This is a genomic window from Corynebacterium bouchesdurhonense (assembly GCF_900078305.2).
In the GTDB taxonomy this organism is placed as follows: domain Bacteria; phylum Actinomycetota; class Actinomycetes; order Mycobacteriales; family Mycobacteriaceae; genus Corynebacterium; species Corynebacterium bouchesdurhonense.
This window is the reverse complement of sequence record NZ_LT546027.1, coordinates 1-55971: the sequence shown is the minus strand read 5'-3', so window position 1 is coordinate 55971 and position 55971 is coordinate 1. Positions and strand designations below refer to the sequence as shown.

Genomic DNA, 55971 nt, shown 5'->3' with positions numbered 1-55971 from the left:
TATCTCGGGCGGGGCAATGGGCATCGACACGGTGGCGCACGACGCCGCGCTCGCCGCCTCCACCCCCACGGTGGCGATCGCCGCCTGCGGCGCCGGGGTGAGCTACCCACGGCGCAACGAGCGCCTCTTCGAACGCATTGCCCAGCAGGGCGGCTCGCTGGTGACGGAGTATCCGCCCGGCGTCACCCCCGACCGCCACCGGTTCCTCACCCGCAACCGGCTCATCGCAGCGTTCTCCACCGGAACCCTGATCGTGGAGGCGGCGTTTCGCTCGGGTGCGCTCAACACCCTGAAGTGGGCGAACGCCTTCGGGCGGCAGACCATGTCCGTGCCCGGGCCGATCACCAGCCCCGAATCACTGGGCACCAACCTGGCCATTGTCAACCGCCAGGCCACCATGGTGCTCAGCGCCGACCACATCCACGAGCTGCTGAGCAAGGTTGGTCACGTGGACGCTCAGCTGGCGCTCGAGTTCGAGCACGCGCCCACCCCGTTGCAGCAGCTGTCCCACAACGAGCTGCGGGTCTACGACTCCCTGCCGCCGGTTGGCGAGGGTGGCCGGGAGGCGGAGCGGGTGGCGGAAGTGGCCGGCATGAGCGTCGGCCTCACCGTCCACCTCCTGCTCGACCTGCAGAAGCGCAACCTAGTGCAGCGGGAGGGGCGGCAGTGGAAGCGCACTGTCGAGCGGGCTGGGGAGAAAGCAGAGGCGCAACTATAGTGGTGTGGCGTGAGTGGCGCGCAAACCCAGGTGCAGACTGCGGCGGATGACTTCGCCGAGTACGCCCTCCTTGTGCTCGGCCGCTCCGAGCACACCGTCCGCGGCTACCGGTCCGACCTCGCGCAGCTCGCGGGTTTCGCGGACACCTTCGCCGATTTCACTCTGGACCAGCTGCGCGCGTGGCTTGCTCGGGCAGTGCGGGAGGGCAAGGCCAGGTCCACGCTCGCGAGGCGCACGGCGGCGGCGCGCGCGTTTTCCACCTGGGCGTACAAGCAGGGGTACCTCGCGGAGGACGTCGCCGCCCGCCTGGTCACCCCGAAGGTGAACCGGCCTCTGCCGTCGGTGCTGCGACCTGACACCGCGGAGGCGGTGGTGGCCGAGCGGGCGGCGGAGCATGCGGAGGAGCACGAAGAGGTGGGTCCGGCCGCGCCGGAGGCGCTGCGCGACCTGGCCATGCTAGAGCTGCTCTACGCCACCGGTATGCGCGTCGGCGAGCTCACGGGCCTCGACGTAGCGGACGTGGACCTCTCCCGCGGGCTAGCCAAGGTGACGGGTAAGGGGGACAAGCAGCGCGTCGTACCCTTCGGCGCCCCCGCGGCCGCCGCTGTGGGTGAGTGGCTGGAGGCCGGTCGCCCGCAACTAGTTGGGAACGCGGGCGGGGCGGAAGGGCCGGGCGGGGCACTATTCGTGGGCAGCCGCGGCAAGCGTATCGACCAGCGGCAGGTGCGGCGCGTGGTGGAGCGCGCGGCCCAGGCGGCCGGCGCCGCCGGTGTGAGCCCCCACTCGCTGCGCCACTCCGCGGCCACCCACCTCCTCGAGGGCGGCGCCGACCTGCGAGTGGTGCAGGAACTGCTGGGCCACTCCAGCATGCAGACCACGCAGATCTACACGCACGTCTCCGCGCAGCGTCTCAAGGCCGTGTACGACCAGGCGCATCCGCGGGCGTAGTCGCGCCCTCCAGCGGTTTCAACCGGATCCGCGGCGGCGCGAGCAAGGTCAGCGGGTCAATGTAGGCGTCCGGCCCGGTGCGCGCGCCCCAGTGCAGCCCATCGTGGTCGCCGGCGCGGAACGCGCCCGCGCGCGCCAGCGTGCCGATCGGTTCGCCCTCGCCGACGGCCGCGCCCACCTGGACTGACGCATGCACCGGCTGGTAGGTGGTGCGCAGGCCCCCGGGGTGGTCGATGGAAACCACGGGCGTGCCCGCCACGGTGCCCGCGAACGCGACGGTGCCGGCGCCCGCCGCGAGCACCGCGTCGCCTGGGCGCAGCGCCAAGTCCACGCCGCGATGGCCCGGCTGCCAGTTGTGTTCGGGAATGTCGGCGCGCCGGGTCACGCGAGTGGGGTGGGCGGAGCCCGTGGAGGGGTCCACCCAGGCGGCCGCGGCCGGAGCGAGGGTGACGGAGACGGCGACGGCGACGGTGGCGGCAAGGGCGCAGGCAAGGGCACGGAAAGGCCGTGGAGGGGTCCACCCAGGCGGCCGCGGCCGGAGCGAGGGTGACGGAGACGGCGACGGCGACGGTGGCGGTGATGGCTCTGGGGAGCGTCGACAAGCGGTGCACATGTGCTACTGAAGCCGCTCGAACGCCGCTTGCCAAGGGGCGGCGCGCCGGGCTGTGGATAACGGCGGGGTGCGACGCGGAGTGGGGGAGAAGTTATCCACAACGCTGCAGTTCAATTAGGTTTTTTCGCCCCCGGTGGGTATTGTTATCCCGGCAGTCTGCGAAGACTGACTACGCGCGCCGGAAAAGGCCAGCTCAGCAACGGTCCCTCGGAAGGGGTGCAGGGCGGGCCCGGTGCCAGGGCGAGGGATAAAAACCCGCGCACAAGACCAGAAAAACCGAACTACTTTTTCTCCAAAGGAGACATTCCCATGGCAGTCGTAACCATGCGCGAACTCCTCGACGCCGGTGTGCACTTCGGCCACCAGACGCGTCGTTGGAACCCGAAGATGCGTCGCTTCATCTTCACCGACCGCAACGGCATCTACATCATCGACCTGCAGCAGACGCTGACCTACATCGACGAGGCGTACGAGTTTGTCAAGGAGACCGTTGCCCACGGTGGCACGATCCTCTTCGTCGGCACCAAGAAGCAGGCGCAGGAGCCGATCCAGGAAGAGGCTGAGCGCGTCGGCATGCCGTACGTGACCCACCGCTGGCTGGGCGGCATGCTCACCAACTTCCAGACCGTGTCCAAGCGAATCGCCCGCATGAAGGAACTGCAGGCGATGGACGCGGCCGAGGACGGCTACGCCGGCCGCGGCAAGAAGGAAGTGCTCATGCTCACCCGCGAGCGCGTGAAGCTCGAGCGCGTCCTCGGCGGTATCGCCGACATGACCAAGGCGCCGTCCGCGCTGTGGATCGTGGACACCAACAAGGAGCACATCGCCATCTCTGAGGCGAAGAAGCTCCGCATCCCGGTCGTGGCCATCCTGGACACCAACTGCGACCCGGACGAGGTCGACTTCCCGATCCCGGGTAACGACGACGCGATCCGCTCCGTGAAGCTGCTCACCCACATCGTGGGCGAGGCCGTGATCGAGGGCAAGCAGCAGCGCGAGGAGCGCCAGCTGGCCGCCGCACGCGACGCAGCGGGCGACAACGACGCGAAGCGCCAGGCCGAGGCAGCCGAGGCCGCCGCGCAGGCAGCAGCGTCCGAGGACGTCTCCGCCGCCGACGCTGCCGCTGCCGCAGCCGCCGCCGAGGCAGCCGCACCGCAGGAGGTCGCCCCGGTTGAGCAGCCGCACGCTGTGCGCGCCGCCCAGCAGGCCGAGGCAGCTAACGAGACCGGCAAGGTCGACGAGGGCATCCAGATCTCCGGCACCGAGTCCGCCACCCAGGCGTAGCGCCCCGGAGACGCGAAAACCCCGCGCTTTTCAAGCAAAGGCGCGGGGTTTCGGTGTGCCCGGCCCCCTCGCTGCCAAGCGGCGGGGCTTCCGCTAATCTTTGTAACGTTAAACACCATCCATACTGAGGAGGTATCGCCCCGATGGCGAATTACACTGCTGCAGACGTCAAGAAGCTGCGTGAGACCACCGGTTCCGGCATGCTCGACTGCAAGAAGGCGCTGGAGGAGACCGGCGGCGACTTCGAGAAGGCCGTTGAGGTCCTGCGCATCAAGGGCGCGAAGGACGTGGGCAAGCGCGCGGAGCGCAACGCGCTCGAAGGGCTCGTGGCCGTGTCCGGCAACACCATCGTTGAGATCAACTCCGAGACGGACTTTGTGGCGAAGAACCAGGAGTTCAAGGACCTCGCCGACGAGATCGCCAAGGCCGCTGCCGCAGCCGGCGCGAACTCCCCGGAGGAGCTCGCCAACGCAGACGTTAACGGCGAGTCCGCGCACGACGTGCTGGAGCGCCTCTCCGCCAAGATCGGCGAGAAGCTCGAGCTGCGTCGCGCCGCGACCCTGACCGGCGACAACGTTGAGGTCTACCTTCACCAGAAGGCCGCGGATCTGCCGCCGGCCGTCGGCGTGCTGGTTGCTTACACCGGTGACGACGCCGAGGCGGCGCACCAGGTTGCGCTGCAGATCGCCGCGATGAAGGCCCGCTACCTCAACCAGGAGGCTGTGCCGGCCGATGTCATCGAGAAGGAGCGCGCGGTCCAGGAGGAGATCACCCGCAACGAGGGCAAGCCGGAGGCAGCCATCGCCAAGATCGTCGAGGGCCGCATGGGCGGCTTCTTCAAGGACGTCGTCCTGCTCGACCAGCCGTCGCTCGCGGACTCCAAGAAGACCGTGAAGCAGTACGCCGACGAGCACGGCATCGAGATCACCGACTTCGTGCGCTACGAGGTTGGCCAGGCCTAGGGCTTCGGCGGCTCCCGCTTGAGGGAGCGTCGATAAGCACTCAGCTCCAAATCCCGGAGCTGGGTGCTTTTCTCGTCCGCGGGGCGTTCCGGGCTAAGATCGAGCCGGATTACACACCGGACACGATGAAGGAGCGTCACACAGTGACTGACCTCAACCCCCAGCGCGGCGGATTCAAGCGGGTAATGCTGAAGTTGGGGGGTGAGATGTTCGGCGGCGGCAATGTTGGCATCGACCCGGACGTGGTCGAGTCGGTGGCCTCGCAGATCGCCGAGGTGGCGCAGGGCGGCACCGAGATCTGCGTGGTGATCGGCGGCGGCAACTTTTTCCGCGGTGCCCAGCTGCAGCAGCGCGGCATGGACCGCTCCCGCTCCGACTACATGGGCATGCTCGGCACGGTGATGAACTGCCTGGCGCTGCAGGACTTCCTCCAGCAGAAGGGCGTGGACTGCCGCGTGCAGACCGCCATCAATATGGCGCAGGTGGCTGAGCCGTACCTGCCGCTGCGCGCCGAGCGCCACCTGGAAAAGGGCCGAGTGGTTATCTTCGGTGCTGGCATGGGCATGCCGTACTTTTCCACCGACACCACCGCGGCGCAGCGCGCCCTGGAGATTGGCTGCGACGTGCTGCTGATGGCCAAGGGCGTGGACGGCGTGTACGACTCGGACCCGCGCACCAACCCGGACGCGCAGCTGTTCACTGAAATCACGCCGCGCGAGGTGATCGAGCGCGGCCTGAAGGTGGCCGACGCCACCGCCTTCTCCCTGTGCATGGACAACAACATGCCGATCTTGGTGTTCAACCTGCTCAAGGAGGGCAACATCGCCCGCGCCGTGGCCGGCGAGCAGGTGGGCACGCTGGTGGCCTAAGCCGCCGCCTACACCGCCTACACCGCCTACACCTCCGCGGCCACTGCCTCCGCCTCCGCGGCGAGCGTGAGGAGCTCCGGGCCCGTGAGGGTGAGCGCCCCCAGGTGCACGGGCCCGAGCGCGATGGCGGGCGCGCCCGTCATGTTGAACAGTGAGCACCACGGTGACCACTGCGTTTGCCGCCAGAAGCTTTCCGCGGGGCTGAGCGAGAGGAAGTAGCCCAGTGGCGGCGGGTCGAACGCCAGGGTGGGGGAGAGCAGCGCGTCCACGCCCCAGCGCCGCGCCAGCAGGCCGGGCAACTCGCGGGCGTGGGCAGCGGCCGCTTCCAGCTGTGCGGGCGTCACGCGCTGGCCCTGCGCCTTGCACCACGCCAAGTACTCGCTGTCCAGCGGGTCCACCCGCGCGAACGCGTGTGTGATGCGGTGCGAAAAGTGCGCGAACGTGGCCTCAGCTTCGGGGTATGGGTGGAGCTCGACAACATCGTGGGTGCGGCCGAGGAGAGCCGCAAGCTTGTCAACGTCCCCTCCCCGCCGCCCATCCACCTCCGCCGGCGCCAGCAACCCCTGGGTGAGCACCCCGATGCGCAGCCTGCGCGGCGCGGGTCGCGCCCAGCCGAGCACCTCGAACTGGTCTGCCACCGTGCGGGTGAGGAAGCCGTGCGCGGGCCCGGCGCTGCCCGCGGCCTTGAACCCCACTACCTCGCACGCCGCGGCCGGCACCCTGATGGAGCCGCCGGCATCGGTGCCGTGGGCGGCCCGGGACAGGCCGAGCGCAACCGCCACGGCCGCACCGGCGGAGGACCCGCCCGGGGTTCGGCCGGGGTAGGCGGGGGATTCGAGCACAGGCACGCCGGGGCGCTCCGCGTAACAGGTGGCGCCCAGCTCCGAGGTCAGCGTGAGCGCCGGGATGTCCGCGCCCGCCGCAAGGAGTGCGCGCGTGAGGGGGTCGTCCTTGACCGCCACCCGCGCGCGGGCGGGGTTGCCGTCGGTGGTGGTGAAGCCAGCCACGGCGGTGGAATCCTTCACCGGGATGGCCCAGCCGTTCAGCCGCCCGCCGGGCGCGCCGCGGCGCGGCTCTTCGGGCACGAAACTGAAGGCGGGGTGGTGCATGGCAACAGTGTAGGGCTGGGCCCCGCTGGTAGATTAAAGAGGACGTCTGCGTGAGAAAACGAAGAAGGTAGGGATACACCCATGATCGATGACGTGTTGCTGAACGCCGAGGAGCGCATGACCTCCTCCGTGGACCACACCCGCGAGGAGCTGGTGACCATCCGCACCGGCCGCGCCAACCCGGCCATGTTTAACGGCGTGATGGCGGAGTTTTACGGCGCGCTGACGCCGATTACCCAGATGGCCACCATCTCGGTGCCGGAGCCGTGCATGCTCATTGTGAAGCCGTATGACCAGTCCACCCTTGGCGAGATTGAGAACGCCATCCGTAACTCGGACCTCGGCGTGAACCCCACCGATGACGGCCAGGTTATCCGCGTGACCGTGGATTAAAAAAGTAATCAACGACCCAAGTGGGTGTGGGAAAGATAGACGGAAGCGTCAGATTGTTATACCCAGCCCCCCCTCAACCCAGAAAGCGACGAGCGTGTCCGATCACAGCATGCAGCGAGGCGCGAGCACCCGCGGCCGCCGGCCGTCGCCGCACCCCGCCCCGAAGCTGAAGGCACCGAAGCCGAAGAACAAGGCCGGGCGGGACTTGGGGGCGGCGGTGACCACCGGCGTGATCCTCGGCGCGTTGGTGATCGCGGCGGTGTACGTCGGCCCCATGGCCTGGTACCCGCTGGTGGCCCTTGCCATCGGCCTGGCCATGTGGGAGGTGCTCACCCGCCTACGCGAGGCCGGGTACCAGCAGCCGCGCACCCTGCTGATCATCCTGGGCCAGATCATGGTCTGGGCATCGGCGTTCTACAGTACGGCGGGCCTCGTCGCGGGCTTCGCCATCACGGTGCTGTTCATCATGTTCTGGCGCATGTTCCACCGCGGCCGTCAGGAAACCCCGGAGCACTACTTGCGCGACACGGCGGTGGGCATCTTCGTGCTGACCTGGATCCCGCTGTTCGGCTCCTTCGCCGCGATGATCTCCCTGATCGACGAGGGCGGTGTGCCGGGCTCCCACTTCATCATCGCGTTCATGCTGTGCGTGGTTGCCAGCGATGTGGGCGGGTACGCCGCCGGCGTCATGTTCGGTGCCCATCCGATGGCGCCCGCCGTGAGCCCGAACAAGAGCTGGGAGGGGTTTGCGGGCTCGATGGTCTTCGGTTTGATCACGGGTGTGCTGGTGGTGGTGCTGCTTATCGACGGACCCTGGTGGATGGGCCTCATCCTCGGCGCCGCCCTAGTGGTGTGCGCCACCATGGGGGACCTGGTGGAGAGCCAGTTTAAGCGCGAGCTGGGGATCAAGGACATGTCCAACTTGCTACCGGGCCACGGCGGGCTGATGGACCGCCTGGACGGGATGCTGCCCGCGGCGTGCGCCACCTACATCCTGCTCAACGCCGCGGCGCTGATGAACCCGATCTAGTCCGAGCGCGTTCGCAGATTGGTCACGCACGCCCGCAACGTGCAACAATGGGCGCACTATGAGCGAAATCCCCACCATCCAGCTGCTGGCGCCCAAGCGAGGCATGCCGCCGAAGCACTTCGCCGACCTGACCAAGCAGGAGCGGGTCGAGGCGATCACCGAGCTGGGTCTGCCCAAGTTCCGCGCGGACCAGATCGCGCGCCACTACTACGGCAAGTTTGAGGCGGATCCACTGACCATGACGGATCTGCCCGAGCAGCAGCGCCAGCTGGTCAAGGACGCGCTGTTTCCCACCCTGCTCACCCCGGTGCGCACGATCGAGACCGACAACGGGGACACCACCAAGACGCTCTGGCGCCTGCACGACGGCATCTTGTTGGAGTCGGTGCTCATGCGCTACCCGGATCGCGCAACCCTGTGCATCTCCTCCCAGGCCGGTTGCGGCATGGCCTGCCCCTTCTGCGCCACCGGCCAGGGCGGGCTGGACCGCAACCTGTCTACCGCGGAGATCGTGGACCAAGTGCGCGCGGCTGCCGCGATGATGGAGGCCGAGGGCTCGCGCTTGTCCAACGTGGTGTTCATGGGCATGGGCGAGCCGCTGGCCAACTACAACCGCGTGGTCTCGGCGGTGCGCCAGATCACCCAGCCGGCCCCGGACGGCTTCGGCATCTCGCAGCGCAACGTCACCGTCTCCACGGTGGGCCTCGCCCCGCAGATCCGCCGCCTGGCGGACGAGGGCCTGTCCTGCACCCTCGCGGTGTCCCTGCACACCCCGGACGACGAGCTGCGCGACGAGCTGGTGCCGATGAACAACCGCTACTCGGTGGCCGAGGTGCTCGACGCGGCGCGGTACTACGCCGACCAGACGGGCCGCCGCGTGTCCATCGAGTACGCGCTGATCCGAGACATCAACGACCACGACTTCCGCGCCGACATGCTGGGCCAGAAGCTCCACCGCGCGCTCGGCCCCAAGGTGCACGTGAACTTGATCCCGCTCAACCCCACGCCGGGCTCGAAGTGGGATGCCTCGCCGCGCAAGCGCCAGGACGAGTTCGTCCGTCGCGTCATCGCACAGGGCGTGACCTGCACGGTCCGCGACACCAAGGGCCAGGAGATCGCGGCCGCCTGCGGCCAGCTCGCGGCGGAGGAGAAGGCCGGCTAGGGGCCTTTTGCTTTTCGACGCACACGAGGGCCCGGCCGCATCCCCGCGGCCGGGCCCTCGTGATTTCCTAGTGGCGCGCTAGGCGCGGGTGTTGCCCTCGCGCACAACCTCCACAACCTCCACCGGGCGGGTGACGGTGCGGGTGGTCGTCTCGGTGGCCACGGCGTGGCGCGGCGCGTTCAGGTGTGCGACGCGGGCCGGGTCAATGTTCAGGGCGCGCAGCTGGCGCTCGTCCAGGTTCTCGTACGCGCCGGAGAGCGTCTTCTGGTCGTACGCCCAATCCCGCTCCTGGTAGCCCTGCGGCTTGTTGTGGGCGGTCACCGTGCGGGCCTGGTTCAGCTTCGGCTGGGTGGCGTGGATGATCAGGCCGAGGGCGATGAGGACCGCGAGGGTGATCAGCCAGATGGTCTCCACGTGGCCGTGGTGGTTGCCGAAGTTGTAGGCGATGAGCACCAGCACGGACACCCAGCCGGCGGTCTGCACGGCGCCGCGGCCCATTTCGCTCCAGCCGAAGCGGGCCGAGGGGACATCCGCCTCGGACACGCCGTTGTACACCTGCGGAGCCTTCTCGTTCGCGTGGTGGGCCACTGCCATTCTCCTTCAATCGGGCTTCAATCGGGCATCAGAATTGCCACCATTGTCTCACACCCACCCAACCCGGTGCGAGTGAATACCCCCAAACCTCCGAAAGTTTTACCGCGGGCCCGTGCAACAATGAGCGCTGTGACGACAATCCTGATTCTCGGTTCCACGGGCTCCATCGGTACGCAGGCGCTTGAGGTCATCCGCGCCAACCGCGGGGCGTTCACCGTCGCCGGCATCGCTGCGGCGGGCAGGGATCCGCCCGTCTCTTATACCCCTCTGACGCTGCCCACGAACTTACGCGGACACAGCCTGTGCGAGGGCGGTCTAGTGTAAATCGTGCACAAACAAACAATACAGACAAAATGCCAGGGGAAACAGAGTAGGAAATACAGACAATCTCACCAGCGCGTTGAGCACCACGTCCGCGGGTTGCGCGCCAGCTCATCGGCGCGCAACCCGCGGACGTGGTGCTCAACGCGCTGGTGGGGGCGGCGGGCCTGAGCTCCACCATGGCTGCCCTGCAGACGGGCGCGCGCCTCGCGCTGGCCAACAAGGAATCACTTGTGGCCGGCGGCCGGCTGGTGCTCGACGCGGCCGCCGAGGGGCAGCTGGTGCCAGTGGATTCCGAGCACTCCGCCATGGCGCAGTGCCTGCGCGCGGGCCGCGCGGGTGAGGTGGCGCGCTACGTGCTCACCGCCTCCGGCGGGCCGTTCCGGGGCTGGTCGCGCGAGCAGATGATGGACGTGACACCCGAGCAGGCGGTCAAGCACCCCACGTGGTCCATGGGCACCATGAACACCATCAACTCGGCCACACTGGTGAACAAGGGCCTGGAGCTGATCGAGGCGAGCCTGCTGTTCGGCGTGGATCCGGACCTGATCGACGTGACGGTCCACCCGCAGTCCATCGTCCACTCGGCAGTGACGTTCACCGACGGCGCGACCATCGCCCAGGCGTCTCCGCCGTCGATGAAGATGCCCATCGCCCACGCGCTGGCCTGGCCGGGCCGCGTCGCCGGAGCCCAGCCGGCGCTCGACTTCGCGCAGGCGCACACCTGGACCTTCGAGCCGCTGGATGCCGAGGCGTTTCCTGCGGTCGAGCTGGCCCGCCGGGCGGCGAAGCTGGGGGACCCGTACCCCGCCATCTACAACGCCGCCAACGAGGTGGCGGTGGATGCCTACTTCGCGGGCCGGATCAGGTTCCCCCACATCGTGGACGTGATTGGGGAGGTGCTCGAGGGGGCCGGCGGGTACGCGCGGGTGCCTGTCTCTTTTAAACATCTGACGCCGCCGACGAACCTACGGGGGGGGATGCCGCGGGTGGCCGGAGTGTGCAAGATAAATAGTAGACGTCACAGAATAGAAGCTCAGGAGTGGTATGGAAGAGACATCATTGCTGTCGGTAGTGATTGGGGAGGTGCTCGAGGGGGCCGGCGGGTACGCGCGGGTGCCGGGGGATGTTGGCGAGGTAGGGGGCGTCGACAAGCATGCGCGGGACGCGGCGAGCGCGGCGATTGGCCGGCGAGAGGCCCGGTAGGGATGGGCGCAAACGGCATCCTCGGCATCATCGTCTTCGCGCTCGGCATCGCGGTGTCGGTGGCGTTGCACGAGGCGGGGCACATGGTCACCGCGCGCGCCTTCGGCATGCGCGTGCGGCGCTACTTCATCGGCTTCGGGCCGAAAGTGTGGTCCACCACCCGCGGCGGCACCGAGTACGGCGTGGCCGCGCTCCCGCTCGGCGGGTTCTGCGAAATCGCCGGCATGACGGCCATGGACGAGGTAACGCCCGAGGAAGCGCCGCACGCGATGGTGAACAAGCCGGCGTGGCAGCGCATCGGGGTGATGGCCGGCGGCATCGCCATGAACCTGCTCATCGGTGTGGTGCTGATCTACCTGGTGGCAGTGTGTTCCGGCATCCCCAACCCGGACGCGGACCGCACCCCGCGCGTGGGCGAGCTGAGCTGCACCTCCGACCAGGTTGACGAGCGCACCCTGGCCGATTGCTCCGGCCCGGGCCCCGCGGAGCGCGCCGGGCTGCGCAGCGGCGACGAGCTGGTAGCGGTGGACGGGCAGCCGGTGGAGTCCTTCATCCAGCTGCGCGATTACGTTCTGGCCCGGCCCGGGGAGACCGTGGAGATCACCATCGAGCGCGCCGGCGACACGCAGACGCTGCCCGTGCGCGTGGACGCGGTGACGCGCCTCGACCCCGAGACGGGCGAGGCGCTCGAGGCAGGCGCCATCGGTATGGGCGCGCAGCCCGTCAAGGACGCGGTGAAGCAATACGGACCCGCCGCGGCGGTGCCGGCCACGCTCAAGCTCAGCGGACAGATGCTCAGCTCCACGGTGGACGGCATCATCGCGTTCCCCGCCTCGATTCCCGGGGTGGTGGCGTCCGTGTTCGGCGCGGAGCGCGATGTCGAGGGCCCGGTGAGCATCATCGGCGCCTCGCGCGCCGGCGGCGAGCTGGTGGAGCGAAGCGCATGGAGCGTGTTCTGGATGCTTCTGGCCAGCCTGAACTTCTTCCTCGCACTGTTCAACCTGATCCCGCTGCCGCCGCTGGATGGCGGGCACATCGCGGTGATCATCTACGAGAAGGTGCGGGACTTCCTCCGCCGCCTGCGGGGCCTGCCGCCGGGTGCGCCGGCGGACTACACCAAGCTGATGCCGCTGACCTACTTCATGGCGTCCCTGCTGCTGCTCGTCGGCGTCATTGTCATGCTTGCGGACGTAATTAACCCGGTCAGGCTGTTTGGGTAGCGGTGCTAACATCGGTCACCATGAATCTCCCCATCGGTCTAGGTATCCCCGAGGGCCCGCCGCCCACCCTGGCGCCGCGCCGCAAAACCCGCCAGCTGATGGTCGGCGGCGTGGGCGTGGGGTCGGACCACCCGATCACCGTGCAGTCCATGACCACCACGAAGACGCACGATATTAACGCCACCCTGCAGCAGATCGCGCAGCTGGCCACCGCGGGCTGCGACATCGTGCGTGTGGCCTGCCCCAAGACCGTGGACGCGGAGGCGCTGCCGGCCATCGCCGCGAAGTCCCCGATCCCGGTGATCGCGGACATCCACTTCCAGCCCAAGTACATTTTTGCCGCCATCGATGCCGGGTGCGCCGCCGTGCGCGTGAACCCGGGCAACATCAAGGAGTTCGACGGGCGCGTGAAGGAGGTGGCCAAGGCCGCGGGGGACGCGGGCATCCCCATCCGCATCGGCGTCAACGGCGGCTCGCTGGATAAGCGCCTGCTAGAGAAGTACGGCAAGGCCACCCCGGAGGCACTGGTTGAATCCGCCATCTACGAGGCCGGGCTGTTTGAGGAGCACGGTTACGGGGACATCGCGATCTCTGTGAAGCACTCGGACCCGGTGCTCATGGTGGAGGCCTACCGCCAGCTGGCGGCCAAGACGGACTACCCGCTGCACCTCGGTGTGACCGAGGCCGGCCCGAAGTTCATGGGCACCATCAAGTCCTCCGTGGCCTTCGGCGCGCTGCTGGCCGAGGGCATCGGCGACACGATCCGAGTGTCGCTGTCCGCCGACCCGGTGGAGGAGATCAAGGTGGGCGACCAGATTTTGCAGTCGCTCAACCTGCGCCCCCGCAAGCTGGAGATTGTCTCCTGCCCGTCCTGCGGCCGCGCGCAGGTGGACGTGTACAAGCTGGCCGAGGAGGTCACGGCCGGCCTGGACGGGATGGAGTTCCCGCTGCGCGTGGCCGTGATGGGCTGCGTGGTCAACGGCCCAGGCGAGGCGCGCGACGCCGACTTGGGCGTGGCCTCCGGCAACGGCAAGGGCCAGATCTTTGTCAAGGGTGAGGTGGTTGAAACCGTGCCCGAGTCCAAGATTGTGGAGACCCTCATCGCCCACGCCAACCGCATTGCGGAGGAGGAGGGCCTGGAGCAGGTTGCAGGCGCGAAGGCGGAGGTCAAGGTTACCCGCTAGACGCGCCGGGACACCCGCTGAGCAGCGCCGGACGCCCCTCCAGCGCTGCTACATTTTTGCCATGCGCCGTCTCCTCGCGCTGCTGGCCAGCGCGCTCATGCTCGCCGCCGGGCTCACCGGCTGCACCCCGCGCCCCAACTCGGCGGAGCCCACGGCGGCGGCGTTCCTGGACGCGATCTCCTCCAGGCAGTTCGGGGAGCTTGCATCGCTTGTCGACGATCCCTCGCAGGCCGAGTCCTCCACCCAGACCACGTGGGACGGCCTGCAGGCGGAGGCGCTGGAGGCGGAAATCACCAACGTCACTCAGACCGACAACATCGCCACCGCCACCTACACCATGCGCTGGCACTTGCCGCGCGAGCGCGACTTCACCTACGAGGACCACATGACGCTCACCCAGGCGGGCGACGAGTGGACCGTGCGCTGGCAGCCCTCGGTGCTGCACCCGAAGCTGGGTGCCAACCAGCACCTGGAGCTGCGCGCCATCGCGGCGAAGGAGGCCAGCGTGGTCTCCTCCGACGGCGTGGAACTGCTGCGCCCCGGCGTGGCCTACCGCGTGCTGGTGGAGCCCGGCACCATGCGCTCCGCGCCCGAGACCGCACAGCGAGTGGCCGCGGCGTTGGCAGCCGCGCACGAGCAGGACCCCACCTCCCCGCAGGTGGACGCCGGCGCGCTCACCCCGCAGCTCGCCTCGGCCGCGTCCACGTACTCGGTGGCGGTGGTGCCGGCCTCGGTGAAAGAGACGGTGGAGCGGGCCCTGGGCGGCGACCCTGCGGTGCGGCTGAACGAGGAGGCCGCCATGGTGAACCAGGACCCCACCTTTGCGCCCGACATCATGGCGCGCATCGGCCAGCTGGTCAGCGACGATCTCGAGGGCGAGGCCGGCTGGAGCGTGTCCGTGGTCAACGAGAACGGCGCGGAGTACGAGCAGGTGCAACGCGAGGACCCCGCACCCGCGCCGGCCGTGGGCGTGAGCCTGGACCACGCGGTGCAGGAGGCGGCGGAGAAGGCGCTGGAGCCGGTTGCGGGCCAGCAGGCCATGATCGTGGCCATCCGACCCTCCACAGGTGGGGTGCTGGCGGTGGCGCAAACCCCGGCTGCGGATAAGCAGGGCAACCTGGCCACCATGGGCCAGTACCCGCCGGGCTCCACGTTCAAGATCATCACCTCCGCGGCCGGGTTGCAGCGCCAAGGCCTGAGCCCCGCGAGCATCGTCCCGTGCCCGGGCACCATGGACATTTACGGGCGCGTCGTGACCAACTACGCCGGCTTCTCCCTCGGCAGCGTGCCGCTGGAGACGGCGTTCGCCCGGTCGTGCAACACCACCTTCGCCGACATCTCCACCAAGCTGGCCCCGGGCGAGCTCAAGGCAGTGGGCAAGCAGTTCGGCCTGGGTGTGGATTTGACCATCCCGGGCCTGGACACCATCACCGGCTCCATCCCGGAGGGCGAAACCCCGTTGGAGCGCACGGAGGCGGGCTACGGCCAAGGCGCGGACCTGGCCAGCCCGTTCGGCATGGCGCTGGTGGCGGCCACGGCGGCGCGCGGCTCCATGCCGGTGCCGTTCGTGCTCGCCGGCCACGACACGCAGGTGGGAGAGAAGGTGGCCGCGCCGAGCCCGCAGGCCGTGGAGCAGCTGCGGGAGATGATGGCGGCGGTGACGGCACCCGGCGGCACGGCGGCGGGAATGAGCGCGCAGGGCGACATCCGCGGCAAGACGGGCGAGGCGGAGATTAACGGCGGCTCCCACGCCTGGTTCACGGGCTACCGTGCGGACGACGACATCGCCTTTGCCACCCTGGTGGTGCTCGGTGGCGGGTCGGAGGCGGCCGTGGCGATCACCAACGCCATGCTCGCTCATTTGGATGGGGCGGGGCAGGGGTAGCGTCGACAAGCAAAAGCCCCTCGGGGCGGGGGACTACGATGGCACCCATGAATACCCGCGGAAAACTGACCCCAGGAACGCCAACCCCCATCCGGAAGGTACCCGAGCACATCGAGCGCCCCGAGTACGTGTGGAAGGACGAGGTGCAGGAGGGCGTGGGCGAGCCGTTCGTGCAGACGCCGGAGACCATCGAGGCGATGCGCGAGGCGAGCAAGATCGCCGCGAACGCGCTCGCAACCGTTGGTAACGCGGTGAAGCCGGGGGTGACCACGGATGAGCTGGACGGCATTGTGCACGAGTACCTGCTGGACCACGGCGCGTATCCATCCACGCTGGGCTACCGCGGCTACACCAAGTCATCGTGCGTCTCGCTGAATGAGATCGTGTGCCACGGCATCCCGGACACCACCGAGGTACGCGAGGGAGACATTGTGAACATCGACGTAACCGCCTACAAGAACGGCGTGCACGGCGACACCAACGCCACCTTCCTCGCCGGCGAGGTTTCCGAGGAGCACCGCCTGCTGGTGGAGCGCACCTACCAGGCCACGATGCGCGGCATCAAGGCGGCGAAGCCGGGCCGGGAGATCAACGTGATCGGCCGCGTGATCGAGTCCTACGCCAAGCGCTTCGGCTACAACGTGGTCACGGATTTCACGGGACACGGCGTGGGCACCACCTTCCACAACGGGCTGGTGGTGCTGCACTACGATTCCGACGCCTACCGTGACGTACTCGAGCCTGGCATGACCCTGACCATCGAACCGATGATCAACCTCGGCACCCTGGCGTACGACATCTGGGACGACGGCTGGACCGTGCAGAACCGCGACGGCGAATACACCGCGCAGTTCGAGCACACCATCCTGATCACCGAGGACGGCAACGAGATTCTCACCATCCCCGACGCCGACGTGGCCGCCGGCCAGCTCATGCTGGGCGAGTAAGGCAGGCGCGCAAAAAGGCGGCCCGGTTTTCTCCGGGCCGCCTTTTTGGGGTTTAGCGGCCGAGCTGCGGCAGCTGGATCCAGCCGTTGTAGGACGCCCAGTTGACAGCGGCGATGACGCCGCCGACCGCTGCGGCGATGCCGGCGATCAGGGTGCCGTCAACCCACAGGCGAGCCCACTGCGGAGCCTCCTGCCAGTTGGTCTCCTTGCCAAACAGCGTGCGAGCATCGAACGGCTTCTCGGCGTCCTTCGGCTCCTTCTCATCCTCCGGCTTAAGGAACTGGGAGCTGCCTTGGCCGTTAAACACACCCTTGGTGCCGTCGGCGATGATGTCCTTCAGCGGTTTGTCGTTCTCGCCCTTGGTGCCCTTGAACAGGGCATCGGCCTGGGTGCCGGTGGCGGCGGGAGCGGTGGTGTCGGCGATGGCGGCGCCGGTGCCGGTGATGGCGAGTGTCGCCGCGGTGGCGGTGGCCAGTGCTACGTTACGGAAGTTGCGCATTTACGTCCTTCTTTCCTTTGAGATCTATCGCGTGGCTTAGAACTTGATCGGGCCGTGGACCACGAAGTTGTACAGCGGGCCGACGATGAGGCCGATGAACGCAGCGACACCTGCGGTGATGGTCGTGCCGTAGAGGATCTTCGCCCACGCCGGCTCGTTGGAGAAGTCCTTCGAGGAACCGAAGATGTTCTCGCCGTCAGCGGGCTTGTTCTTCTCAAGCTCGCGGCCGATCTTGGAGGAGAGGGACTCCTTCTCGCCAGCCGGCTGCGAGCTTGCGGTCGTCTCCTGGTTGGTGCTGCCGGCAGACTCTTCTGCGATCGCGACGGCGGTGGTACCGAAGGTCAGGGCAACGGCGGTAGCGCCAGCGAGGGCTGCCTTCTGGAAGTTACGCATAATACGAAATCCTTCTTGTAGTTCTTGCAGTTACAGTCGGGGTTCGGCTCTTGCGAACCGTGCCCGAAGGCTCTCGGAAAAATTGGAGTGGCGGCTCCGAACGACCCGAGCGTCGGCCACCACTATAGCGAGAATCGTTCAGCCGGCAGCAAAGCGTTACATCTGGCCCAAAGGTTTCCCTCAGGAAAATGCCTGCCGCTACGCCTCCACAAAGTCCAGGTCGAGGCCGAGGATCGCGTTCTCGGTGACCTCGGCGAGCGAGGGGTGGATCCAGTACTGCTTGCGCGGAAACTCTCGCAGATCCAGGTCGTACGTCATCGCCGTGATCATCTGCTGGATCAGGGTGGAGGCCTGCGGGCCCATGTAGTGCGCGCCCAGCAGGCGACCGGTTTGGCGGTCCGCCACCAGCTTCACCACGCCCGTGCGGTCCTCCAGCGCCCAGCCGTAGGCCACGTCGCCGTAGTTCTGCACCTTCACGGTCACGTCATGGCCGGCGGCGCGGGCCTGCTCCTCGGTCATCCCCACCACGGCGATCTGCGGGTGGGTGAACACGGCCCACGGGACATGCTCGTGCGGCATGGTGCGGGTCGGCCCCTCGCCGTTCAGCGCGCGAAGGACGTTCGGGCCCACCGCGCGGGCCTCCGCGTTGGCCACGTGCTTGAGCATGAACGGCGACGAGACATCGCCCAGCGCCCACACACCCTCCGCGGTGGTGCGACCGTACTCGTCCACCTTCACACGGCCGGCGCCGTCCAGTTCCACACCGGCCGCCTCCACGCGCAGCTCGTCGCCGTTGGGGATCCGGCCGGTTGCCAGGAGGAGGTGCTGGGAGGTCACGGAGGAGGCGTCGTCAAGCAAAAGCTCAATTCCACCCTCCACCTCCCGGGCGGAGGTCACGCTCGCGCGGCGGGTGTCGAAGCGCTCGGCGGCGATCTCGTTGAACTGCTTGCGCAGCGTCTCGTCCAGGGAGCGCAGGAAAGGCGAGCGGCTAACCACGGTGACCTTGGTGCCCAGTGCCTCGAAAACGTGCGCGAACTCCATGGCGATGAAGCCGCCGCCGGCGATGGTGAGCGATTCAGGCAGCTCCGGTAGGCGCATGATGTCCTCGTTGGTGTGGAACGGCACGCCCTGCGCCCACTCGGGGATGCGGGGGCGAGACCCGGCCGCGATGATGATCTGCTCGCCGGTGATGGTGGCGGGGCCGTCGACGGTGCCGGTGGCCACCGTGCGGGGCCCAGTGAAGCGCGCGGGCTGGTCGTACACGTCCACGTTCGGGCACGAATCCCCACGTCGGTACTCCTCGCCGCCCGTTGCGATGAGGTCGATACGGTTGTCGAAGACGCGCTGGACGATCTCCGGCCACTTCGCGCCGCGGTACTCCAAGTCGATGCCGAGGCGCTCCGCCTCGCGCGGGGCGTACGCCGCGTCCGCGGCCAAGACGTACATCTTGGTGGGAATGCAGCCCACGTTCAGGCAGGTGCCACCGAACTTGCCGGACTCGATAATTGCGACCCTCTTGTCATCGAACTCCGGGGTGAGGATGGAGTTGCCCGAGCCGGTGCCGATGATGATGAGGTCATAGTGCTGTGTTGGGTTCTCGCTCATTGGTGGCTCTTTCTGTTGGTGGCTTCTACTTCTGGCTGGCGTTCTGGCTGGCGGTGGCGGGCACGGCAGCGAGCCACTCGGCGGTGGCCTTGAACGCGACCTCGCGGGCGAACGGCTCGGAGAGGAACACGTCGTGCCGGGCGCCGTCGATGGTTTTCACCTCGGCGCGCTCCGACAGGGTGGGCGCCCACTTGCGGATCTGGTCCACGTCCAACACCGTGTCCGCGGCATCAGCAGCGGGGGAGTACTCCTTGCCCAGGTACGAGTGGGAGGACACGAGGGTCAGCGTGGGCACGCCAGTGTCAACGTCGCCGCGGTGAATTTGTTCCTGTGCCTTATTTACTGCGCGGAGCCACCCGAGGTACTTGCGGTGGCCGGTGAGGGGTTTCTTCTCGGTGTCAAAGGACCACTCGCCGTGCTGGCTCTCGTGGATGGACACGCCGTAGGCACCGAGCTTGCCGCCGGGCAGCGGCAGCAGCGGCAGGGCCTTGCCGAGCGTGTTGATCAGGGGGCGCGCGAGTGCGACCGCCAGCTGGTTGAACTGGAGGTCCAGCCACGGGCTGTTGAGCACCATCCCGCGCAGCTTCGCGTGGTTGGCCGTGTCTTCGCGCCGCAGGTGGTCGGCCCACAAGGGGGCGATGAGGCCGCCGGTAGAGTGCGCCACGGGCACCACCGAGCCGTGCTGGGCCGCGGCGTACTCCAGCGCGGCGGTGAGCTCGGGGAAGTAGTTGGCCATGTCGAGGGTGTAGTGCCAGCGCTGCCCGCGGGTGCGGGCGCGCCCGCAGCGGCGCAGGTCAATGGCGTAGAAGGGGTAGCCCAGAGCGGTGAAGTACTCGGCCACGTGGTCCTGGAAGAAGTAATCGGACAAACCGTGGACCCACAGCAATGCGGGCTTGCGTGGATCCGCCTTTGCGTTGCCGGCGGCGGCGCGGACCAGCACCGCGCGCACGTCTTTCCCCGTGTCCGGATCCTCGCCAAGGGGCAGCACGGCCTGCTCGTATCCCGGCCCCAGGATGTCGGGTTTCCAATCGAGTGCGGTCAGGTCGGCGTCGATGGCAGTCATGGCACAGATACTAACGTGCCCGAATCGGCCCCGCGGCCCCGATTTTTTCGCACGATTTTCTGCGCTGGAGCCCGCCGGGAGGTAACCGGCGGGCGTAAGGTGGAGTCACACTACAGTGGTCTACGGCACACTGCAGCCTCGCTGCGTGGGAAGCTGCGGACCCGCTGCAGCGCAACAGACGCGAATACTTGAGAAGGTGACAACGCAATGGCAAGGGATATTTACGACGACGAGGTAGACGTTCTCCTCATCGGCGCCGGGATTATGAGCGCGACGCTCGGGGCGATGCTTCACGCCCTCGAGCCCGAGTGGAGCCAGGTTGTCTACGAGCGCCTCGACGGGCCGGCGGAAGAGTCCTCGTACCCGTTCAACAACGCGGGCACCGGCCACTCGGCGCTGTGCGAGCTGAACTACACCCCGGAGAAGAACGGCCGCGTGGACGTCTCCAAGGCGATGGCCATCAACGAGAAGTTCCAACTGTCCCGCCAGTTCTGGTCCAACCAGGTGGAAAACGGCGTGCTGAAAGAGCCGCGCGCCTTTATCAACCCGGTGCCGCATGTATCCTTCGCCCAGGGCGAGGATCAGATCGGCTACCTGCGCCGCCGCTACGACGCGCTGAGCACGAACCACATGTTCCCCAACATGCAGTTCACCGATGACCGCGAGGACTTCGCCCGCATGCTGCCGCTGATGGCGCAGGGCCGCGACTTCGACGCGGAGCCGGTGGCCATCTCATGGACCGACGCGGGTACCGACATCAACTACGGCTCCCTGTCCAAGCAGTTCCTGGACTCCGCGAAGGAGCAGGGGTCCGAGATCCGCTACGGCCACGAGGTGACCAACCTCAAGCGTGACGGCAACTTCTGGAAGGTGACAGTCAAGGACCGCAAGAGCGGCGACAAGAAGGTCACCCGCGCGCGCTTCGTCTTCGTCGGCGCCGGCGGCTACGCCCTCGACCTGCTGCGCAAGGCAGGTGTACCCGAGGTGCACGGCTACGCCGGCTTCCCCATCTCCGGCGTGTGGCTGCGCACCACCAACCCGGAGCTGGTGGCCAAGCACCAGGCCAAGGTGTACGGCAAGGCCAAGGTGGGTGCCCCGCCGATGTCCGTGCCGCACCTGGACCTGCGCGTGGTGGACGGCGAGGAATCCCTCCTGTTCGGCCCCTACGGCGGCTGGAGCCCCAAGTTCATGAAGGAAGGCTCCTACCTGGATCTGTTTAAGTCGATCCGCCCGGACAACATCCCGTCCTACCTGGGTGTGGCCGCGACCAACTTCGGCCTCGTCAAGTACCTGGTGGAAGAGGTCTTCCGCGACTTCGACGGCAAGGTCGACGTGCTGCGCGAGTACTACCCAGAGGCCAACCCGCAGGACTGGTCCGAGGTTGTGGCGGGCCAGCGCGTGCAGGTGATCAAGCCGACCGCCGCGCCGCGCTTCGGCTCGCTCGAGTTCGGTACCGCGCTGGTCAACGACCAAGGCGGCACCATCGCCGGCATCCTCGGCGCCTCGCCTGGTGCGTCCATTACCCCGGCAGCCATGCTCGAGCTGCTGGAGCGCTGCTTCGGCGAGCGCATGATCGAGTGGCAGGACAAGCTGCTCGAGATGTTCCCCACCTACGGCAAGTCCCTCAAGCGCGATAAGGGCGCCTACGAGGAGCAGTGGGCCTGGACCCAAAAGACCCTGGGCCTGGACGGGGATCACCACCTCGAGACCGGGGTGAACCCGGAGCGCTAGGTTCCGCAGAACGTGATAAATGGCGCGCTCCCCTCGGGGCGCGCCATTTCCGCGTTTCCGGCCCCTGGGTTGTACGGATCGCTTACCGCGGCGAGCAGCGCGAAGTAGGGCTCGTAGTCCCCGGTGCGCTCGGCGGCGGCGATGGCTCGGTCCAGCATGTGGTTGCGCGGCACGTAGACGGGGCCCGGCCACCCCGCGATGCCGTGCTCGCGGTTGTAGGTGGTGATGTCCGCGGCCGCGGCAAGCCCGTCGGCGTTGTCGCCCACCCACGCCGCCCAGCTTGCGTCCCACCGCTGCTGGGCGGTGGCGATGATGGCCTGCGCCTCCTCCAGCTCCATGACCGGCAGCAGCGCTTCCGCCAGCCGCGCCAGGTTCCAGGTGATGATGGTGGGCTGGTTGCCAAAGCGGTAGCGGCCCTGGGCGTCAATGGAGGAGAATACGGCATCGGCGACGAAGCGCTCGGTGAAGGCGCAGGGGCCGTAATCGATGGTCTCGCCGCTGAGCGCCGTGTTGTCGGTGTTCATCACGCCGTGGACGAAGCCCAGGCGCATCCAATGGGCGACGAGATCGAGTTGCTTGGAGGTTGCGTCGTGAAGCAAAAGCCCCCCGCTGGCGAAGCCGGCGGCCTCCACCACGTCCGCGACCAGCTGCGGTGACTTGGTGGCGGCGTACTGCACCGAGCCGACGCGCAGGTGCGAGCGGGCGACGCGCACAACGATGCCGCCGGGCACGCGGCCCTGCTGGCGGATGACGCTCTCGCCCGTGTCCAGCACCGCGAGCGAACGGGTGGTGGGCACACCTACGGCGTGCATGAACTCGGAGACGAGGTACTCGCGCAGCATCGGTCCGATCGCGCCGAACCCGTCCGAGCCGGGGCGCGAGAACGGGGTGGGGCAGGAGCCCTTGAGCTGGATCTCGCGGCGGGTGCCTGCCGTATCGGTGACGTCGCCGAGCAGCAGCGCGCGGCCGTCGCCCAGGAGCGGCACGAACTGGCCGAACTGGTGGCCCGAGTACGCGGTGGCGTGGCCGCCGGACGCGCCGGAGAGCCACGCCACACCCTCGGGCGAGCGCAGCCACTGCGCGTCGAGCCCGAGCTCGGCGGCCAGCGGCTCGTTGAGCACCATAAGGCGGGCCGAGGGGAAGCTCGTGCCGGGGACCGCGGCGGCCATGTCAGGCAAGCGCTCGGCGAAGGTGTGGTTCAGGCTGGGTGCTGCGGTAGCGGACATGGCCGCCAGCCTAGACTGGGTGCCCGTGGATACGGCGAGCGCAACAAGTACCGGGCACGTGACGCTGGTGGGCGGTGGGCCCGGCGAGTGGGATCTTTTGACCATCCGGGGCTTGCGCGCGCTGCAGGCCGCGGATGTCATCCTCACCGACCACCTGGGCCCGGCCGAGCAGCTGGCTGAGTTTGTGGATGTGGGCGGCAAGGAGATCATCGACGTGGCCAAGCTGCCCTACGGCAAGCAGGTGGCGCAGGAGCGCATCAACCAGCTGCTGGTGGAGCACGCGCTGGGCGGGCGGAAGGTGGTGCGGCTCAAGGGCGGGGACCCGTACGTGTTCGGCCGCGGCTACGAGGAGCTCGCCGCCTGCGACGCCGCGGGGGTTACCTGCACGGTAGTGCCGGGGGTAACCAGCGCGATCTCCGTCCCCGCCGCCGCCGGTATCCCCGTGACCGAGCGCGGCGTGAACCACGCCTTCACCGTGGTCTCCGGCCACCTGCCGCCCGGGCACCCGAAATCCCTGGTGGATTGGGGTGCGCTCGCGCGCACCGGAGGGACCATAGTGGTGGTGATGGGGGTGCGCAACGTGCGCGCGATTGCGCAATCGCTTGTCGACGCAGGCCTTGCCGCCTCCACCCCAGCCGCCGCCGTGCAGGACGGCGAAACCGCCCGCCAGAAGGTGGTGGGAGGGACCCTGGGAAGCCTCGCCGACGACATGGAGCGCGCCGGGATCTCCAGCCCCGCCGTCTACGTGATCGGGGAGGTCGCCGCACGTGCGCGCGCTTGACCGGCCCCGCGCGCGCGGCGGTGGGGCGCCCCCGGGGCCCGCGGCCGCCCCCCGCCCGGGCCGCGGCGCCCGGGGGCGGCGGCGGGGCCCCCGCCCGCCCGCCCGCCCCCCCCCGCCCCCGCGCCCGGGGCCGGGGCGGCGCGGCGGCGCGCATGGTCCGGATCCAGGAACACCACCGGCCCACCCGCGCGGCCCTCGCCGCGGGTGGGCCGGTGGTGTTCCTGGATCCGGACTATGCGCGCAGCCGCGCTGCCGCGGCCCTGGGCGCGGAGGTGGCGGGGGACGTGCGGCTGGACGAGTACCTCGCCGCCGCCTCTGGGTCCGCGATCGCGGTCGGGGAGATGCCGAAGTCCCTGGCGCGGCTCGACTACCTGGCGCGCTCGATCGCAGGCGCCGGCTACGCCGACGTGCGGGTAGTGCTGGGCGGGAACAACAAGCACCTCTCTCGCGGGATGAACGCGGTGCTGGGGGAGTCCTTCGAGGACGTCGCGGCCTCTCTCGGCCGGGGCAAGTTCCGCTGCCTCGTTGCCTCCGGCCCGCGCGAGGTTTCCTACGAGCCGGCGCAGGGGGACGGCCTAGTGGGAGTCGGCGGGGTGTTCTCCGGGGCAAAGCCGGACCGTGGGGGCGAGCTGCTGCGCTCGTGCCTGCCGCCCGCGCCCGAGCTGGGCAGGTTCCTAGACCTGGGGTGCGGCAACGGTTCCGTCTCCCGTGGTTTGGTGGCCGGCGGCGCGGCCTTGGTTGCCGCCACCGACTCGGACGCGGACGCCGTGCTGTCCGCCCGCGCAATCGGGCTGGACGCGACGTGGGACGACGCCGGCTCGCATTTGCCTGACGCTTCCTTCGACACCATTGCACTCAACCCGCCGTTCCATGACGGCACGGCGGTTGACGCCACGCTCGTGCAGCACCTGCTGGACGCCTCGGCTCGGTTGCTTGCGCCGGGCGGGGAACTGTACTTGGTGCACAACTCTCACCTGCGTTACCGCGGTGAGGTGGAACGCCGATTCAGCTCTGTGCAGCAGGTGGAGCGAGACAAGACTTTTACGGTGCTCCGGGCGCGCTTGTAAATGTGGTACCGTTTTCCGGTACGAGATTAAGGAGGGTTGCATGTCGATTAGCGCATCAGAAGCCCGTCGAACCCTGTATCCGCTGATTGAGCGCGTGAACAATGACCGTGACGCTGTTGAAATCGTGTCACGCAACGGGAATGCCGTACTTATGGCTGCGGAAGACTACGAGGCATGGGTAGAGACCGCGTATCTGTTTCAATCGCGCGAAAACGCCCGTCGGCTCACCCGATCCTACGGCGATGCCCTGGATGGGAAAGTCGTTGAGCATGACATCGATTTGGATGCCTAATGCGTCTGGTTTGGACCGCCGATGCTTGGGGCGACTACTTGTATTGGCAGACCAACGACAAAAAGGTGCTGAAGCGCGTGAATCAGCTTCTCCGCGAAACGTTGCGAGACCCCTTCGATGGAATCGGCAAACCTGAGGCGTTGAAGTATGGCGCTGAGGGGGCATGGTCCCGAAGAATCACCCAGGAACATCGCCTTGTTTACATGGTTTCTGGCGAGGACCTCGTGGTTCTACAAGCTCGCTACCACTACTAAGCCACTCCCAGCCCAGCAGCCTGGGCAGCGCATGCGGTACCGGGGAGCACTTCGATGTGGTACGCGTTGCCCAGAATCTCTCTCGCGTGGCTCACAGGGTATTGATGAAGCGCAGCGCCTGCTCGCGGTATGTGAAGTTCGGGGCGCGCTCCACGGATTCCCGCATCACGTCCAGGTAAAAGGGATCCCGGTCCGCCTCGTAGCGGTCGAGCGCGGTGCGGGAAACGCGGGTAGGCATCAAGCACGACGCGGGCACCGAGTGGATGCCCAGCACCGCCGCTTCCGCCCGAGCCTCGGCCGCGCGCATCTGCTGCGAGAAGGCGGTGTTGGGCTGGTACTCCACGGCCCGGGCGAAGCCGTCGGCGACCATCGCCTCGTTGATGAAGGTGCCATTTTGCTTCACGACCCCCGCCAGGTCCCGCCCGTACCTATCCGCACGCTCCACGTCGTACACCAAGGTGACGTCCTCGCCGGGAGAGAGGAGGCCGGCGAGGTGGCTGGTTGCCTCTGCGTACAGGCACTCTCCTTGTTCTGGGGTGTCGATGTTGAGCAGTCGGACTTTCACCTCGCCGTCGTGTTCGCGCAGGGTTACGGCGATGGTGTCGCCGTCAATGATCCTCGCCACGGTGGCGGTTACACTGCCGGCGCTTTCAAGCGCTGGCTCTGCGGCGTCACCGTCGCGCTCCTGCCACGTGGTGATCCCGAGCGAGATGCCAGCGATACCTATGACGGCAACCAGGATCGCAGCTGCGAGGCGGAGCGAGCCGGCCAGGCGGGTCATAGGAACACCACGAGGGCAACGGTGGCGGCGAGAGAGCCTACGATCGCGCACATGATGTTCCGGAGCGTCCGCTTGCCGGCGGGGTGGGCCGAATTTATCTGCACCTTGCCCGGCTCAGCGGGCAGTACCGCCACCGCCATCGGGTCTCGCTCCTCCGAGTAGACGCCCATGCCGGCCTTGTTCTTGAGCCGCTCCACGCGAACCTGCTCCTCCGCGTCCGGCGGCAGCGTATCCCAGCTGGTTTTGGCCCGTTTGGAGATGCGGATCGAAGCAACGACGCTCAACGCAAGGTACGCCGCGAACGCCACCACCCACACGGCGATAGGCACTTGGTGGGACAGCGCCAGAGTGAGCTGCGTTGCCACCAGCAACACAGTGGTGGCAACGAGCAGATGCCCCATAAACCGAATGGTCATGCTGATGAGTAGCTCCGCACGCGCCGCGGCAGTGTTGGAGTAGGGCAGCGCGTCCGGCTCGGCGACCTCCCTGCGGGCGCTAACCAGGCTCAAGCGGGGCGTGCACAACGCCATGACCGCGCAGACCACCACGCCAACCCAGATGGCCCCGCCGACGCTCAGCCAGGTCTTCGGGGCCCAGTTATCCACCTTCCCGCCGGGGCCGACGTGGACGGGCATCGGGTCGGGGATAGAGCCCCACCTCAGCCCGAGGTACGCGAGGGCCGCGAAGTAGATCCCGGCTGATACGGCTATGGCGCGGCGCATACTCATGGTTGCCGATGGTAACGCCCGCTACTGCACGCGCTTCGGCCGCCGCTGCTCGCGGAGGTACGCACCCAGGTACGGCTGCGCGAACTCCACTCGCCCCCAGCCTGCGGGGGTGATGAGATCCCGGTCAATGAGCTTTTGGCGCAAATCGCTCAGCGACGTGGTGGAGGTGCCCATGAGCTCGGCAACGTGCGCTACAGAAACCTCAGGTCGGGCGTCCTCCGCCTCGATCGCGGCCATCGTCTGCAAGAATTCCAGCTGCCTCGGCGGGACATCCCGCAGCGCAGGTTGGTGCACTTGGAGCCCAAGGCGTTCAAGTGCTTCCGGCGCAGCACGGTTGAGTACGTCTGCGTCGATGGACCCCTTTGAGTCGCGTGCCGCCTGCTCCCACGAGAGGAAGCCCAGCAGCTGGACAAGGTAGGGGTAGCCCATGCTGAGCTCCGCAGCCCCGGAGGCGGCGCCGAAGGATATCCCGCTTCCGAGAGCGGTTTCCTCGAATGCCCGCCGGGCATCATCAACGGTCAACGGTCCCAGCTCGTAGTGGCGGGCCCGCCGCAGGAACGTGGCCCCCGGGAGGTTGAGCAATTGGTTGATGCCCCGAGTAAGACCCGCCATGGCAACCGCCACAGGCAGGTCGTCGCGAACCAGATCCTGGTAAGCAATCGCGATCTGCGTGAGGTCGTGCGGATCCACGTCCTGCACCTCGTCGATCGTGATGAGCACCCCGGTCTCCCGGAGAAGCCCGGTCAAGGTGCGCAGCCGGGAAACCAGGCGCTCGGCAGGCTCGGTTTCGGTGACTTGCGTGCTCACCGAGCCAATTCCGGCCACGGAGAACCCGGTAAGCTGACGCTTCGGTGCCTCCTCCAAGCGGGAGATGGCCTCCGGGATAATGGATTGCACGAGAACCTGCTGGATGTTTTCTCGGCCAGATGCCCTCAGGACCACCCAGCCATGCTTGACCGCAATATCCTCTAGCTCGGTGAGCAGCACCGTTTTGCCGATGCCGCGGGAACCCGAGATGAGCAGCGAACGGTCTGGGTTCCCCGGGCCGCCCTCGAGAGCCCGGGCGAAGTCGGTGAGCACCGCGTCGCGCCCGGCCCACACGCGCGGGCTGGCGCCAAAGGTGGGGCGGAAGGGGTTCAGCATGCACCCCACTCTACGCCGCCGATAAACCGATAAACCGATAAATTCCCTTCGCCCGATAAACCGATAAACCGATAAACCGAGAAATTCAGACCAGCAGGGTGAGCTGCTGCCCGTCGACGCGCACCCGGAACCCCTCGCGGGTAGCCACGTCCGCCACATCCGCGGCCGATGCGGCGCCGCCCGCCTCGGGCGAGAGCGCGAGCGCCCGGGCGAGCTCGCCCTTGTACTGCTTGTTGAAGTGACTCACCACCCTGCCGGTGTCCGCCTGCTCCACCCGCACGGTCACCGCGCCTGGGGCGGGGCCGAGCTGCTGGTAGGCGCCCGAGCGCAGGTCCACCACAAAGCCCTGGCCGGCCAGTACGCCGCTGATGCGGGAGCCCCACCAGGCCCGCATGGTCTTCCCGCCCACCTTGGCGCCGGCGGAGAGGCGGTAGCGGGGCACGGGATCGTCGGCAAGCACTAGCCCAAAGAGCGCGGAACCGACGGCGATCCTCGCGCGGGCGGCGGCGGGCAGGGGGGGGGCATCGAGGGCGTCGTAGAGCACGCCGGTGTAGCGCTCCACCGCGGGCATCACCGGCGCGGCGCGCAGCCCCAGGTTCTCCTCGGCCTCGGCCCGCTTGCCGGCGGGGATCTTCGCCTCGCGCATGAGGGTCTCCGTGTCCGCGGCCGCCAGAGCGTCCATGAGCGCAGAACGCACCGGGTCGAGCAACGGAAACGACAGCGCCATCGGCGCGTCGGCGCCGCCGGGGGCCTTGGTTTCTGAGGGCGGGAGCACGATCAACATGCGCCTCACGCTAGCGGTAAAGTGACCAACCATGATTACACGCCTGTCCGAGCTGTTCCTGCGCACGCTGCGCGAAGATCCCGCCGACGCCGAAGTGCCCAGCCACAAGCTGCTGGTGCGCGCAGGCTACGTGCGCCGCGCCGCGCCGGGAGTGTACTCCTGGCTGCCGCTCGGGCTTCGCACTCTGCGCAAGATCGAGGGCGTGGTGCGCGAGGAGATGGACGCGATGGGCGCCCAGGAGCTGCTCTTCCCGGCGCTGCTGCCGCGCGAGCCGTACGAGGCCACCAACCGCTGGACCGAGTACGGCGACGACCTGTTCCGCCTCAAGGACCGCAAGGGCGCGGACATGCTGCTCGGGCCCACGCACGAGGAGATGTTCACCGCGCAGGTGAAGGACCTCTACAGCTCGTACAAGGACTTCCCGGTCACGCTGTACCAGATCCAAACCAAGTACCGCGACGAGGCCCGGCCGCGCGCCGGCATCCTGCGCGGCCGCGAGTTTGTGATGAAGGACAGCTACTCCTTCGACATGACGGACGAGGGGCTGGCTGAGTCCTACGCCAAGCACCGCGCCACCTACCAGCGCATCTTCGACCGCGTGGGCCTGCGCTACGAAATCTGCAAGGCCACCTCCGGCGCGATGGGAGGCTCGGCGTCCGAGGAGTTCCTGGCCTACTCCGACAACGGCGAGGACACCTTCGTCGTCTCCACCGCGGGTGATTTCGCCGCCAACGTCGAGGCCGTGACCACGGTTGCTCCGCCCGCGCGCGACATCGAGGGGCTGCCCGAGGCCGTCGAGCACGACACGCCGGCGTCCGAGACCATCGCGGCGCTGGTCGAGTGGGCTCAGGGGCAGGGCTTGCTTGTCGACGGTCACGAGGCGCAAGCGTCCGACACCCTGAAGTGCATGGTGGTCAAGGTCGACGACCCGCGCCAGGTGGACGAGGACGGCAACGCCGTGGGCCCGCAGCTGACCGGCATCCTGATCCCGGGAGACCGCGAACTGGACGAGAAGCGCCTCGAGGCTTCGCTGGAGCCCGCCACCTTCGAGCTGGCCACCGAGGAGGACTTTGCCAAGGCCCCGTTCCTGGTCAAGGGCTACGTCGGCCCGCGCGCGCTCGCCGCGAACGGTGTGCGCGTGCTGGCGGACCCGCGCGTGGTGGAGGGCTCGAGCTGGATCACGGGCGCAGACGCCCCGCAGCGCCACGTGGTGGGCCTGGTCGCCGGCCGCGACTTCACCGTGGACGGGTTCATCGAGGCCGCGGAGATCAAGGAGGGCGACCCCTCTCCCTCCGGCAACGGCACTGTGAAGCTCGCCCGCGGCATCGAGCTGGGCCACATTTTCCAGCTGGGCCGCAAGTACACCGAGGCGATGGACGTGCAGATCCTGGACGAGAACGGCAAGCGCGCCGTGCCCACCATGGGCTCCTACGGCATCGGCATCTCCCGCATGATGGCGGTTGTGGCCGAGCAGCGCCACGACGACAAGGGCCTCGTGTGGCCGGTCGCCATCGCGCCGTACCAGGTGCACGTGGCGGTGGCGAACAAGGATGCCGCAGCACTTGAGGCCGGCGAGCGCCTCGTGGGCGAGGTCGACGCCGCGGGCCTCGAGGTGCTTTTCGACGACCGCCCGAAGGTGTCCCCGGGCGTGAAGTTCAAGGACGCCGAGCTCCTCGGCATGCCTTTTGTGGTCATCTTGGGCCGCTCGTTCGCGGACGGCAACGTGGAGCTGCGCATCCGCGGCGGCGAGACCCTCGAGGTGCCGGCGGACCGCGTGGTGGACCAGGTGCTCGAACTGGTGCGCAAGGAGACCGCGCCGCTGGCCGGCTAGGCAGGACCGTCGTCTGGGCCCGCCGGTTAGGCCCGCTGGGCCTGCGCCGCGAGCAGGATTGCGGCGCGGCGCCATGCGTCGCCGTGGTCCGCGGCGTGCGCCCGGGCGGCGCTGAAGCGGAGGCCGTCGACCACCTCGCGCTGCAGGCGCTCCACCAGCTCGGTGGCCTCGGCGGTGGTCGCGGGCGGCCGGCCGTCGGCGACCTGGTACCCGGCGGCGGGCACCGGCACCTGCGCGCCGAGTCCGCTTTCCAGCAGCGCCGCCCGCTCCTGCGAGGCGGACGCGAGCGCGTGGATGCGCCCGCGCAGCGCGCTGTCCGCGAACGCCTCCGCCAGCCCTAGCCCGTACGCCAGGGCGTATTCGCGCTCGAGGGCGGCCTTGGCGGGCTCGAGGTCTGCGTCGACAAGCGAAAGCCCCTCCGGCGCGAGCTCGACGGGGCGAACCGCCGCGGCGTCGATCGCCTGGGCGACAACGAGGTCGGCGGACTCCTCCGGCACGCGCGGGGCGGTGGCTACGGTGGCGTCGACGAGCTGGGCGAGCGGCTCCGCCGTCAGGTCCGCGGTGTCGAGCTCGAACGCGCAGGTGTGGGGGACCTCTCCGTCCGGCTCGGTACCGCACAGGCGCAGCGTTTCCCCGCGCAACTGGACCGCCTGCACGGCGCGCAGCTCCCGCAGGTCAGCGTCACCCGAGAGCGCATCCGCCTCGGCCTGGTTGGCCAGGCCCACGAGCTCCTTGTTCGGGCGCGGGCCGACCACATCCATGACGCTGCACCCCGTGAGGGCAACCGCGGTTGGCAGGGCCACGAGGGCGGGGAGCAGCTTCTTCACGCGCAAAACGCTACACGATAGGCTCTAGCGCATGGCATTTCCTTCAACCGAAGAACTCCGCGGCCGCATCGAGCCCGTCGCGGCGGCGCACGGCATGGATGTTGAGGACGTCCGCACCACCAAAGCCGGCGCAAAGTCCCAGGTCATCGTCGCGCTGGACTCCGACTCGCGCCCCACCCTCGACGAGCTCGAGGTGGTCAGCCAGGAGCTCAGTGCGCTTTTCGACGCCGCCGAGGACGCCGGTGAACTCAACTTCGGAGCGGGTTACACCCTGGAGGTGACTACCCCGGGAGTGGACCTGCCGCTGACCGCCCCGCGTCACTGGCGGCGGAGCCGCGGCCGCCTCATCTCGGCGGGGGACAAGGCGTACCGCGTTGGCGCGCTCGACGACGCGGAAGCCCACGTGGTGCTGGTGGAGGCCGGCGCCAAGACCCCGAAGGTGCGCGTGCGGCCGGTTTCGGAAATGTCCGGGGCGGTGGTAGAAGTGGAGTTCAACCAGCCCCCCAAAGCCGAGGTGGAGCTGGCGGAACTGACGTTTGAGGAGGCCTCGGCTCTCGAGGCCGGTGAGAGGGACAACAAGTGAATATTGACATGAACGCGCTGCGCGCCATTGAGAAGAACCAGGGCATACCTATGCGCGAGCTGCTCGAAACGATCGCGAGCGCGCTGCTGTGGGCCTACCGGGACTACCGCGAGGTGCCGTTGGAGGAGGGCTCGAGGGCGCGCGTGGACATCGACACCGAGACTGGCGATGTGTCCGTGGTGGTAGCCGAGCTGGGCGAGGACGGCGAGGTGGTCTCCGAGTACGAGGACACCCCGGTGAACTTCTCCCGCATCGGCGCGGTGGCGGTGCGCGACGCCATTAAGAAGCAGCTGCGCAGCGCCGAGGCCGGCCGCGTGTACACCGAGTACTCCGGGCTGGAGGGCCAAGTGGTCTCCGGCGTGGTGCAGCGCGACGCCACCAAGGAAGCGCGCGGCATCACCGTGGTGGAGCTCGGCACCGAGGCCGACCCCCAGGACGGCATCCTGCTGCCCGCCGAGAAGATCCCCGGCGAGACCCTGGTGCACGGCGACCGCGTCAAGGCGTACGTGGTGGGCGTGAACAAGGGCGAGCGCGATGTGAGCGTGCTGCTGTCGCGCACCCACCCGGAGCTCGTGCGCGGGCTGTTCGCCCTCGAGGTTCCCGAGGTCGCGGATGGCTCCGTGGAGATCATCGCTATCGCGCGCGAGGCCGGCCACCGCTCCAAGATTGCCGTGCGGGCGACCGTGAAGGGCGTCAACGCCAAGGGTGCCTGCATCGGCCCCCGCGGCGCGCGCGTGACCAACATTATGCAGCAGCTGGGCGGCGAGAAGATCGACATCATCGACTACTCCGATGACCCTGCGACCTACGTGGGCAACGCCCTGGCTCCGTCCAAGGTGATCAAGGTTGAGGTGACTGACCCGCAGCTGCAGACCGCGCGGGTGACGGTGCCGGATTACCAGCTCTCCCTGGCCATTGGTAAAGAAGGCCAGAACGCGCGCTTGGCCGCCCGCCTCACCGGCTGGAAGATCGATATCCACTCCGACGTGGACGCGGCCGCCGAGGCGGAGCGCGCAGCTCAGCAGTAAGCTGGCACGCCGCGCGGTTAGGTTACCGGCCGCGGGGCTCCCCGCGAGCGAACTACAGTTTCGCCGCGCTTTGGCGTAGTCTGGTTGACGGCTTAAAACCGAATCAGACAGCGTGGGCGTTCCAGGCCCGCCAGTGGCGAGTGCGGAAAGGCGCGGATGGATACTGCAGGTGCGTACGAGCAGCGCACAAACACCATCCGGATCCGCACCTGCATCGCCACCCGCGAGCGGATGGCGGATACCCATCTACTGCGGGTGGTGGAAGATCCGGATGTGCCGGGCAGGGTCGTGGCGGATCCCGCTCGGCGCCTGCCGGGTCGCGGCGCCTGGATTATTCCTACGCTGGATGCGTTAGAGCTGGCGGAACAACGCCGGGCCTTCGCCCGCGCGCTCCGTCTGTCCACCCCGGTGGACGTGAGTCATGTACATACGTACCTCGCGCAGGTAGCGCACGACCCACATAAAGATAGGAAGACCGAACACTGATGGTTACGCAACGATGAAGCAGCATCAGCGATGAAAGTCACTGACCAAGCCTAGGGTCACGTACCTTCCCGGTAACGGGAATCGGCACGTGCTCCTAGCAAAACCACAAGGAGACACGTGCCCGGAAAGCTACGCGTACACGAACTGGCAAAACAGCTCGGCGTAACAAGTAAGGAACTACTCGCCACTCTGAAGGACCAGGGCGAGTTTGTGAAGACCGCCTCGTCCACCATCGAACCGCCGGTGGTGAAGAAGATGCGGGCCTTCTACGAGGCCCAGGGCGGCGCGGCGACCAGCGGCTCGGAAGCGAAGGGCGCCGCCAAGCCTTCCGCAGCCAAGCCAGCCGCACCCAAGCCCGGCGCCCCGAAGCCGGGGGCAGCCAAGCCGGCCTCCCCGAAGCCTGCGGCCGCGAATCCCGCGGCTCAGGGAACCCCGAAGCCGGGGGCAGCCAAGCCGGCCTCCCCGAAGCCCGCCGCGGCAAAGCCCGCAGCGCCGCAGGCGCCAAAGCCGGCCGCCGCAAAGCCGGCAGCGCAGCAGGCGCCGAAGCCGGGGGCAGCCAAGCCGGCCACACCGAAGCCCGCCGCGGCAAAGCCCGCAGCGCAACAGGCGCCGAAGCCGGGCGCCGCCAAGCCGGCGGACGGTGCTCCGACCCCGGGCGCAATGCCGCGCCCGATGCCCAAGCCGGGCGGTCGCCCGCGCGTGGCAAACAACCCCTTCTCCTCGAACACCGGCGGCCAGCGCCCGGCACCGCGCCCGGGTGGAACCCGCGGCGCGCAGCAGGGCGGCCGCGGTCGCGGCCCCGGCCAGGGCGGTCCGCGCCCCGGCGGCCAGCAGGGTGCCGGACAGGGACGCCCGGCTCCCCGTCCGGGCGGTAACCGCCCGTCGCCGGCCGATATGGCTGCCCACCCTTCGCCGACACAGATGCCCTCCAAGTCCGGCAACACCGGACGCGGCGGCGGCCGTGGCGGCCCGGGCGGCAACGGCCGTGGGGGCCGTGGTGGGCCGGGCGGCCCCGGTGGCGCTGGCTTCGGCGGCCCGCGCGGTGGTCGCGGCGGCCGCCGCGGCGGCACCGCCGGTGCGTTCGGGCGCCCGGGCGGCGCGCCCGGCCGCGGACGCAAGTCCAAGCGCCAGAAGCGCCACGAGTACGAGGAGATGCACGCACCGAACGTCATCGGTGGCGTGCGCCTGCCGGACGGCGGCGGCGAGACCGTGCGCCTGCGCCAGGGCGCTACGCTGACTGACCTGGCGGAGAAGATCGGTACCGAGGCATCGAACCTGGTGCAGGCGCTGTTCAATCTGGGCGAGATGGTCACCGCCACGCAGTCCGTCTCGGAGGAGACGTTGCAGCTGCTGGGCGCGGAGATCAACTACGAGGTTGAGATCGTCTCCCCGGAGGACGAGGACCGCGAGCTGCTCGAATCCTTCGACCTGCAGTTCGGCGAGGACATCGGCGGCGAGGACGCGCTCGAGCAGCGCCCGCCGGTGGTCTCGGTCATGGGCCACGTCGACCACGGTAAGACCCGCCTTCTGGACTCGATCCGCAACGCCAACGTGGGTAAGGGCGAGGCCGGCGGCATCACCCAGGGCATCGGTGCGTACCAAACCACCGTGACGCTCGAGGACGAGCCGCGCACGATCACCTTCCTGGATACCCCGGGCCACGAGGCGTTCACCGCCATGCGTGCCCGCGGTGCTAAGTCCACGGACCTGGCCATCCTGGTGGTGGCTGCGGACGACGGCGTGATGCCGCAGACCGTCGAGGCGATCAACCACGCCAAGGCGGCGGACCTGCCGATTGTGGTTGCGGTGAACAAGATCGATAAGCCGGAGGCGCAGCCGGACAAGATCCGCGGCCAGCTCACCGAGTACGGCCTCGTGCCGGAGGAGTACGGCGGCGACACCATGTTCATCGACATCTCCGCGAAGCAGGGCACCGGCATCGACGACCTGCTCGAGGCCGTGCTGCTCACCGCGGACGCGGCGCTGGAGCTGACGGCGAACCCGGACATGGACGCCCAGGGCGTGGCCATCGAATCCCACCTGGACCGCGGCCGCGGCCCGGTGTCCACCGTGATCGTGCAGCGCGGCACGCTGCGCGTCGGCGACTCCATCGTTGTCGGCGGCAACTTCGGCCGCGTGCGCCGCATGGTGGACGAGTGGGGCAACGACGTTGAGGAGGCCGGCCCGTCCCGCCCGGTGCAGGTACAGGGCCTCAACGGCGTCCCCGGCCCGGGCGACAACCTGCTCGTGGTGGAGGACGACCGCGTGGCGCGCCAGATCGCGGCGCAGCGTGACGCCCGCCACCGCGCCGCGATGCAGGCCCGCACGAAGAAGCGCGTGTCCCTGGAGAACCTGGATCAGGCGCTCAAGGAGACGTCGACGCTCAACCTCATCCTCAAGGGCGACAACGCCGGTTCGGTGGAAGCCCTGGAGGAGGCACTGCTCAAGATCGAGATCGACGACGAGGTGGAGGTCAACATCATCGACCGCGGCGTCGGTGCCGTCACGCAGACCAACGTGCTGCTGGCGGCCGCCTCGGACGCGGTCATCGTGGCCTTCAACGTCCGTGCGGACGGCAAGGCCACCGAGGAGGCCAACGCCGAGGGCGTGGAGATCCGCTACTACTCGGTGATCTACCAGGCCATCGAGGACGTGGAGAACGCGCTCAAGGGCATGCTCAAGCCGGTGTACGAGGAGCGCGAGATCGGTGCCGCGGAGATCCGCCAGATCTTCAAGGCGTCCGCTGTCGGCCTCATCGCCGGTTGCATGGTCACCGAGGGCAAGGTGCGCCGCGGCGCGAAGGTCCGCCTGGTGCGCGACGGCAACGTCATTACCCCGGACGCGACGATCGACTCGCTGCGCCGCGAGAAGGACGATGCCACCGAGGTGGCCAAGGGTTACGAGTGCGGCATGGTGCTGTCCTACCCGGACATCCAGGTCGACGACGTGATCCAGGCCTACGAGATGGTCGAGGTGCCCCGCACCTAGGCCGTGCCCAGCCTCCCGCACCCCGCGCCGGCCTCGGCGTGGGGTGTGGGGCATTACGATGCTTTTCGACGGTCCCCCTACGAGTGAGGGGCCACACCCCAACCACCCGAGCAACCAGAAGGAGACGACATGGCCGACAACCCGCGCGCCCAGCGCCTGGCCAAGCAGATCCAGCAGATCGTGGCTACCGCGATCGAGCGCGAGGTCAAGGATCCCCGCCTGGAGCTGGTCACGGTGACCGACGTCCGCGTCACCGGCGACCTGCACGACGCGAAGGTGTACTACACCGTCCGCGGCCGCACCATCGACGAGGAGCCGAACCTCGACGCCGCGGCGGAGGCCCTCCACCGCGCCCGCGGGCAGATTCGCAAGATCGTGGGCGACCAGCTCAACGTGCGCTTCACGCCAACGATCGCGTTCGAGCACGACACGGTGCCCGAGACCTCCGCCAGCATGGAGGAGCTGCTCAACCGGGCGCGCGCCCGCGACGAGGAGACCGCCCGCCTGCGCGCCAACGCGAAGCCGGCGGGAGACTCCAACCCGTACAAGACCTCGGGTGAAGGGTAAGCGCCGCGGGATGGAGGGGCTGTTTGGTGCGGATGGCGGCTGCTTCGCGGGCGTCGCAAAGCAATTGCTCGATGCGAAGCGGGTCGCGGTGGTCGCGCACGTGAAACCGGACGCGGACGCCGTTGGCTCCGCTTGCGGTCTCGCGGCTGGGCTGCGCTCGCTCGGGATTGAGACGAGCGTGCACATCGGCCAGACCTACCCGCACCCCGCGAACCTGGCCACCGTGCCGGGCGTGGACGAGATCACCTACGGCTCGGCGTTGCCGGCGGACGGGCTCATTGTGACGGTGGACTGCGCCTCGCTCGACCGCACCGGGCTCTTGCAGGAGCAGATCGCCGCTGAGCGCGAGCGGGTGATTGTGATCGACCACCACGAGACAAACCCCGGGTTCGGCGCCACCAACCTGATCGTGGAGGCGGAGTCCACCACCACGATCGTGCGTGAGCTGTTTAACCACCTCGGCGTGGAGATGGACGAGGCGATGGCGTACTGCCTGTACGCCGGCCTGGTCACCGACACCGGCAACTTCCGCTGGGGCAGCCCGCGCATGCACACCCTCGCGGCCGAGCTGCTCACCTACGGGCTGGACCCGCGCCAGATCGCGCTGGACCTGATGGACTCCATGAGCGCGATCGATCTGCAAATCATGGGTTCGGTGCTGGCGGGCCTGCAGGAGTTCCGTGAGAAGGGCTTGACCGTCAGCGTGATCACCGTGCCGGCGGAGGCGCTGGCGCGGATGAGCCAGACCACGGTGGAAGCCATCATCGACTACGCGCGTGCTCTGCAGGGCTCCGACGTGGGCGTGGTATTCAAGCAGCAGGCGCCGCGGTATTGGGCGGTGTCGCTGCGCTCCACGGTCATCGACGTGTCCCTGGTGGCGGCCGCGCTCGGCGGCGGCGGCCACGTGCCGGCCGCCGGCTACTCGGCGTATGGCAGCGAGGACGCCGTGATCCGCGAGCTGCTCGCCGCGCTGCCGGGGTAAATGGCGGTGGCGCACAATTTCAAACGCGCGGGAGGCGGCGCGGGCGCGGGAGAAGCGGCGGCGGTGAGTGCGCGCACGATCTTGCTGCTCGCGCTCCCCGCGCTCGGCGTACTCGCGGCGAATCCGCTCTACCTTTTGCTGGACACCGCGGTAGTGGGCAGGCTCGGGACGTTCGAGCTGGCCGCGCTGGCTGCCGGAACCGCCATCCAGTCCACCGTGACTACCCAGTTAACCTTCCTCTCCTACGGCACTACGGCGCGCGCGTCCAGGCTGTTTGGGGCTGGCAGGCGAGGCGACGCGGTGGCGGAAGGCGTACAGGCCACGTGGGTGGCGCTCGGGGTCGGTGCGCTGCTCGCCGCGGTGGTGTGGGCGTTCGCCCAGCCGATCGCGCTGTGGCTCACCGGTGACGCCGCGACCAGCGCGGAGGCGGCGCGCTGGATGCGCGTGGCCGCCTTTGCCATCCCGCTCACCCTGGTCATCATGGCCGGCAACGGGTGGATGCGCGGCGTGCAGAACACGCGCCTGCCGCTGCGCCTCACCCTCGCCGGCCTCGTGCCCGGCGCGCTGCTGCTGCCGGTGCTGGTGGGCAGGCTCGGCTTGGTGGGCTCGGCTGTGGCCAACGTGATCGGGATGGGCATCACGGCCACCCTGTTCGCGGCGGCGCTGGTGCGGGAGCACGCGGGCTCCTGGCGCGGGTGGGCACCTGACTGGGCGGTGATCCGCAGCCAGCTGGTGCTGGGGCGCGACCTCATCCTGCGGTCCCTGTCCTTCCAGGTTTCGCTTCTCGCGGCGGCCGCGGTGGCGGGTCGTTTCGGGGCGGCGGCGCTCGCCGCGCACCAGATCCTGCTGCAGCTGTGGAACTTCCTCACCCTGGTGCTGGACTCGCTGGCCATCGCCGCGCAGACCCTCACGGGCGCCGCGCTCGGCACCGGGGAGATCGAGCGGGCGAAATCCGTGGGCCGCGCCGTGGTGCGCTACTCGGTGGCCTTCTCCGTGGTGCTCGCGGTGGTGTTCGCGCTGCTCGGGCGCCCCATCCAGTCCCTGTTCACCCGGGACGGGGAGGTGTTCGACGCGCTTGCGGTGCCGTGGTGGCTCATGATCACCATGATTGTCACCGGGTCAGTGGTGTTCGCGCTCGACGGCGTGCTCCTCGGAGCGGGCGACGCGGCGTTCCTGCGCAACCTCACCATCGGCGCGGCGCTCGGCGGCTTTCTGCCGCTGACGCTCCTGTCCGTGCAGTTCGGCTGGGGGTTGGCCGGTATCTGGTGCGGCCAGCTGGCCATGGTGTGCATCCGCCTCATCGGCGTCACCGCCCGGTTCCGGTCCATGCGGTGGGCGCGCACCGGCCAGGGCTGAGCGGTACTGGCCGCGCACCGGCCGTGTGCTAGGAATGACGCATGACCACACTCTGGGCGGTGAGCGACCTGCACGCCGCGGTGAAGGCGAACACCGCGCAGATTGACGCTATCCGGCCCACCGACCCGTCGGATTGGTTGATCGTGGCCGGCGACGTGGCCGAGCGCCACGACCTGATCGTGCGGGTGATGGCCAAGCTGAGCGAGCGCTTCGACACCGTGATCTGGGTGCCGGGCAACCACGAGCTGTTCTCCCGCTCCGCGGACCGGCACCGGGGCCGCGAGAAGTACACGGCCCTGGTGCAGTCGATGCGCGAGATGGGTGTGCTCACCCCGGAGGACCCGTATCCGGTGTTCAACGGCGTGACGCTCGCGCCGCTGTTTACGCTCTACGACTACTCCTTCCGCGGCCCAAACCTGACCGTGGAGGAGGCGCTGGAGGCGGCCAAGCGCAACAACGTGGTGATGACGGACGAGGTAGCGATCGCGCCCTTCGTGGACATCCGCGCCTGGTGCTGGGACCGGCTCGCGTACACCACCAAGCGGTTGTCGCGCATCGACGGCCCGACGATCCTGATCAACCACTGGCCCCTGGTGCAGGAGCCGACGATGCGGATGCGCTGGTCGGATGTGGCGCTGTGGTGCGGCACCCGCCACACGCGCAGCTGGCCGCGGCGGTACAACGCGCAGGCGGTGATCTACGGGCATTTGCACATGCCGGGGATTATGCAAGTGGACGGTATCAAGCACATCGAGGTCTCCCTGGGATCCCCGCGCGAGTGGCAGGGGCGCAACTACCCGCCGCTGCCCTTCCCGTACCCGGTCATGGAGGTGGCGTAGGTGATGCAGGACCTCACCCTCTTCCCGCCCGCCGCCCGCGTGGTGTACCTGCGCAACGACGACGCCGCGGACCTCAGCAACTACCGCGACTTGCTGCCGAGCGAGCGGGCGCAGGTCTCCGAGGCGGTGGACATGCGCAAGGGCGAGTTCGGCGACGCCCGCTGGTGCGCCCACCAGGCGCTCAAGGAGCTGGGCGTGCGCGCCACCGAGGCGATTTTGCGCGGGGAGCGGGGTATGCCGCTGTGGCCCGCGGGCTACACCGGCTCGCTCACTCACACCGAGGGGTTGCGCGCCGCGGTGGCCGCCCCGACCCGCCTCGTGCGCTCGATGGGGCTCGACGCGGAGCCGGCCCGCCCCCTGCCCGCGGGTGTGCTGCACCAGATCGCGTTGCCGGCGGAGCGCTCGCTGGTGGACGCCATGCGCGCGGCGGGCCACGAGGGGGCGGACCGCCTCCTCTTCTGCGCCAAGGAGGCCACGTACAAGTGCTGGTTCCCGGTGACCCGCCGCTGGCTGGGCTTCGAGGAGGCGGAGATCGAGATCCGCGCGGACGGCACCTTCACCTCCCACCTCCTCGCGCGCCCGACGCCGGTGTCGTGCTTTGAGGGACGCTGGGCGGTGCGCGGGGGGTACGTCATCGCTTCCGCGTTCTACAGTTAGGGGGCTTTTGCTTGCCGACGCCCCCTTTTAAAGCGTCGAAGGCCGCGCCACGAACGTGGTGGCCAGGCGCTTGCCCTGCTCCTTGACCAGCGCCACCACGCGCCCGTCGGGCCCCTGCGCGGCGTGCGCGCCGTGGAGCCCGCGCGGCTCGAGCCACTTGCCCATGGCCAGCGCGTCGTACTCCTGCTGGGTCACCTGCAGCACGGGCCAGCCGGCCACCAGCGCCTCGTCCATGGTGAGGCTGAGCGCGGGATCCTCGGCGAGCGCGTCGAGGGTGCGGGCGCGGTCGATGGGGAAGGGGCCGACACGGGTGCGTCGCAAAGCAATCAGGTGCCCCCCGACGCCGAGGGCCGCGCCGAGGTCGCGGGCGAGCGAGCGGATGTAGGTGCCGGAAGAGCAGTGGACGCGCACGTCCAGGTCGACGAACTCGCCGCGGCGGGTGGCGAGTGTGTCGAAGGCGTGGACGGTGACGGGGCGCGGCGGGATCACCACGTCCTCGCCGGCGCGGGCCAGCTCGTGGGCGCGGCGGCCGCCGATCTTGATGGCCGAGACGCTGGCGGGGACCTGCATGATCTCCCCCGTAAGCGCCGTGATGGCGTCCGCGATCTGGGCGTCGGTGAGGTGGGAGGGGTCCGCGGTTGCGAGCACCTCGCCCTCGGCGTCGTCGGTGGAGGTGGCGGCGCCGAGGCGGATGGTGGCCTCGTACACCTTGTCCTCCGCCACCAGGTGGGCCAGCAGCTTGGTGCCGCGCTCGATGCCGGCCACCAGCACTCCCGTTGCCATCGGGTCCAGGGTGCCGGCGTGGCCCACCTTGCGGGTGCCGAAGATGCGTCGCAACCTGGCCACCACGTCGTGGCTGGTCACGCCCTGCGGCTTGTCCACGATGACGATTCCGGAGCTGGCAAGGGGGTCGGTCATGGTTTTTTAGTATGCCGTACTCTATGCGCTGTGAAGATTTTGCGCGGTCTCGCTGCGGTGCCGGAGAACTTTTGCCGCCCCGAGGGGACGGTGGTGACAATCGGCGTCTTCGACGGCGTGCACCGCGGCCACCAGCTGCTGATCGGCAAGGCGGTGGAATCCGCGCGCGAGCTGGGCGTGCCGAGCGTGGTGATGACGTTCGAACCGCACCCCAAGGCCGTCTTCGCCGGGGCCGAGGCGCCGGTGAACCTGCTGCCGCTGGCGGAGCGCGCCCGCTTCATCGAGGAGCTGGGCGTGGACTACCTGCTGGTGATCGACTTCCGAGAGGAGTTGGCCGGGGATTCGCCGGAGGAGTACGTGCGCGACGTGCTGGTGGGCCGCCTCGGCGCGCGGCACGTGCTGGTGGGGGAGAACTTCACCTTCGGGCGCGACGCGGCGGGCACCGCCGAGACGATGGCGCAGCTCGGCGCCGAGTACGGCGTGGAGGTCACGGTTGTGGGCCTGCTTAGCGACGGCACCCTGCGCATCTGCTCCACCGCCATCCGCGACCGCCTCGCCGGCGGTGACATCGAAACGGCCACCGACTACATGGGCCGCCCGTTCGCCGTGGTGGCGCCGGTTAAGCGGGGCGCCGGGCGAGGCGGGCGCGAGCTGGGCTACCCCACGGCCAACCAGTACGTGGCAGAGTCTTCCGCCCTGCCGGGGGACGGCGTGTACGCGGGCTGGCTCACCGTGGTGGACGACGGCGAGTTGGACGGCGACATGGAGCCAGGCGTTCGCTACCCGGCCGCGATCTCGGTGGGCACCAACCCCACCTTCGGCGACCACCGCCGCAGCGTGGAGTCCTTCGTGCTGGACCGGGACGCGGACCTGTACGACCGTGTCGCGCGCGTGGAGTTCGTGGAGAAGGTGCGGGACATGGTCAAGTTCGACTCCGTGGACGAGCTGTTGGAGCACATGGCGCGCGACGTGCGGCGCACCCGCGAGATCCTCGGCGCGAGCGAGTCAGCGTAGAGTCGTCGGCGTATTGCCCGCGCACGAGGCACCCGACCACGAGACCCGACAAGGCGGTATCTGACACCCATGGCCCGCAAGATCATCCTCGACGTAGACACCGGCATCGACGACGCGCTCGCCATCGCTTACGCCCTCGGCTCCCCGGAGCTCGAGCTCATCGGCGTGACCGGCACGTACGGCAACGTGCTCGTGCCCACCGGCACCCGCAACGCGCTGGCCATCCTGGAGCTGTTCGGGCGCACCGACGTGCCCGTGTACGCCGGCCCGGACCACGCCCGCGCCCGCGACAGCTTCGAGGTGCTGGACATCTCCAAGTTCATCCACGGCGTCAACGGGATCGGCGAGGCCGTGATCCCGGACGCCGCCCGCGGGGTAGAGGAGCGATCCGCGGTGGACTTCATGGTGGAGGCCGTGCGAGAGCACGGCGACGACCTGGTCATCGTGCCCGTGGGCCCGCTGACCACCGTGGCCGCGGCGATGGAGGCGGATCCGGAGTTCGCCGAGCGCGCGCACATCATCAACATGGGCGGCGCGCTGACGGTGCCGGGCAACGTCACCGCCTGGGCCGAGGCGAACATCAACCAGGACCCGGAGGCCGCTGACCTGGTGTTCCGCAACGCCGCCGACATCACCATGATCGGCCTCGACGTGACCCTCCAGACGCTGCTCACCCGCGCAGAGACCGCCAAGTGGGAGGCGCTGGGCACCACCGGCGGCGACTTCCTCGCCGCGGCGACCAACTACTACATCGGCGCCTACGACGAGATCGCGCCCTACCTCGGCGGGTGCGGCCTGCACGACCCGCTGGCCGCCGCCGTGGCCGTGGATCCGACGCTGGTGACCACGCTGGACATCAACCTGAAGACGGACACTGAGGGCGAAACCCGCGGTCGCACCATCGGTGACGAGACCCGCCTGAACAACGCCGAGAAGACCGCCCACGTCGCCGTGGCCGTGGACGTGGAGCGCTTCCTCTCCGAATTCATGCGCCGCCTCACGGAACTCGCGGCGTCCACGCCAGCCCGTTTTGGCGGGGACGACTCACTGGATTAAGCTTGCAACTCGGCTTTGCGCACGATGAGGCAACTGTGGTTCGCAGCAGTGCACGCGCAGGGTGATTCCGATGAATGCGAACTGAAATAACCAAGGAGATCTCATGGCTTTGACCGCTGAGAAGAAGGCCGGCATCCTCAAGGAGTACGGCCTGCACGAGACCGACACGGGTTCCCCGGAGGCGCAGGTTGCGCTGCTCACCGAGCGCATCAACAACCTGACCGAGCACCTGAAGTACCACAAGCACGACCACCACTCCCGCCGTGGTCTGCTGCTGCTGGTCGGCCGCCGCCGTGGCCTGCTCAAGTACCTGCGCGAGAACGATGTGGAGCGCTACCGTGCTCTGATCGCGCGTCTGGGGTTGCGTCGATAAGCAAAAGCCCCCGGCTCCGCCCGCCTCCCTCGCTGGAGGCGGGCGTTTTGCGTACCAGCTGCTAGGATGGGCCACCGTTGCATGAATGGAAACACGGCGGCACCGATGATCGCCACGCAGATAGACCCAAGGAGAGGGATCTTTTGAGCAACTTCACCCCGCGCAATTCGCACGAGATCGTCGTGGACGAGGATTACGGCATCACCGAGGCCGAGGTCACCATTGACAACGGGGACTTCGGCTCCCGCACCATCCGCTTTGAAACCGGGCAGCTCGCGCGACAGGCCGACGGCTCCGTGACCACCTACCTGGACGACGACACGATGATGCTGTCCACCGTCACCGCCTCCAACCAGCCGCGCGAGGGCTTCGACTTCTTCCCGCTGACCGTGGACGTGGAGGAGCGCATGTACGCCGCGGGCAAGATCCCCGGCTCCTTCTTCCGCCGCGAGGGCCGCCCCTCCACCGAGGCGATCCTGGCCTGCCGCCTGATTGACCGGCCGCTGCGCCCCACCTTTGTCAAGGGGTTGCGGAACGAGGTGCAGGTAGTGGTGACCGTGCTCTCCATGAACCCGGAGGAGTACTACGACGTGGTGGCCATCAACGGCGCCTCCGCCGCGACGCAGCTGTCCGGCCTGCCCGTATCCGGCCCGGTCGGCGGCGTGCGCATGGCGCTGATCGCCGACGACAAGCACTCCGAGGGCCAGTGGGTGGCGTTCCCCAACCACGCCCAGCACGAGCGCGCCCTGTTCGAAATGGTGGTTGCCGGGCGCATCGTGGAGCGGAGGCGCGGCCGCAAGACCGAGTCCGACGTGGCGATCATGATGGTGGAGGCCGGCGCGGGTGCGAACGTGGTCTCCCTGATCAAGGACGGCTACCCGGCGCCCACCGAGGCCACCGTGGCGGAGGGCCTGGAGGCCGCGAAGCCGTACATCCGCACCCTGTGCGACGCGCAGCGCGAGCTGGCCGCCGAGGCCGCGAAGGACGCCAAGGAGTTCCCGCTCTTCCCGCCGTACTCCGAGAAGGTGTACAACGCGGTGGAGAAGAAGGCCGGCAAGCGCCTGTCCAAGATCATGACCATCGCCGGCAAGGCGGAGCGCGAGGACGAGTCCAACGCGTACATGGAGGAGATCGAGGCCGAGCTGCTGGACAAGCTGGACATCGACGACGATGACCGCGACGAGCTGGCCGCCGCCTCCAAGGAGATCCGCGCCGCCTACAACGCCGTGCAGAAGAAGATCGTCCGCGAGAAGATCCTCACCGAGGGCTTCCGCATCGACGGCCGCGGCGTGACCGACATCCGTGACCTGGAGGTCGAGGTCGAGCTCATCCCGCGCGCCCACGGCTCCGCCCTGTTCGAGCGCGGCGAGACCCAGATCCTCGGCGTGACCACCCTGGACATGCTGAAGATGGAGCAGCACATCGATTCGCTGACCCCGGTCGAGTCGAAGCGCTACATCCACCACTACAACTTCCCGCCGTACTCCACGGGCGAGACGGGCCGCGTCGGCTCCCCGAAGCGCCGCGAGATCGGCCACGGCGCCCTCGCCGAGCGCGCGTTGACCCCGGTCATCCCGTCGCGCGAGGAGTTCCCGTACACCATCCGCCAGGTCTCCGAGGCGCTGGGCTCTAACGGTTCCACCTCCATGGGCTCCGTGTGCGCGTCCACCCTGTCGCTCTACAACGCGGGCGTGCCGCTGGCCGCCCCGGTGGCGGGCATCGCGATGGGCCTTGTTTCCGGCGAGGTCGACGGTGAGACGGAGTACGTCACGCTGACCGACATCCTGGGTGCCGAGGACGCCTTCGGCGACATGGACTTCAAGGTGGCCGGTACCGCCGAGTTCATCACCGCGCTGCAGCTGGACACCAAGCTGGACGGCATCCCCTCCGACGTGCTGGCCGGCGCGCTCGAGCAGGCGCGCGACGCGCGCGAGGCGATCCTGGACACCATGGCAGAGGTCATCGAGGGCCCGGACGAGATGAGCGAGCTGGCCCCGAAGATCACCACGGTGACCGTGCCGGTGAACAAGATCGGCGAGGTCATCGGCCCGAAGGGCAAGACCATCAACTCCATCACCGAGGAGACCGGCGCAGAGATCACCATCGAGGACGACGGCACCATCTACGTCTCCGCCACCCAGGGCTCCGCGGCGGACGCGGCGATCGATCGCATCAACGCGATCGCCAACCCGCAGCTGCCCAAGGTGGGGGAGCGCTACCTGGGCACCGTGGTGAAGACGGTCGCGTTCGGCGCGTTCGTTTCCATCCTCCCGGGCACCGACGGCCTGATCCACATCTCTAACCTGGGCGGCAACACCCGCGTGGAGAACGTCGAGGACGTGATCAACGTCGGCGACAAGGTCGAGGTGGAGATCCGCGACATCGACAACCGCGGCAAGATCTCGCTGGTCCCGGTGGAGGACGGCGAGTAGGAAGCGTCGAAAAGCGGGTGCCCCTCGGTCGGGCACCCGCTTTTTGCTTGTCGACGCTCCCTACGGAAGGAACCGCAACTTCTTACCCAAGTCGAGTGCGGTGGTCATGAGCTCGCCGTAGTACTTTCGCGGCATCTGCTTCGGGCCGCGCATGGGCACGATCCGCTGCTGCGAGATGTTCTTTACCTCGGTGTACTTGGTCAGGCCCTCGGGCCCGTGGCGGCGCGCCACGCCCGACTCCTTCACGCCGCCGAGCGGAGTGGACACCGACGCCCAGGTCGCCGCGTAGCCGTCGTTGATGGTCACGCCGCCGGCCTCCACCTGCTCGGCGATCTTCCACGCCGTGTCGGGGGCGCCGAAGACCGAGGCGTTGAGGCCGTAGCTGGTGGCGTTGGCCAGGCGGATCGCCTCGTCGGTGTCAGCCACGCGCTGGACGTAGACGACGGGGCCGAAGACCTCCTGGGTGAGCAGATCGGTATCCTCGCTGACATCGGTGAGCACCGTGGGCTCGAAGAAGAACGGGCCGAGGTCCGGGCGGGGCTTGCCACCTGCGACGACGGTCGCGCCCTTGGCCACGGCGTCGTTCACGAACCGCTGCACGGTGTCGAGCTGGTCCTGGTTGATCAGCGAGCCCATCTGGTAGTTCCAGTTCAGGCCGGTGCCGAGCTTGATGCGCTGAGTGGCGTCGCGGAACGCGCCGATGAAGCGGTCGAAGATGGCGTCCGGCACGTAGATGCGCTCGATGGAGACACACAGCTGACCCGAGTTGGAGAAGCAGGCCGTGGCGATGGTGTCGATGTGGGCCTCGATGTCTGCGTCCGGGGCGATGATCATCGGGTTCTTGCCGCCGAGCTCGGCGGAGTAGCCGACGAGACGCTTGCCGACCACCTCGCCCAGCAGCTTGCCGGTCTGCGTGGAGCCGGTGAACATGAGGTAGTCGCACCGCTGGGCGATTGCCTGGCCAACCTCGCGGCCGGTGCCCGTGACAATTTGGAACACGTCGTGCGGCAGGCCCGCGTTGAGGAGCAGGTTCAGGGAGATGATGTTGGAGAACGGGGTGTTCAGGTCCGGCTTCGCAATCACCGCGTTGCCCGCGACGAGTGCGGCGAGGGCATCGGAAATGCCCAGAGCCAGTGGGTAGTTCCACGGGCTGATCTGGCCCACGATGCCCTTCGGCACGCGCTGCTGAACCGTCCTGGTGATGATGGGGAATGCGCCCGGGCGCGCCTTCATCTCCAGTTCGTCCTCGGCGATGTTGGCGTAGTACCGCGCGTTGTTCATCACGTCTAGGACCTCGTCGTAGGCCGCGGTGCGGTCCTTGCCGGTTTCCAGCTGCACGATGTCCGCGAGGAGCTCGCGGTTCTCCTTGACCAGGTCGTGGAAGCGGTTCAACAGGGCGGCCCGGTACTTCACCGGTTTGGCGGCCCACGCGGGCTGCGCGCGGCGGGCGAGTTTGAACGCCTCTTCCACGTCTGCGGCGGAGCCGACGCCGACCCAGCCGAGCTCCCCGTCAAAGAATGGGGACGTGACCGCCTTGCGCTCTCCCGTGTATAGGGAGCCGGTGGTGGCGTTGGTGGTGAACTTCTGCAGGCGGTCCAGGAAGTCCGCGGGGAGCGGCTGTTCTTTCAAGCGGGTGATAGCCATGTGATCTCCGGTTGCGAGGTTGATGGGAGGAAAACACCCCAGCACCGGCGGCACGTGCGAAAGGGGTAGGGCCTGCGGTCCTGGGGTGGAGTACGGGGTGAAAGGGGTTAGAAGGGGCAGCCGGCTGCGCGGCGGTCGTCGGCGTTGCCGTCCTTCGGGTCGGTCTTGGCGGTGCCTGCGGTGGTGTTCGCGGTGGTGTTCGAGGTGGTGTTCGGCTGGGTCTCGTCGTGGCCGTGGTAGGCGTCGGCAAGCTTCGGCTCCTTGTACTTGCCCTCGATCATGCCTGCCTTGATCATCATCGAGCGACCCGGCTCCATGTAGCGCTTGTCCTCCGGGAGGATGGTGAACAGCTTCTTCACGCCCTTGGCGATGCGGTCGAAGCGGCGCTGGTCCTTCTTCGTCCACGGGAGATCCAGGATTTCGCGCTGCTTGTCGCTCAGAGTGCCGTAGGTGAGCCAGATGACGCTATTCATCAGCGGCTTCCAGATGACCTTCCACACTGCCTCAGGCACGCCGTCCGGGGCCTTGACCGGCTCCACCCGGGCGGTGCGCAGCGCGAAGTCCACGGTCTCGTTGCGCTCGAGGACGTTGTCCTCCATCTCCTCGAAGTACTTGATGTAGCCGTCGAGGGTGTCGATCACCGGGCGCTCCGACATGCCGTACATGTCCCACCAGGTCACGCCCTCCTGGATGATCTGCTCCTTCTCCTCCTTGGTGAAGGGGGTGCCGAAGAGCTCCTGCGCCCAGATCACGCGCCAAACGAAGGTGGCGTGCGCCCACCAGTACACGTCCGGGTTCAGCGAGTGGTAACGCTCCCCGTTGCGGAGCTTGCCCTTGATGGTGTGGTGGTAGTCGCGGATCATCTTGGCGCGGGTGCCGTCATCGTAGATGGAGTAGATGATCTGCGGGGTGGAGCGCTCGAGGCGTGCGAAGGGCTCTTCGAAGAACTTGGAGTGATCCAGCAGGGACTGGCCGATGGCTGGGTGCATGTTCTGCAGCACGCCGGTGTAGCCGCGCAGGAGCTGCAGGCGCTGGTCCGAGCCCCACTTCCAGAGCAGAGAATCCGGGCCGAGCGGGGCGCGCTTCAACTCTCGCTTCGCGCGCTCCGGCTTCTCCAAGTTGTCCGGCTGGGCGAAGCGGGTGTCCTCACCGGATTCGTTCTTGCGGGAGTCCGCTCCTTCGGATGCGAGTGCGTGAGACATCAGCGATCTTCCTCTCTCTGGGGTTCCTGGCCGTATGGAGTTCTGTGTGAAGGGTATTACACAAACTCGGTCGCTGGGAACTGGATCACGGAAACCGGGAAGTGGCGCGGCCGGGAATGTTGCTCACCGTAATGGCAGCCGTCGATATGCTGGCGGTTTGGCGTCCGGCCCCAGACGGAGGGAATCGCCATGGGAAGGATCAACAAAAAGAAGGCGGGCGCGGCCCTCCCGTTGGGCTGGCCGGTTTTGGCGCTACGGGCGTTGCCGTGGCACAGGGCGGCCTCACAGCGCGCCGGGAATCCGGGCGCGGCCCTACTTCTGAAAATCCACCACCACGCGCGTGGGGTTCTCGAGCACGTACGCGTTGTAGGGGCGTTCCCGGTCCAGGCCGATCACGTACTGCGAATCGGCTTCGAACACGCCCCCGTGCACCACGTCCACCACGCCACCCGCGGCCACGCCGACAGGGCCCACGCCCATCAGGTCCGCGCGCTGGCTCTCAAGCATCATCGGAGTGCCGTGGATGTTGATCTCCAGAAACGCGCCGCCTGGCACATCCAGCGGGTGCCCCGACGCCAGCTGCCGCGGCTCGGGGTTGTAGCCCGCGTGGAACCAGGGCGTGCCGGTGCCGGAGAACTCGAACACCACGCGGTCGAATCCGTCGTGGCTGCCGGCGCGAACGTCCTGGATCACCAGCTCCGCCGGCCCGCCGGGCTGGGTGGCCACATCGCCGGTAGTGTGGAGCGACTGCGCGGCCTGCGTGTCCGCGGGTTCGATGGTGGTCGCCACGGTGGTTGTCGTCTCCGTCACCGTTTCGGTCGTGCCCATCTTCGTCACCCGCACGGCCGGCTCCGCCACGTCGGTTTCGCCCCCGGCGCATGCGGCGAGGGGGAGCAGGAGCAAGGGCATCATGCTTATCGACGATCGGCGCATGGCAGAAGTATAGGTGAGAAGGGGAGCGTCGATAAGCAAAAAGCGCGCTTGTAAGATGGCGCCCATGGCTATCAAGGTTGGTGTTTTGGGCGCAAAAGGCCGGGTTGGCTCCGCTGTGGTGAAGGGCGTGCGAGAGGCCGAGGACCTCGAGCTGGCCGCGGAAATCGATCACGGCGACCCGCTGGAGGCACTTGTGCACGCGGGCGTGGACGTGGTGGTCGACTTCACCACCCCGGGCGCCGTGATGGGCAACCTGGAGTTTTGCATCGCCAACGGCATCCACTGCGTGGTGGGGACCACCGGCTTCAACGAAGAGCGCTACGAGCAGGTGCGCACGTGGTGCGCGGAGGCGGACGGAGTTGGGGTGCTCATCGCGCCGAACTTCGCCATTTCCGCCGTGCTGACCATGGCGTTTGCCAAGCAGGCCGCGAAGTACTTCGACTCCGCAGAGGTGGTGGAGTACCACCACCCGAACAAGCTCGATGCGCCCAGCGGCACCGCGGTGAAGACGGCGCAGGGCATTGCGCGGGCGCGCCGCGAGGCGGGGCTCGGGCCGATGCCGGACGCCACCGAGCAGGCTCTGGACGGTGCGCGCGGCACCAGCGTGGACGGTGTGCACGTGCACGCCGTGCGCATGACCGGCATGGTGGCGCACGAGGAGGTCATCTTCGGCACCCGCGACCAGTCCCTGACCATCCGCCAGGACTCCTACGGGCGCGAATCCTTCGTGCCGGGCGTGCTTACCGGCGTGCGCCAAGTGGCGGAGCACCCGGGGCTGACCGTCGGCCTCGACACCTACCTGGGGCTGTAGATGGCTGAAACGTCGACGCTAGATGTGCAGTTGATCGCGGCGTCGCAGTTCCGCATGCCCTCCGGGGTCGAGTGGCAGGCGGATGAGACCGCCACCGATGCAGAGGCGATCGTCGAGTTCGCGGGTCGGGCCTGCTACGAGTCCTGGGACAAGCCGAACCCCCACACCCGGGCGAACGACGCGTACCTGCGCCACATCATCGACGTTGGCCACGACGCGCTGCTCGAGCACGCCACGGCCACCGTGTACATCCGCGGGCTGTCGCGCGCCGCGGGCAACGAGCTGCTGCGCCACCGCCACTTCTCGTTCTCGCAACTGTCGCAGCGCTACGTGTCCACCGACGTGGTGGTGCCCGCCGCAATCGCCGCCGACGAAGACCTCAACCGTCTCTTCCTCGCGGCCGTGGATGAGTCCCGCTTCGTGCACGACGAGCTCCTCGCCGCGCTGGAGGAGCGCACCGCCGCTGAGCCCAACGCGCTGCTGCGGGCGAAGAAGGCGCGCCAGGCGGCCCGCGCCATCATGCCCAACGCGTCCGAAACCCGCTTCGTTGTGACGGGCAATTACCGCGCGTGGCGATCCTTCATCGCAGCGCGCGGCTCCGAGCACGCCGACACCGAAATCCGGGCGCTGGCCATCCGCTGCCTGGAGCTGCTGCGGGGGGAGTCCCCGGTGCTGTTCAGCGATTTTTTGGTGAGCACGCTTGCCGACGGCACCCAAATGGCCACCAGCCCCTACATCTCCTAGCGCCCCTGCGCGTGCTGGTTTCCGTCCCCCGCCCCGGCACGGGGTAGTCTGGTCTGCCATGGGCACATCTAGCAAAGTTAACCGTGGAGCCGATGTCTTTGGCACCACCTGCGTCGCGATGGTCACGCCTTTCACCCCGGAAGGCGAGCTCGACCTCGACGCAGGTCGCAGGTTAGCTGCCCACCTTGTGAGCAACGGGATCGACTCACTTGTCCTTGCCGGTACCACCGGCGAGTCCCCAACCACCACCACAGAGGAGAAGACCGCGCTCCTGCGCGCGGTCAAGGACGAGGTGGGGGATCGCGCGAAGCTGATCGCTGGCGCTGGCACCAACAACACGCGCACGTCCGTCGAGCTGGCCAAGGCGTCGGCCGACGCCGGGGCTGACGCGCTACTGGTGGTGACCCCCTACTACTCCAAGCCCTCCCAGACGGGTGTGGTTGCGCACGTGATGGCTGTGGCGCAGGCGACCGACCTGCCGATCTGCCTCTACGACATTCCGGGCCGCTCGGGCATCCCGCTCGCGGCGTCCACGATCGCGGAGCTGGCGGAACTCGAGACCGTCCAGGCCGTGAAGGACGCCAAGGGCAACTTCTTCGAGTCGGCGGAACTGATCGAGCACTCCGGCCTAGCCTGGTACTCGGGCGATGACCCGCTGAACCTGCCCTGGCTCTCGCTCGGCGCAACCGGGTTCATCTCCGTGGTGGGGCACGCGGCGCCGCAGGCCCTGCGGGAACTGCTCACAAGCTTCGAGGCCGGCGACCTCGCCCGTGCGCGGGAAATCAACGCCGACACCCTGAACGTGCTGGCCAAACACCAGGCGGCCCTCGGCGGTGTCACATTCGCGAAAGCAGCCTTGCGCCTGCAGGGCTTTGAAGTTGGAGACCCCCGCCTGCCCGTCGCCCCCGCGACCGAGGAGCAGGTCGAGGCGCTCCGCACCGACATGCAGAAAGCTGGAGTCCTATAAATATGAGTGAACCCCGTAACCGCGCCCGGAAAGTGACGCGCAAGGCAGGCCCGCCGGAACCCGCGGACCAGCAGCCCGTGTTCCAGGCGCCGGAGCCGGCCGCGAACGCCGGCGGCGAGGAATCCCGCGGCGAGCGCCCTGAGTCTGGCCAGGGCGGCCAGGGCGGTCAGGGCGGCCGCGAAATCCACGGCAACGGCGAGTCCAACCACGGCGGCAACGGCGGTGGCGGCCGAAGCCGCCGCCGCGGGCGCGGGCGCGGCGGCAACGGTGGTGGTGGCGGCGGTGGCGGCCGCCAGGGCGGTGACCGCCGTAACCCCGTCAAGCAGATGCAGGGCGCGGACCTGACCAAGCGCCTGCCGGCCCCGCCGAAGCCCGCCAAGAACACGCTGCGCATCTACGCGCTGGGCGGCATCTCCGAGATCGGCCGCAACATGACCGTCTTCGAGTACGACGGCCGTCTGCTCATCGTCGACTGCGGCGTGCTGTTCCCCAACTCCGGCGAGCCCGGCGTGGACCTAGTGTTGCCGGACTTCGGCCCGATTGAGAACCGCCTGGACAAGGTCGAGGCGCTTGTGGTCACCCACGGCCACGAGGACCACATCGGCGCCATCCCGTGGCTGCTGAAGCTGCGCCCGGATATTCCGATCTACTCCTCCAAGTTCACCAACGCGCTCATCGCCGCGAAGACCCAGGAGCACCGCCAGCGCCCCAAACTGCACGAGGTGAACAAGGATTCCGACATCAACGTCGGCCCGTTCCACCTCCGTTTCTGGCACGTGAACCACTCCATCCCGCAGTGCCTCGGCGTGTCCATCAAGACCGGCGCCGGCCACGTGGTGATGACCGGCGACGTGAAGGTGGACCAGACCCCGTACGACGGCCAGCCCACCGACCTGCCGGCGCTGTCCCGCTTCGGCGACGAGGGCATCGACCTGTTCATGTGCGACTCCACCAACGCGACCATCCCGGGCATCTCGGCGTCCGAGGCCGGTATCGAGGAGACGCTCACCCGCCTAGTCTCGCAGGCGCGCCAGCGCGTGGTCATCGCGTCCTTCGCTTCCAACGTGGCCCGCGTGCAGATGGCCATCAACGCGGCGGTGGCCAACCACCGCAAGGTGGCGTTTAACGGTCGATCGATGCTCCGCAACATGGAAATCGCGGAGAAGATGAGCCTGCTCAAGGCGCCGAAGGGCACGATCATCCCGATCGAGGAGGCCGCCAAGATGGCGCCCCACAAGACGGTGCTGATCACCACCGGCACGCAGGGCGAGCCGATGGCGGCGCTGAGCCGCATGTCGCGCCGCGAGCACCGCCAGATCACCATTCGCGACGGCGACACGATCATCCTCTCCTCCTCGCTCATCCCCGGCAACGAGGAGGCCGTGTTCGCCGTGGTGAACAACCTCGCGCAGATCGGCGCGAACGTGATCACCAACTCCGACGCCCACGTCCACGCCTCCGGCCACGGCTACGCGGGCGAGCTGCTGTTCCTCTACAACGCGGCGCGCCCCACCTGCGCGATGCCGGTACACGGCGAGTGGCGCCACATGCGCGCCAACAAGGAGCTGGCCATCGCCACCGGCGTGAAGCCGGAGAACACCGCGCTGGCGCAAAACGGCGTGGTGGTCGACATGACCAAGGGCAAGATCAAGGTCGTGGGCCAGTACCAGGTCGGCCAGCTCTACGTCGACGGCGAGACCATGGGCGACGTGGATCCGGACGTGCTGGCGGACCGCACCTCGCTGGCGTCGGGTGGCGTCGTCTCCATCACCTGCGTGATCGACGACCGCACCGGCCGCCTGCTCCACGCCCCGACCGTGTCCACCACGGGCTGGTCGGACGACGACCGCGAGTTCAACAAGAAGCTCGTCGAGGGCGTCGAGACTGTGATGAACGACCTGGCCGCCGAGGGCGAGAACGATCCGGTGCGCATGGTGCAGCAGTTGCGTCGCAAGGTGTCGCGCGCCATCGAGCAGAAGTACCGCCGCGAGCCGGTGATCCTGCCCACCATCGTCCCGATGGCCGCGGATCTCGGTCCGATCGAGGACGACGAGGTGGACGCCTCCCGCGAGTCGCTCTAGGGTAACGATCAGCCGCCGCGCACCTATACATCAGACATGATGAACAACGCGAAGGCGATGACCGCCGCTGTCCTTGTGGCTACCGCGCTTATGGGCGGGGCGGCCACCCCCGCTTCCGCCGCTGACGGGGCCCGCCCCGTGCCCCCGGGGGCGGCCGTCCCGTTCGACCCCGGTTACGGCACCACTTGGTACAGCTACGACGTGGCCCCGCTGAGCTCGAAGAGCGATGCCTCCGTGCGCACCCTCGGCCGCTTCGAGGGCGACCAGGTCCTCTGCACCTGGAACAAGGGCGGCATCCAGCAGTGCCACGTGGACGGCAAGAATGTCGTGGATTTCTGGGTCACCCCCTGGGGCCGCGTGATCTCCACCGACCCCGTGGTCAAGGCGTTCGCGCCCGTAATTCGGTCGTTCTTTTCGCTCGCGACCAGGTTGGCGATCTGGCTGTAATCTGGGCCGCATGTCATTCGCCCAGAGAGAGCGCGAACGCCTCGCGCAGTTGCTTATCGACGTCGGGCCCGAAGCGCCCACCCTCAACGAGGGCTGGAACACCCGGGACCTGGCCGCCCACCTCTACATCCGCGAACGCAAACCGCTCGCGGCCGCCGGCATCTTCGTGCCCCTAGCCAAAGGCGCGCTAGAGAAGGAGACCGAGCGGCAGAAGGCGCGGGACTACGCAACCGTGGTGCGCGAGTGGGCTGCCGGCCCGCCCGCGCTGATCAAGCCGTTCGACTCCGCCATGAACACCTCCGAGCACTTCATCCACCACGAGGACGTCCGCCGGGGTGGGGCGGGGGCGGGGCCGCGTGAGTTTAGTGGGGCCGTCGATAAGCCCGGACCTCATACACCTGTGAGGCGGCCGG

Annotated in this window: 53 protein-coding genes and 2 pseudogenes (1 of these 55 only partly in view); 38 read left to right on the top strand and 17 right to left on the bottom strand. The window is 68.4% G+C overall.

All coding sequences use genetic code 11. From position 1 onward, the window contains the following. Nucleotides 1-718: the 3' portion of a DNA-processing protein DprA gene (dprA, locus tag BN4252_RS03915; RefSeq protein WP_066526060.1), read on the top strand. 464 nt of this gene lie to the left of the window's left edge; the window shows 718 of its 1182 coding nt (coding positions 465-1182); its start codon lies beyond the left edge, outside the window; it ends in the stop codon at nucleotides 716-718. Nucleotides 719-727: 9 nt separating this feature from the next. Then, on the top strand, nucleotides 728-1666 hold the full coding sequence (locus BN4252_RS03910) for a tyrosine recombinase XerC (protein WP_066526055.1): 939 nt from the start codon (nucleotides 728-730) through the stop codon (nucleotides 1664-1666). On the opposite strand, the gene BN4252_RS03905 is transcribed toward BN4252_RS03910, so the two are convergent. After that, nucleotides 1629-2051: a M23 family metallopeptidase gene (locus tag BN4252_RS03905; RefSeq protein ID WP_066526052.1), complete on the bottom strand. Its 423-nt coding sequence runs from the start codon at nucleotides 2049-2051 to the stop codon at nucleotides 1629-1631. The two genes, BN4252_RS03910 and BN4252_RS03905, sit on opposite strands and share 38 nt — an antisense overlap. Nucleotides 2052-2588: 537 nt before the next feature. Between BN4252_RS03905 and rpsB the strand changes: the two genes are divergently transcribed. The 3 genes from rpsB to pyrH all read left to right on the top strand — a co-directional run bounded on the left by rpsB (nucleotide 2589) and on the right by pyrH (nucleotide 5394). Further along, the gene (gene rpsB / locus BN4252_RS03900; protein ID WP_066526050.1) at nucleotides 2589-3563 is read left to right on the top strand and encodes a 30S ribosomal protein S2; all 975 of its coding nucleotides are present in this window, start codon (nucleotides 2589-2591) and stop codon (nucleotides 3561-3563) included. Nucleotides 3564-3706: 143 nt separating this feature from the next. Further along, the gene (gene tsf / locus BN4252_RS03895; RefSeq protein ID WP_066526048.1) at nucleotides 3707-4525 is read left to right on the top strand and encodes a translation elongation factor Ts; all 819 of its coding nucleotides are present in this window, start codon (nucleotides 3707-3709) and stop codon (nucleotides 4523-4525) included. Between the two features lie 125 nt (nucleotides 4526-4650). Beyond that, the gene (gene pyrH, locus BN4252_RS03890) at nucleotides 4651-5394 is read left to right on the top strand and encodes a UMP kinase (protein WP_066526043.1); all 744 of its coding nucleotides are present in this window, start codon (nucleotides 4651-4653) and stop codon (nucleotides 5392-5394) included. Between the two features lie 26 nt (nucleotides 5395-5420). On the opposite strand, the gene BN4252_RS03885 is transcribed toward pyrH, so the two are convergent. Next, on the bottom strand, nucleotides 5421-6503 hold the full coding sequence (locus tag BN4252_RS03885; RefSeq protein ID WP_066526039.1) for an amidase family protein: 1083 nt from the start codon (nucleotides 6501-6503) through the stop codon (nucleotides 5421-5423). 81 nt (nucleotides 6504-6584) lie between these two features. On the opposite strand from BN4252_RS03885, the pseudogene BN4252_RS03880 reads away from it, so the two are divergent. From BN4252_RS03880 to rlmN, 3 genes and pseudogenes are all read left to right on the top strand, one after another. Continuing rightward, nucleotides 6585-6890 (top strand): annotated as a pseudogene (locus BN4252_RS03880) (ribosome-recycling factor); the annotation flags it as partial. 115 nt (nucleotides 6891-7005) lie between these two features. Beyond that, nucleotides 7006-7926 carry a phosphatidate cytidylyltransferase gene (locus BN4252_RS03875; protein WP_066526625.1) on the top strand — a complete coding sequence of 307 codons (921 nt, stop codon included), beginning with the start codon at nucleotides 7006-7008 and terminating at the stop codon, nucleotides 7924-7926. A gap of 58 nt (nucleotides 7927-7984) precedes the next feature. Further along, the gene (gene rlmN, locus BN4252_RS03870) at nucleotides 7985-9088 is read left to right on the top strand and encodes a 23S rRNA (adenine(2503)-C(2))-methyltransferase RlmN (protein WP_066526036.1); all 1104 of its coding nucleotides are present in this window, start codon (nucleotides 7985-7987) and stop codon (nucleotides 9086-9088) included. Nucleotides 9089-9166: 78 nt separating this feature from the next. Here the strand turns inward: rlmN and BN4252_RS03865 are convergent, their stop codons facing one another. After that, the gene (locus BN4252_RS03865) at nucleotides 9167-9682 is read right to left on the bottom strand and encodes a DUF2631 domain-containing protein (protein ID WP_078056752.1); all 516 of its coding nucleotides are present in this window, start codon (nucleotides 9680-9682) and stop codon (nucleotides 9167-9169) included. 120 nt (nucleotides 9683-9802) lie between these two features. Between BN4252_RS03865 and BN4252_RS03855 the strand changes: the two are divergent. From BN4252_RS03855 to map, 5 genes and pseudogenes are all read left to right on the top strand, one after another. Beyond that, nucleotides 9803-10935: pseudogene (locus tag BN4252_RS03855) on the top strand (1-deoxy-D-xylulose-5-phosphate reductoisomerase); the annotation flags it as partial. Between the two features lie 276 nt (nucleotides 10936-11211). Further along, nucleotides 11212-12429, top strand: a complete 1218-nt coding sequence (locus BN4252_RS03850; protein WP_066526621.1) for a M50 family metallopeptidase — start codon at nucleotides 11212-11214, stop codon at nucleotides 12427-12429. A gap of 20 nt (nucleotides 12430-12449) precedes the next feature. Beyond that, nucleotides 12450-13613: a flavodoxin-dependent (E)-4-hydroxy-3-methylbut-2-enyl-diphosphate synthase gene (ispG, locus tag BN4252_RS03845; protein WP_066526024.1), complete on the top strand. Its 1164-nt coding sequence runs from the start codon at nucleotides 12450-12452 to the stop codon at nucleotides 13611-13613. Between the two features lie 61 nt (nucleotides 13614-13674). Beyond that, nucleotides 13675-15498, top strand: a complete 1824-nt coding sequence (locus tag BN4252_RS03840; protein ID WP_066526021.1) for a penicillin-binding transpeptidase domain-containing protein — start codon at nucleotides 13675-13677, stop codon at nucleotides 15496-15498. Between the two features lie 47 nt (nucleotides 15499-15545). After that, a complete protein-coding gene (gene map, locus BN4252_RS03835; protein ID WP_066526016.1) occupies nucleotides 15546-16445 on the top strand; it encodes a type I methionyl aminopeptidase in 900 nt (299 codons plus the stop codon). Nucleotides 16446-16497: 52 nt separating this feature from the next. On the opposite strand, the gene BN4252_RS03830 is transcribed toward map, so the two are convergent. The 4 genes from BN4252_RS03830 to BN4252_RS03815 form a co-directional block, all read right to left on the bottom strand. After that, nucleotides 16498-16944: a hypothetical protein gene (locus BN4252_RS03830; protein ID WP_066526013.1), complete on the bottom strand. Its 447-nt coding sequence runs from the start codon at nucleotides 16942-16944 to the stop codon at nucleotides 16498-16500. Between the two features lie 36 nt (nucleotides 16945-16980). Beyond that, nucleotides 16981-17337, bottom strand: a complete 357-nt coding sequence (locus BN4252_RS03825; RefSeq protein ID WP_066526012.1) for a hypothetical protein — start codon at nucleotides 17335-17337, stop codon at nucleotides 16981-16983. Between the two features lie 198 nt (nucleotides 17338-17535). Beyond that, nucleotides 17536-18942 carry a mycothione reductase gene (gene mtr, locus BN4252_RS03820; protein ID WP_066526007.1) on the bottom strand — a complete coding sequence of 469 codons (1407 nt, stop codon included), beginning with the start codon at nucleotides 18940-18942 and terminating at the stop codon, nucleotides 17536-17538. Nucleotides 18943-18967: 25 nt separating this feature from the next. Further along, nucleotides 18968-20005 (bottom strand): alpha/beta hydrolase, encoded by a 1038-nt coding sequence (locus tag BN4252_RS03815; RefSeq protein ID WP_066526003.1) that lies wholly within the window; start codon nucleotides 20003-20005, stop codon nucleotides 18968-18970. 207 nt (nucleotides 20006-20212) lie between these two features. On the opposite strand from BN4252_RS03815, the gene mqo reads away from it, so the two are divergent. Next, a complete protein-coding gene (mqo, locus tag BN4252_RS03810) occupies nucleotides 20213-21736 on the top strand; it encodes a malate dehydrogenase (quinone) (protein WP_066525997.1) in 1524 nt (507 codons plus the stop codon). Here mqo and BN4252_RS03805 read toward each other — a convergent pair. Further along, nucleotides 21733-22962 (bottom strand): protein adenylyltransferase SelO family protein, encoded by a 1230-nt coding sequence (locus tag BN4252_RS03805; protein ID WP_066525995.1) that lies wholly within the window; start codon nucleotides 22960-22962, stop codon nucleotides 21733-21735. The two genes, mqo and BN4252_RS03805, sit on opposite strands and share 4 nt — an antisense overlap. On the opposite strand from BN4252_RS03805, the gene cobA reads away from it, so the two are divergent. The 4 genes from cobA (at nucleotide 22961) to BN4252_RS03780 (ending at nucleotide 25356) form a co-directional block, all read left to right on the top strand. After that, on the top strand, nucleotides 22961-23743 hold the full coding sequence (gene cobA, locus BN4252_RS03800) for a uroporphyrinogen-III C-methyltransferase (RefSeq protein ID WP_066525992.1): 783 nt from the start codon (nucleotides 22961-22963) through the stop codon (nucleotides 23741-23743). The two genes, BN4252_RS03805 and cobA, sit on opposite strands and share 2 nt — an antisense overlap. A gap of 152 nt (nucleotides 23744-23895) precedes the next feature. Then, on the top strand, nucleotides 23896-24810 hold the full coding sequence (locus tag BN4252_RS03790) for a class I SAM-dependent methyltransferase (protein ID WP_066525989.1): 915 nt from the start codon (nucleotides 23896-23898) through the stop codon (nucleotides 24808-24810). A gap of 40 nt (nucleotides 24811-24850) precedes the next feature. Then, the gene (locus tag BN4252_RS03785) at nucleotides 24851-25102 is read left to right on the top strand and encodes a type II toxin-antitoxin system Phd/YefM family antitoxin (RefSeq protein ID WP_066525986.1); all 252 of its coding nucleotides are present in this window, start codon (nucleotides 24851-24853) and stop codon (nucleotides 25100-25102) included. Next, the gene (locus BN4252_RS03780) at nucleotides 25102-25356 is read left to right on the top strand and encodes a Txe/YoeB family addiction module toxin (RefSeq protein ID WP_066525983.1); all 255 of its coding nucleotides are present in this window, start codon (nucleotides 25102-25104) and stop codon (nucleotides 25354-25356) included. Before BN4252_RS03785 ends, BN4252_RS03780 begins: the two co-directional genes overlap by 1 nt. A gap of 91 nt (nucleotides 25357-25447) precedes the next feature. On the opposite strand, the gene BN4252_RS03775 is transcribed toward BN4252_RS03780, so the two are convergent. The 4 genes from BN4252_RS03775 to BN4252_RS03760 form a co-directional block, all read right to left on the bottom strand. Continuing rightward, a complete protein-coding gene (locus tag BN4252_RS03775) occupies nucleotides 25448-26137 on the bottom strand; it encodes a thermonuclease family protein (RefSeq protein ID WP_066525981.1) in 690 nt (229 codons plus the stop codon). Next, nucleotides 26134-26865: a DUF1648 domain-containing protein gene (locus BN4252_RS03770; protein WP_078056751.1), complete on the bottom strand. Its 732-nt coding sequence runs from the start codon at nucleotides 26863-26865 to the stop codon at nucleotides 26134-26136. Before BN4252_RS03770 ends, BN4252_RS03775 begins: the two co-directional genes overlap by 4 nt. A gap of 21 nt (nucleotides 26866-26886) precedes the next feature. After that, nucleotides 26887-28008: an ATP-binding protein gene (locus tag BN4252_RS03765; protein ID WP_066526618.1), complete on the bottom strand. Its 1122-nt coding sequence runs from the start codon at nucleotides 28006-28008 to the stop codon at nucleotides 26887-26889. Nucleotides 28009-28093: 85 nt separating this feature from the next. After that, nucleotides 28094-28792 carry a YaaA family protein gene (locus BN4252_RS03760; RefSeq protein WP_066525975.1) on the bottom strand — a complete coding sequence of 233 codons (699 nt, stop codon included), beginning with the start codon at nucleotides 28790-28792 and terminating at the stop codon, nucleotides 28094-28096. Nucleotides 28793-28823: 31 nt separating this feature from the next. On the opposite strand from BN4252_RS03760, the gene BN4252_RS03755 reads away from it, so the two are divergent. After that, nucleotides 28824-30623 carry a proline--tRNA ligase gene (locus BN4252_RS03755; protein ID WP_066525973.1) on the top strand — a complete coding sequence of 600 codons (1800 nt, stop codon included), beginning with the start codon at nucleotides 28824-28826 and terminating at the stop codon, nucleotides 30621-30623. A gap of 26 nt (nucleotides 30624-30649) precedes the next feature. On the opposite strand, the gene BN4252_RS03750 is transcribed toward BN4252_RS03755, so the two are convergent. Then, nucleotides 30650-31450 (bottom strand): hypothetical protein, encoded by an 801-nt coding sequence (locus BN4252_RS03750; RefSeq protein WP_143341161.1) that lies wholly within the window; start codon nucleotides 31448-31450, stop codon nucleotides 30650-30652. 31 nt (nucleotides 31451-31481) lie between these two features. On the opposite strand from BN4252_RS03750, the gene rimP reads away from it, so the two are divergent. The 9 genes from rimP to BN4252_RS03705 all read left to right on the top strand — a co-directional run bounded on the left by rimP (nucleotide 31482) and on the right by BN4252_RS03705 (nucleotide 40936). After that, nucleotides 31482-32033, top strand: a complete 552-nt coding sequence (gene rimP, locus BN4252_RS03745; protein ID WP_066525968.1) for a ribosome maturation factor RimP — start codon at nucleotides 31482-31484, stop codon at nucleotides 32031-32033. Continuing rightward, the gene (gene nusA, locus BN4252_RS03740; protein WP_066525967.1) at nucleotides 32030-33061 is read left to right on the top strand and encodes a transcription termination factor NusA; all 1032 of its coding nucleotides are present in this window, start codon (nucleotides 32030-32032) and stop codon (nucleotides 33059-33061) included. The genes rimP and nusA overlap by 4 nt, the downstream gene beginning before the upstream one ends. A 156-nt stretch (nucleotides 33062-33217) precedes the next feature. Then, nucleotides 33218-33547, top strand: coding sequence for a YlxR family protein (locus BN4252_RS03735; RefSeq protein ID WP_066525961.1), 330 nt, complete (start codon nucleotides 33218-33220; stop codon nucleotides 33545-33547). Nucleotides 33548-33664: 117 nt separating this feature from the next. Beyond that, nucleotides 33665-36535, top strand: coding sequence for a translation initiation factor IF-2 (infB, locus tag BN4252_RS03730; RefSeq protein WP_066525953.1), 2871 nt, complete (start codon nucleotides 33665-33667; stop codon nucleotides 36533-36535). A 129-nt stretch (nucleotides 36536-36664) separates the two neighbouring features. Beyond that, the gene (gene rbfA / locus BN4252_RS03725; protein WP_066525949.1) at nucleotides 36665-37102 is read left to right on the top strand and encodes a 30S ribosome-binding factor RbfA; all 438 of its coding nucleotides are present in this window, start codon (nucleotides 36665-36667) and stop codon (nucleotides 37100-37102) included. Further along, nucleotides 37092-38084 carry a DHH family phosphoesterase gene (locus BN4252_RS03720; protein WP_230208559.1) on the top strand — a complete coding sequence of 331 codons (993 nt, stop codon included), beginning with the start codon at nucleotides 37092-37094 and terminating at the stop codon, nucleotides 38082-38084. Before rbfA ends, BN4252_RS03720 begins: the two co-directional genes overlap by 11 nt. Nucleotides 38085-38147: 63 nt before the next feature. Then, on the top strand, nucleotides 38148-39440 hold the full coding sequence (locus BN4252_RS03715) for an MATE family efflux transporter (RefSeq protein ID WP_066526616.1): 1293 nt from the start codon (nucleotides 38148-38150) through the stop codon (nucleotides 39438-39440). A gap of 41 nt (nucleotides 39441-39481) precedes the next feature. Next, complete coding sequence (locus BN4252_RS03710; RefSeq protein ID WP_066525946.1) at nucleotides 39482-40279, top strand: metallophosphoesterase family protein; 798 nt, start codon at nucleotides 39482-39484, stop codon at nucleotides 40277-40279. A 3-nt stretch (nucleotides 40280-40282) separates the two neighbouring features. Then, nucleotides 40283-40936 (top strand): 4'-phosphopantetheinyl transferase family protein, encoded by a 654-nt coding sequence (locus tag BN4252_RS03705; protein ID WP_066526612.1) that lies wholly within the window; start codon nucleotides 40283-40285, stop codon nucleotides 40934-40936. 27 nt (nucleotides 40937-40963) lie between these two features. Here BN4252_RS03705 and truB read toward each other — a convergent pair whose 3' ends face one another. Further along, nucleotides 40964-41854 carry a tRNA pseudouridine(55) synthase TruB gene (gene truB / locus BN4252_RS03700; RefSeq protein WP_066525942.1) on the bottom strand — a complete coding sequence of 297 codons (891 nt, stop codon included), beginning with the start codon at nucleotides 41852-41854 and terminating at the stop codon, nucleotides 40964-40966. A gap of 30 nt (nucleotides 41855-41884) precedes the next feature. Here truB and BN4252_RS03695 point away from each other — a divergent pair, with 30 nt between their 5' ends. The 4 genes from BN4252_RS03695 to BN4252_RS03680 all read left to right on the top strand — a co-directional run bounded on the left by BN4252_RS03695 (nucleotide 41885) and on the right by BN4252_RS03680 (nucleotide 46729). Beyond that, complete coding sequence (locus tag BN4252_RS03695) at nucleotides 41885-42868, top strand: bifunctional riboflavin kinase/FAD synthetase (RefSeq protein WP_066525938.1); 984 nt, start codon at nucleotides 41885-41887, stop codon at nucleotides 42866-42868. 69 nt (nucleotides 42869-42937) lie between these two features. Beyond that, complete coding sequence (locus tag BN4252_RS03690) at nucleotides 42938-43924, top strand: nucleoside hydrolase (protein WP_066525936.1); 987 nt, start codon at nucleotides 42938-42940, stop codon at nucleotides 43922-43924. A gap of 103 nt (nucleotides 43925-44027) precedes the next feature. Then, nucleotides 44028-44297, top strand: a complete 270-nt coding sequence (gene rpsO / locus BN4252_RS03685) for a 30S ribosomal protein S15 (protein WP_066525933.1) — start codon at nucleotides 44028-44030, stop codon at nucleotides 44295-44297. Between the two features lie 143 nt (nucleotides 44298-44440). After that, nucleotides 44441-46729, top strand: a complete 2289-nt coding sequence (locus tag BN4252_RS03680) for a polyribonucleotide nucleotidyltransferase (protein WP_066525931.1) — start codon at nucleotides 44441-44443, stop codon at nucleotides 46727-46729. Nucleotides 46730-46789: 60 nt separating this feature from the next. Here BN4252_RS03680 and BN4252_RS03675 read toward each other — a convergent pair whose 3' ends face one another. The 3 genes from BN4252_RS03675 to BN4252_RS03665 all read right to left on the bottom strand — a co-directional run bounded on the left by BN4252_RS03675 (nucleotide 46790) and on the right by BN4252_RS03665 (nucleotide 50574). Then, nucleotides 46790-48373 (bottom strand): succinic semialdehyde dehydrogenase, encoded by a 1584-nt coding sequence (locus BN4252_RS03675; RefSeq protein ID WP_066525928.1) that lies wholly within the window; start codon nucleotides 48371-48373, stop codon nucleotides 46790-46792. A 107-nt stretch (nucleotides 48374-48480) separates the two neighbouring features. Next, nucleotides 48481-49575: an oxygenase MpaB family protein gene (locus tag BN4252_RS03670; protein WP_066525924.1), complete on the bottom strand. Its 1095-nt coding sequence runs from the start codon at nucleotides 49573-49575 to the stop codon at nucleotides 48481-48483. Between the two features lie 312 nt (nucleotides 49576-49887). Beyond that, nucleotides 49888-50574, bottom strand: a complete 687-nt coding sequence (locus BN4252_RS03665) for an AMIN-like domain-containing (lipo)protein (RefSeq protein ID WP_143341160.1) — start codon at nucleotides 50572-50574, stop codon at nucleotides 49888-49890. On the opposite strand from BN4252_RS03665, the gene dapB reads away from it, so the two are divergent. The 6 genes from dapB to BN4252_RS03635 form a co-directional block, all read left to right on the top strand. Then, nucleotides 50573-51319, top strand: a complete 747-nt coding sequence (gene dapB / locus BN4252_RS03660) for a 4-hydroxy-tetrahydrodipicolinate reductase (RefSeq protein ID WP_066526609.1) — start codon at nucleotides 50573-50575, stop codon at nucleotides 51317-51319. The two genes, BN4252_RS03665 and dapB, sit on opposite strands and share 2 nt — an antisense overlap. Further along, nucleotides 51320-52063, top strand: coding sequence for an FAD-dependent thymidylate synthase (gene thyX, locus BN4252_RS03655; RefSeq protein WP_066525917.1), 744 nt, complete (start codon nucleotides 51320-51322; stop codon nucleotides 52061-52063). It begins immediately after the preceding gene. Between the two features lie 58 nt (nucleotides 52064-52121). After that, nucleotides 52122-53030, top strand: a complete 909-nt coding sequence (gene dapA, locus BN4252_RS03650) for a 4-hydroxy-tetrahydrodipicolinate synthase (protein WP_066525914.1) — start codon at nucleotides 52122-52124, stop codon at nucleotides 53028-53030. A gap of 2 nt (nucleotides 53031-53032) precedes the next feature. Continuing rightward, nucleotides 53033-55111, top strand: coding sequence for a ribonuclease J (locus tag BN4252_RS03645; protein ID WP_066525911.1), 2079 nt, complete (start codon nucleotides 53033-53035; stop codon nucleotides 55109-55111). A gap of 36 nt (nucleotides 55112-55147) precedes the next feature. Further along, nucleotides 55148-55558 (top strand): hypothetical protein, encoded by a 411-nt coding sequence (locus tag BN4252_RS03640; RefSeq protein WP_066525909.1) that lies wholly within the window; start codon nucleotides 55148-55150, stop codon nucleotides 55556-55558. A gap of 10 nt (nucleotides 55559-55568) precedes the next feature. Further along, nucleotides 55569-55971, top strand: a 403-nt coding sequence (locus BN4252_RS03635) for a TIGR03085 family metal-binding protein (RefSeq protein WP_143341159.1), incomplete at its 3' end; no start/stop codon positions are given.

Bases quoted from the DNA above. Each gene is read 5' to 3' on its own strand.
- cobA (WP_066525992.1), top strand. From the start codon at position 22,961: ATGGCCGCCAGCCTAGACTGGGTGCCCGTGGATACGGCGAGCGCAACA.
- BN4252_RS03690 (WP_066525936.1), top strand. From the start codon at position 42,938: ATGGCCCGCAAGATCATCCTCGACGTAGACACCGGCATCGACGACGCG.
- BN4252_RS03755 (WP_066525973.1), top strand. From the start codon at position 28,824: ATGATTACACGCCTGTCCGAGCTGTTCCTGCGCACGCTGCGCGAAGAT.
- BN4252_RS03785 (WP_066525986.1), top strand. From the start codon at position 24,851: ATGTCGATTAGCGCATCAGAAGCCCGTCGAACCCTGTATCCGCTGATT.
- BN4252_RS03710 (WP_066525946.1), top strand. From the start codon at position 39,482: ATGACCACACTCTGGGCGGTGAGCGACCTGCACGCCGCGGTGAAGGCG.
- BN4252_RS03830 (WP_066526013.1), bottom strand. From the start codon at position 16,944: ATGCGCAACTTCCGTAACGTAGCACTGGCCACCGCCACCGCGGCGACA.
- BN4252_RS03850 (WP_066526621.1), top strand. From the start codon at position 11,212: ATGGGCGCAAACGGCATCCTCGGCATCATCGTCTTCGCGCTCGGCATC.
- BN4252_RS03675 (WP_066525928.1), bottom strand. From the start codon at position 48,373: ATGGCTATCACCCGCTTGAAAGAACAGCCGCTCCCCGCGGACTTCCTG.
- BN4252_RS03780 (WP_066525983.1), top strand. From the start codon at position 25,102: ATGCGTCTGGTTTGGACCGCCGATGCTTGGGGCGACTACTTGTATTGG.
- BN4252_RS03765 (WP_066526618.1), bottom strand. From the start codon at position 28,008: ATGCTGAACCCCTTCCGCCCCACCTTTGGCGCCAGCCCGCGCGTGTGG.
- BN4252_RS03840 (WP_066526021.1), top strand. From the start codon at position 13,675: ATGCGCCGTCTCCTCGCGCTGCTGGCCAGCGCGCTCATGCTCGCCGCC.
- rpsO (WP_066525933.1), top strand. From the start codon at position 44,028: ATGGCTTTGACCGCTGAGAAGAAGGCCGGCATCCTCAAGGAGTACGGC.
- tsf (WP_066526048.1), top strand. From the start codon at position 3,707: ATGGCGAATTACACTGCTGCAGACGTCAAGAAGCTGCGTGAGACCACC.
- BN4252_RS03670 (WP_066525924.1), bottom strand. From the start codon at position 49,575: ATGTCTCACGCACTCGCATCCGAAGGAGCGGACTCCCGCAAGAACGAA.
- pyrH (WP_066526043.1), top strand. From the start codon at position 4,651: ATGAAGGAGCGTCACACAGTGACTGACCTCAACCCCCAGCGCGGCGGA.
- BN4252_RS03665 (WP_143341160.1), bottom strand. From the start codon at position 50,574: ATGGGCGCCATCTTACAAGCGCGCTTTTTGCTTATCGACGCTCCCCTT.
- truB (WP_066525942.1), bottom strand. From the start codon at position 41,854: ATGACCGACCCCCTTGCCAGCTCCGGAATCGTCATCGTGGACAAGCCG.
- BN4252_RS03815 (WP_066526003.1), bottom strand. From the start codon at position 20,005: ATGACTGCCATCGACGCCGACCTGACCGCACTCGATTGGAAACCCGAC.
- BN4252_RS03885 (WP_066526039.1), bottom strand. From the start codon at position 6,503: ATGCACCACCCCGCCTTCAGTTTCGTGCCCGAAGAGCCGCGCCGCGGC.
- mtr (WP_066526007.1), bottom strand. From the start codon at position 18,942: ATGAGCGAGAACCCAACACAGCACTATGACCTCATCATCATCGGCACC.
- thyX (WP_066525917.1), top strand. From the start codon at position 51,320: ATGGCTGAAACGTCGACGCTAGATGTGCAGTTGATCGCGGCGTCGCAG.
- BN4252_RS03805 (WP_066525995.1), bottom strand. From the start codon at position 22,962: ATGTCCGCTACCGCAGCACCCAGCCTGAACCACACCTTCGCCGAGCGC.
- BN4252_RS03865 (WP_078056752.1), bottom strand. From the start codon at position 9,682: ATGGCAGTGGCCCACCACGCGAACGAGAAGGCTCCGCAGGTGTACAAC.
- BN4252_RS03875 (WP_066526625.1), top strand. From the start codon at position 7,006: ATGCAGCGAGGCGCGAGCACCCGCGGCCGCCGGCCGTCGCCGCACCCC.
- rimP (WP_066525968.1), top strand. From the start codon at position 31,482: ATGGCATTTCCTTCAACCGAAGAACTCCGCGGCCGCATCGAGCCCGTC.
- rlmN (WP_066526036.1), top strand. From the start codon at position 7,985: ATGAGCGAAATCCCCACCATCCAGCTGCTGGCGCCCAAGCGAGGCATG.
- rbfA (WP_066525949.1), top strand. From the start codon at position 36,665: ATGGCCGACAACCCGCGCGCCCAGCGCCTGGCCAAGCAGATCCAGCAG.
- BN4252_RS03760 (WP_066525975.1), bottom strand. From the start codon at position 28,792: ATGTTGATCGTGCTCCCGCCCTCAGAAACCAAGGCCCCCGGCGGCGCC.
- BN4252_RS03770 (WP_078056751.1), bottom strand. From the start codon at position 26,865: ATGAGTATGCGCCGCGCCATAGCCGTATCAGCCGGGATCTACTTCGCG.
- map (WP_066526016.1), top strand. From the start codon at position 15,546: ATGAATACCCGCGGAAAACTGACCCCAGGAACGCCAACCCCCATCCGG.
- BN4252_RS03775 (WP_066525981.1), bottom strand. From the start codon at position 26,137: ATGACCCGCCTGGCCGGCTCGCTCCGCCTCGCAGCTGCGATCCTGGTT.
- BN4252_RS03790 (WP_066525989.1), top strand. From the start codon at position 23,896: ATGGTCCGGATCCAGGAACACCACCGGCCCACCCGCGCGGCCCTCGCC.
- dapB (WP_066526609.1), top strand. From the start codon at position 50,573: ATGGCTATCAAGGTTGGTGTTTTGGGCGCAAAAGGCCGGGTTGGCTCC.
- ispG (WP_066526024.1), top strand. From the start codon at position 12,450: ATGAATCTCCCCATCGGTCTAGGTATCCCCGAGGGCCCGCCGCCCACC.
- mqo (WP_066525997.1), top strand. From the start codon at position 20,213: ATGGCAAGGGATATTTACGACGACGAGGTAGACGTTCTCCTCATCGGC.
- BN4252_RS03705 (WP_066526612.1), top strand. From the start codon at position 40,283: ATGCAGGACCTCACCCTCTTCCCGCCCGCCGCCCGCGTGGTGTACCTG.
- dapA (WP_066525914.1), top strand. From the start codon at position 52,122: ATGGGCACATCTAGCAAAGTTAACCGTGGAGCCGATGTCTTTGGCACC.
- rpsB (WP_066526050.1), top strand. From the start codon at position 2,589: ATGGCAGTCGTAACCATGCGCGAACTCCTCGACGCCGGTGTGCACTTC.
- BN4252_RS03825 (WP_066526012.1), bottom strand. From the start codon at position 17,337: ATGCGTAACTTCCAGAAGGCAGCCCTCGCTGGCGCTACCGCCGTTGCC.
- BN4252_RS03735 (WP_066525961.1), top strand. From the start codon at position 33,218: ATGGATACTGCAGGTGCGTACGAGCAGCGCACAAACACCATCCGGATC.
- BN4252_RS03645 (WP_066525911.1), top strand. From the start codon at position 53,033: ATGAGTGAACCCCGTAACCGCGCCCGGAAAGTGACGCGCAAGGCAGGC.
- BN4252_RS03640 (WP_066525909.1), top strand. From the start codon at position 55,148: ATGATGAACAACGCGAAGGCGATGACCGCCGCTGTCCTTGTGGCTACC.